Genomic DNA, 57,671 nt, shown 5'->3' with positions numbered 1-57,671 from the left:
GCTTCCCGAGGACGTTGCCATCATTCGCATGGATGCCGATTCCACGCGTGGCAAGGATGCGCACAAAAAGCTGCTCGAGCAGTTCGATGCGGCGGATTGCGCCGTGTTGCTGGGTACCCAGATGATCGCTAAAGGTCTCGATTTTCCCGAGGTCACGCTCGTGGGCGTGGTCAATGCCGACTTCGCCCTCAAGCTGCCGGACTTCCGCGCAGGGGAGCGCGCCTACGATCTGCTGGAGCAGGTGGCGGGCCGCGCCGGCCGCGGCGATCGTCCCGGCGAGGTCATCATCCAGACCTATCTGCCCGAGGATCCGATCATTCGCGCCGTCGCCGAGCACGACCGTTCTATCTTTACCGACTACGACCTTGACCAGCGGCGCGACGCGCTGTATCCGCCCTTTGTGCGCCTGGTCAACATTTTGGTGTGGTCGACGAACGCGGATGACGCGCAGGACTACATTGGGCGCATTGCAAAGCTTCTTAAGCGCCGCTGGCATGCCGCGGCGCCCGACTTTTTGAGGGCGGGGGGTGCCATGCCGCAGGTGCTGGGCCCGGCTTCGTGTGTAATCGAGAGAGCCAAGGACCGTTACCGCTTCCATCTGCTTGTGAAGTCGCCCGTGGGGTACCATGTCTCTGATGATATCGACGCCTGCCTCAAAGAGGTGGGCTCTGTGCGCGGCGTGAGCGTGAGCGTTGACGTCGATGCCTATGATTTGATGTAACAACCCGAAAGGATGGCCATGGAAGCCAACGGAATCGTACTGTCGCCCGACCCTCGCCTGCGTCAGGAGTGCGCCGTGATCGAGGAGATCACCCCAGCGATCGAGGCGCTTGCCGAGAAGATGAAGAAGATGATGTTCGACAACGGCGGTTGCGGCCTGGCTGCTCCGCAGATCGGCGAGCTTATTCAGCTCGTCACCATCGACTGCGACTACAGCGACAAGAACGACTACGACCCGTACGTGCTCATCAACCCTGTCATTGTTGAGCAGAGTGACCATTTGGTGCCGTTTAGCGAGGGCTGCCTGTCTATCCCCGGGATTAGCTGCGAGATTGAGCGTCCCGACCATGTCGTCGTCGAGGCGTATGATCTGGACGCCAACCTGATTCGTTATGAGGCCTCGGGCGATCTGTTCTGCGTGTGCCTGCAGCACGAGATCGACCACCTGCACGGCAACACCATGTTCGAGCGCCTTAAGCCCATGCAGAGGCTCAAGGCCGTCAAGGAGTACCAGGACGCCCTGGCCCGCGGCGCTCGACCGGGCGAGACGGAGTAGGCCCCACCGTCCCCGGTGCTGAGCGCCCACATATCATCCCGTGCTCAAACATTCTCGCTTTGCTGCGAAACTGCGCGCGGGACGATATGTGGGCGCTCAGCACCGGGGACTGCGTTGTTCTGGCTCGGTTCGCCCGGGTGCCGTCGGGCCAGGGATGGGCGTCTTCGCTGATGGGTGCTTTGCTGAAAGAGCTGCTTTTATTGCGGCTCTTTCTTTGGTTTTGGGTATATTTGTTCTTGTTGAAATGTTATTGCGGATGGGCTGGTGATTTGGCTTTCCGCTGCTCTTTGTAGCCGTCTCGGCTTTGGTTGAGGGGAGATGTCCTTTATGCGTATTGTGTTTATGGGTACGCCTGATTTTGCTGTGCCTTCGCTGACTTCGCTTGTGGAGGCTGGGAATGAGATTGCGCTTGTTGTTACTCGTCCCGATGCTGTTCGTGGGCGTGGTAAGAAGCTTGAGCCGTCTCCTGTTAAGGCTAAGGCGCTTGAGCTGGGGTTGCCGGTTGTTGAGGCAAATCGTATGACGCCTGAGGTTGTTGAGGCACTTCAGGCTGCCCGGGCTGACATTTTCTGTGTAGCTGCTTATGGCTGCATTTTGCCCGATGAGGTGCTGCATATGGCGCCGCTTGGTATTGTGAATGTTCATGCTTCGCTGCTGCCTCGTTGGCGTGGGGCTGCTCCTATTCAGCGTGCCATTCTTGCTGGTGACGAGGTCGCCGGCGTTTCTATTATGCGCATTGGGCATGGCGTGGATACCGGCGCCTATTGTGCGCAGGCCTCGACCTCGGTTGCCGGTAAGCATGCCGAGGCGCTGACTATGGAGCTCGCTGAGCTCGGCGGCAAACTGCTTGCCGATATGCTTCCTTCTCTTGCCGATGGCATCGCCGTGTGGATCGAACAGGACGAGGCGCTCGTTACCCATGCTGCCAAGATTTCTAAGCAGGAGATGCGCTTGGATCCGCAAATGTCGGCGCTTGATTGCGTGCGTCATGTGCTGGCCTCATCCGATACCGCGCCTGCTCGTTGCGTGATTGCCGGCAAGACCGTGCGCGTGCTCGATGCTTCGCCGGCTGATGTGTCGCTTGGCGAGGGTCAGGTTCTCGTTCAGGCTAAGCGTGTTTACCTTGGCCTTTCCGATGGCTCGGTTGAGTTGCTCGAGGTTAAGCCTGATGGCAAGCGTGCTATGGTCGCTTCTGCTTGGGCTGCTGGCCTGCAGGGTGCCGATCTTTCGTGGGGTGTTTTGTCATGAGCAAGCTGTCTCCCGCGCGCAAGCTTGCGCTCGATGTGCTGATGGAGGCCGATCGCCGTGGCATGTATGCGCGCGACGTGTTGTCTTCCCGTGCTTCCGCCAAGGCCATTGACCAGCGCGATTCTGCGTTTGCCGCTCGCTTGGCGCTCGGTGTTGCCGCCACGCAGGGTGTTTTGGACGAGCTGCTCGATCAGTTTCTCGACAAGCCCAAAAAGGTTGCGCCGCGCGTTCGCATGGCGCTTCGTATCTCGGCCTTCGAGATGCTCTACCTGCATACGCCGGGCCGTGTTGCCGTAAGTCAGGGTGTTGAATTGGTTCGTTGCGGTGCTAAGTCCGCCGCCGGCTTGGCCAATGCTGTACTGCATAAGGTTGCGGACAATGTTGAGGACTTTGCCACGGCATCCGACATGGATGAGTCCGAGCGACGCTTGGTTCGTCTGTCGCGCCTTATGGGTCTTCCTCGCTGGCTGTGCGCTCGCATTATGGCGTCGTTTGACACGCCCGAGGGTGCGCTTAACTTTGCCGGCAATCTGGCCCCCGCGCCGCTGGCCCTGCATGAGAACGCCTTTGCGACTAAGCTCGATCCGTATATTTCGCAGCTTGTGGCACCCGTGTTCCCGGGCTGCCATGCCCCGGTTGATGCCCAGGTTACCGTTGCTTCGGGTGTGTTTGAGCGTGCTGCCGCGGTGGCATCTGATCTCAACGCGCAACTTATCGCCACAGCTGCCACGCGCCCTGGTAGCTGCCTTGAGATTGGTGCTGGTCGTGGCACCAAGACCTATGTGATGATGTGCCAGGCCAAGCGTGCGGGCTATGAGCGTCAGCATACGGCGCTCGATCTGCATGATCGCAAGTGCGATCTGAATCTCGCTCGCCTGCATAAGGCCGGCATTCAGGGCGTTCGTACGGTTTCGGGTGATGCTTGCGAGCTTGATGAGGTGCTCACATCATTTGATGCCATGCTTGGCGAGCCGGTTAAGTTCGACACGGTCTTTATCGACGCGCCGTGCTCTGGCACCGGCACTATGCGCCGTCATCCCGAGATTCCGTGGCGTCTGACCGAAAAGGATGTGACGGTTGAGCTGCCCAAACTGCAGCTGACGATGCTCAAAGAGGCTGCCGCGCGCGTGGCTACTGGCGGCGAGCTCATCTATGCGACGTGCTCGGTCTTTGACGAAGAGAACACGCAGGTCGTGGATGCTTTCCTAAACTCTCCCGAGGGTACCGGTTTTAGCCTGGAGCCGCTCTCCGAGGCGCAGATCCTGCAACTGCCCGATTTCGAGCAGGCCAAGAAGCTAGTAGCCGTCCGTCAAAACGACCGTGGCCTCTTCCAAAGCGTGCCGGTAAACGCTGACTCCTACGACGGCCACTTCTGCGCCAGACTAGTCCGTAAGTAACTACTAAGTTGCGGTGAAATAGGGATTGAAAAGCCGCTTCTACCCGCCAAATAGTCCTTATTCCACCGCAACTCATAAGGAAACCTGGTTAGCTAAAGAAGCGGCCCCGCGATCGGTGTTGATCGCGGGGCCGCGTTGTTTCTAGTGGCTGTGCGGGCAGTTGGCGCAGCAGCCGCTGGTAGCGCTGGTGCTGGAGCCACCGCTGCGCTGGTCGGTGTTGTAGAAACCGCTTCCCTCAAATTTAATGCCGCTGGCCGAGAACGTCTTGGCCGCCGGGGCACCGCAGCTCGGGCATAGGACCTCGGGGGTCTCGGACATGGGATGCTCAACCTCGAACACGTTGCCGCAGCTCGAGCACTTGTAATCGTAGCGCGCCATAATACTTCCTTTTCAGCACAAAGCGGGCAGATCGCTCTGCCCGCAAAAATTCAAACAGCTGTAACTGTACCCTATATCGGGGGTTTTATCACGCTTCGCCCCAGAATCTATGGGTGTTGCGCAGGAGCTGCGCAGTTTTGCCCTCGGCGGCCGCAACATCGGTCTCGTCAGCCTGCCAGGTCCAGTTGCCCGTGGCCACGCCCGGAACGTTCATGCGCGCGTCGTCGCCCAGCCCCAAGACATCTTGCAGCGGCATCATCACCAGGGGAGCGTCGCTTGCCAGCGCGTCGCTCATCAGCTTGGACGCCACCTCAACACCGCTCGGCACGTCACCACCCGCAAAGGAACGCGTGCACCAACCGGCCAGCGTCGACGTATCGTGCGTCGAGGTGTACAGAATCTTGCCGGGCGTAGGATGCACACCGCAACGAACGTCGTAGTCGCTAAACTCCAGCACGTCCATGCCGGGGAAACCGCAGGTCGAAGCCATAGCGCGAACACCGGGCGTCAAATAGCCCAGGTCCTCGGCGATAAAGTTGAGCGGACCCAGCTCGTCGTAGGCGGTCTGGAACAGGTCTTTGCCCGGTCCCGCCAGCCAACGACCGTCGGCGCAGGCCTTGCCCGCAGGAATGCTAAAGTAGCTGTGGAATCCCAGGAAGTGATCCAGACGCACGCGGTCGTAGAGCGAGAACGCGCGACGCAGGCGATCCATCCACCAGCCATAGCCATCCTGCTTCATGTGGTCCCAGCGGAACGTCGGGTTGCCCCACACCTGGCCCTCGGGCGCAAAGTTATCGGGCGGCGCACCGGAGATCTCAATCGCCTTGCCGGTATCGGACAGCCAGAAGTTCTCGGGCTCGCTCCATGCATCGGCCGAATCGTCCGAGACATACATCGGAATATCGCCGATGACCTCGATGCCCTTCTTGTGCGCATAGTTCATAAGCTCGCACCAGGCTAGGTCAAAGCGGTACTGCATGTACGCCTGCAGCTCTGCCTCGTCGTGGAAACGCTTGTCGTCAATCAGGTGCTCGTTGTAGCGCGCGACATCCGCCGGCCAATCGTGGCGCGACTCGCCCTCAAAGTACTTCTTAACGGCCATGTAGACGCAGTATTTCTCGAGCCAATCGGCGTTGCGATGTTTAAACGCGGTGTAGAGCGGATCGGCATCTTCGCCGCCACGGGCCTTCCAAGTCTCAAAGTCGGCCGCCAGCTCCTCTTGGCTCTCGGGCAGCAGGTCAATATTGCCCGCAAAGGCCGAAGGCCCGGCGTAAGGGGAGCGGAAGAAGTCCGTTGGGTTGACAGGCAGGACCTGCCAGTAGCGCATGCCCATAGCCGACAGATGGTCGATAAAGCGACGCGTGGGTGCGCCGATCGTGCCGGGCTTGCCGTCATCGGTCGGTACCGAGGTGATATGGCACACAACGCCCGCGCCGTGATCGAGCGGCTCCTGCAAGCGCTGCTCGGCATGGTGATAGATGATCGACGAGCCCAGCGGATACAAATCGAGCGTGACCGTGCCGTTGTGGATCTCGCACTCGTGACCGCTGATCACGTCACTCGCGCATTCGTCGAGCGCCGGAATCGTCACGCGGTGCGAATTGCGCAGACTACGGTTGATGATAACCGTCGCGGACTCGCCATCCTTGCCCGTGCGGTTGTATGCCAGCACCTCGTCGTTGAGCGCGAAGGCCTTGATCTCGCCGTCGATCATAAACGGCAGTGCGCGGCGTACGGCGGAGGCGTTTTTGACAATAGCCAGTGTGTCGAAGTCGTGCAGTTGGTCCTTGGTCGGCAGGGTGCGGCGGTTGCCCGGATCGGTTAGACCCTCCAGGCCGTATTCGTCGCCGTAGTAGATCGAAGGCACGCCGGGGAAAGTCATCTGCATGAGCGTGGCGAGCCAAAAACGGCTCTTGGCCAGGCCCATCGAGTTCTCGTCCAGGCGCCATTTGCTGCGTTCACACTCGGGCAGCTGCGACTCGTCGGGGCCGCCGCCGAGCACCGAAATGATACGCGGGCGATCGTGGCTCGACAGCAGGTTGAGCGCGCAGGACAATGCCTCGCTCGGGTAGTTCTCGCGGAGGGTCTCGATATCTTCAGCAGCTTGGTAAGCGTTCTTGTAGCCCATCAAAAAGCCGATGACCATGTCGCGGAAGGGATAATCCATGGCCGAGTCCAGCTCGGAGCCTTGCAGATAGCGGCGCAGATGGCCGTAGCTGATCTTGTTGGAGGCGTCTTCCCAGACTTCGCCGAGCAACAGTGCATCAGGCTTCTCGGCGAGCACGGCCTTTTTGATCTCGGCCAGGAAGTCATCGGAAAGCTCGTCGGCCACGTCTAGGCGCCAGCCATGAGCGCCGGCACGTAGCCATTTACGGATCACGCCGTCCTTGCCCAGGAGCCGCTCGCGTACCAGCTCAGAGCTCTCATTGATGGCGGGCATGTTGCCCACGCCCCACCAGCAGTCGTATGAGCCATCCTCGTGGAAATAAAACGCATCGCGCCATGGCGAATCCTCGCTCTGCCACGCGCCCACGCCGGGGTAGTTGCCGTAGCGGTTGAAATAGATCGAGTCGTCACCCGTATGGTTAAAGACGCCGTCCAGAATGATGGAGATGCCCAGCTTCTCGGCCGCCTGGCACAGCTCGGTAAAGTCCTGCTCGGTGCCCAGGATCGGGTCGATCTTGGTGTAGTCGGCCGTGTCGTAGCGGTGGTTGCTCGCGGCTTCAAAAATGGGGTTGAGGTAGATGGCTGTAAAGCCCAGCTCGGCGATGCGAGGCAGGTCTTCCTGGATGCCCTTGAGCGACCCGCCGTAGAAGTCCCAGGTCTTGATGGAGCCGTCTTCGGCGCGCTCGTACACGGGCGGCTCGTTCCAGTCCTCGACCATGCGGCGCTGGATTCCGTTGCGTGGTTTTTCGACCTCGGCCAGCGTGCGCTCGCGCCAGTTTTCATCTCGGGCGTAGCGATCGGGAAAGATCTGGTAGACCATGCCACGCTCGTACCACTCGGGACGCACTTCGCGGTGCTTATAGACGGTAATCTGGAAGGACGGCACCTCGGCGTAGTCGTAAGTTACGCCCTCGCCACCGGTGCGACCCTGCGGTGCGCCCAAGCGGACCTCGGGCTGGCCCTCGATATTGCAGATAAAGCTGTACCAGATAAGACAGGACTCGGTACACTCAAGCTCTACGGTATAAATGCCGTCGCCCTCGTGCGTCATGGGATACCGAGACTCACCGATCTCATCGACCCAGGTGCGCAGCGTAAGCGTTGCCTGGTTGGGGTCGGCATCCTCCAGAATCACGGAGAGCGAAAGGGTAGTTCCAGTGGTCACAGCGCCAAACGGAGTGCGAAACTGCGGAAGACGGCTGTTGTGTATCAATCTCATAATACGGTCCAGTTCAATAGAATCACGGCCTGCGGGCCATGGCTTTACGCACAAGTTGTAAGTATATCTGTTGTACACAGGCTGTATAAACAACATCCGTTTACCATCGGCGAACGGTCGTCCTAGAAAATCGTTTTACCACTACCTACAGAGAAGGGGCACCCAGTTGGAGCGCCCCTTGCTTAGGGTTTGATGAGGTTTTGAATCGTCTGCGTACTAGCGGCGCTTGCGGGTGGCCGTTGCCTTGCGGACGGAGGTCTTCTTGGTCGGAGCCTTTTCCTCGGTCGCGGCGACGGGGGAGACCGGGGCCTTCTTGGCGGGCTCGGGCTTTGCCTTTACCTCGGCCTTGGGCTCCTCTTTAGCGGCAGCGGGCTTGACCTCGGCTGCCTTCGGCTCAGGCTTGGCCTTTAGTGCGGTCTTGTCCTCGACCTTAGCCTCCGCTTTGGGAGCAGCAGCCTTGGTCGTGGACTTCTTGGCCGTCGTCGTTGCGCGCTTGCGCGTGGTGGTCTTGGCGGCCGGCTTGGCCTCAACGGTTACCTTGGCCTTGGATTCGGCGGGCGTCTCCTCGACTTTGGCGGCCGGCTTTGTGGCTGCCTTGGTTGTGGCGGCCTTCGTGGTCGTCGATTTCGTTGGTGTGGTCTTCTTGGCAGCTGTTGCCTTCTTGGCGGTCGCGGTCGTCTTCTTGGTAGCGGCCTTGGCCGGTGCCTTTGCCGCAGCCTTAGCCTCGACGGCGTCGGCCTTTACCTCGGGAGTAGCCTCGGCTTCGGCGGCCTTCTTGGCAGCTGCGGTGGTGCGCTTGCGCGAGGTCGTTGTCTTGACAGCGGTGGTCTTGGTTGCCGTCGCCTTGGCCGCTGTGGCCTTCTTAGCCGTCGTCTTACGAGTCGTGGTCTTCTTAGCTGCAGGCTTTGCAGCTGGCTTGACCTCGGACTCTGCCTCAGGAGCAGCCTCAGCCTTCACCTCAGACTCGGCCGTAACGGGCTCAGCTTCAACCGGCTTCTCTTCGGCCTTGGGCTCCTCAGCGGCCACCGGCTCAGCAACAGCCTCAGGCTCGTCGACAACAGCCACCGGGCGCTCGATCTCCGGGTGCATAAAGAAGTACAGGTCCAGATACTTATCGGCCGAGCGCGTCCAGCTAAAGTCCTGGCTCATGGCCTGCGTTACCAGCTGGTTCCAGGCGTCGCGGTTATCCCAGAACAGACGCGCCGCGCGGAACACGGCGTCGCCCATCTCGTCGCCGTTAAAGTTGGTAAACGAGAAGCCCGTGCCCTCGCCGGTAAACTCGTTATACGGAATCACCGTGTCCTTCAGGCCGCCGGTCTCGCGCACGATAGGCAGGGTGCCGTAGCGCATGGCGATGATCTGCGACAGGCCGCAGGGCTCAAACTTCGAAGGCATTAGGAACATGTCGGCGGCGGCATACATGCGCTGCGACAGCGCAGGATCGAACTCGATGCGTGCGGCCATGGTACCGGGGTACTTGTCCTGGAAGTAGCGCAGACCGTCCTCGTAGTCGCGGTCGCCGGTGCCCAGCACCGCCACCTGCACGCCGCCGGCCAGAATGCGGTCGAGCGCGTACATGACCAGGTCCATGCCCTTCTGGCGCGTCAGGCGCGTGACCATGACCATAAGCGGACGGTCGTCGCGAACCTCGAGCCCCAGCTCTTCCTGCAGCTTGGCCTTGCATACGGCCTTACCAGAACGGTCCTCCACGGTGTAGTTGGCGGCAATGCGTTTGTCGGTCGCCGGGTCAAAGCCCGCCACGTCAATGCCATTCAAAATGCCCTGCAGCGCATAGGAGCGCTCGCGCAGCACGCCGTCCAGGCCCTCGCCAAACTCGGGCGTCTGGATCTCGCTGGCATAGGTGGGGCTCACCGTGGTTATGGCGTCGGCATAGCGCAGGGCGCCCAGCATGTAGTTGATGCTGCAGGCGTCGCAACGCAGCTGCGAGGCGGCCGCCGGAATGTGTGCCACACCCAGGATGTCCTCCATCACGGTGTCGCTAAACTGGCCCTGGAACGCCACGTTGTGGATCGAGAACACGGTCTTGACGCGGTCATACAGCGGCAGGCCCTGGTAAAACTCGCGCAAAAACACGGGCGCAAGTGCCGTCTGCCAGTCATTGCAGTGCAGGATGTCACACTCAAAGTCGGCCGGCAGGTGCTGCAGGCTCTCGGTGATGGCCTTGGAGAAGAACGCAAAGCGCTCGCCGTCGTCAAAGAAGCCGTACGGATAGTCGCGCGCAAAGTAGCGCTCGTTGTCGATGAACATATAGGTGACGCCGTCGTGCTCGAGCTTCTCGAGTCCGCAGTACTCGTTGCGCCAGCCCAGACTCACGTAAAAGTCGGAGAAGTGCTCCATCTGCGCCTTGTACTCGTCCTTTATGGTGGCGTACTTGGGCACCATCACGATAACTTCGGCGCCGGCGCGCACAAGCGCCGCAGGCAGCGAGCCTGCCACGTCGCCCAGGCCACCGGTCTTTACAAACGGTGCGCACTCGGCCGAGGCAAACACGATCTGCATCTTTTTGCTGGAATCTGCCATATTGTCTCCCATGTTGCAATTCGAGAATAGCCGCCTGGCGCTAACCGGGCGGCTATTCTACTTGTTACGAGCGATGTTGCGGTGCCAACGTTAACGTACGATGGTGGTGTCGGAAGTTAACGGAGCCTTGCCCAGCACCAGGATGTTCTCGGGCGTGCCGCGAAGCTCGGTGTTGGTGGGAACCACGTTGTTTTTGTCCAGAATGGCGTTCTCAACGCGGGCGCCGCTCTTGATGATGCAGCTCTGGTTGATGATCGAGTTGGTCACCGAAGCGCCTTCCTCGACTACGACGCCGCGCGACAGGATCGAGTTGCGCACGGTGCCCTTGATGATGCAGCCGGCCGAGATGATCGAGTTGCAGGCGTGGCTGCCGGTCGCATAGCGCGAAGGCGGCACGTCGTGAGCCTTGGTCAGGATCGGGCGCTCGGGGTCAAAGAGCTGGTCGGCCACGGTCTGGTCGAGCAGGTCCATGCTGCGGCGATACAGCGACTTCTCGCTAAACACGCCCACGACCTCGCCCTTGTACTCGTAGCTGCACACGTCGATGTTGCCAAAGTCGCCCTGGAGTGCCTCGAGCAGGTCCAGATAGTCGGCGGCCTGGTAGTGGTCGATAATCTCGAGCAGCGTATCGCGGTTGACGATGCAGCAGTCCATAGAGGCGTTGTCGCCGTACACGATGCCGGCGCTCACGCCCGTCAGGCGGCCGTTCTCGTTAATCTCGAGCTTGGTCTCGTCATCGACGTTGCGCGTGGCCTTGCAGTACACCACGGTCATCTGGGCACCGGAGTTCTCGTGCGCCTCGATGATGGTGTTGAGGTCCATGTTAAAGATGATGTTGGTGCCCATCATCACAACATAGGGCTTCTCCGAGCGCTGGAACAGCGTCTTGTTGGAGATGATGTCGCGCAGCAGGAAGCGCATGCCGCCCTTGGTGGTGCCATACGCGTTGCCGGGCACCATGAACAGGCCGCCTTTCTTGCGGTCCAGGCCCCAGTCCTTGCCCGAGCCCACGTGGTCGATCAGCGAGCGGTAGTTGCCCGGCATGACGACGCCGACGGTCTTGATGCCGGCGTTCATCATGTTGGACAGCGGAAAGTCGATCAGGCGGTAGCGGCCCAAAAACGGAACGGATGCGATGGGGCGGTCCTTGAGCAGCACGCTGCCGTAGGTCGAAGAGTAGTTAGCGGTGATATAACCGATGGCCTTGCGATTGATCATCGGATCATTCCCCCTTCCCGATAACGACGTCATTTCCAACGACGGCCGTATCCTTGGTGGTATCGACAGAGCCGAGCTTCACGCCCTCTTCGACCGTGGAGTTCTCGCCCAAAATAGCGCGGCAGATGTGCGCGCCGCTCTTAACGTGCGCACCCGGCAGCAGCACGGAGTCCTCGACCACGGCGCGCTCCTCGATGATGACATCGGTCGAAAGGATCGAGTGGCGAGCGGTGCCGTAGATCTTGCAGCCGTTGGAGACCAGGCAGTCGTCCAGGCGGCCGTCAGGGCCAATGTAGTGCGGCGGACGCGTGGTGATGTTGGACATGATGGGGAAGTTCTTGTCGAACAGATCGAACTCGGGGTTGTTACCCAGCAGGTCCATCGAGGTCTCATGGAAGCTGGCGATGGTGCCGACGTCCTTCCAGAAGCCGTGGAACTCGTAGCTGTACAGGCGCTTGTTCTCACCGAGCAGCTTGGGGATGATGTCCTTGCCAAAGTCGTGGCTCGAGCGCTGGTCCAGAGCGTCCTCCTCGAGCGCCTCGATCAGCACGTCGGCCGAGAAGATGTAGATGCCCATGGACGCGAGGTTCGAATCGGGCTTCTCGGGCTTCTCGGTGAACTTGGTGATGCGGCCGTCTTCGGGGTCGGTGGTCAGGATGCCAAAGCGGCTGGCCTCCTCCCACGGCACGGGCATAACGCTCACCGTGAGGTCGGCGTTGTTCTCAATGTGCGTCTTAAGCATCTTGCGGTAGTCCATGCGATACAGGTGATCGCCCGAAAGAATCAGGACGTACTTGGGGTCGTTGGCCTTGATGTAGTCGAGGTTCTGCGTAATGGCGTCGGCCGTTCCCGCATACCAGGCGCCGCCGGTCTGCGTCTCGTACGGCGGCAGGATCGACACGCCGCCGTCGCGGCTGTCCAGATCCCACGCCTCGCCGGAGCCCACGTAGGCATGCAGCAGGTAGGGACGGTACTGCGTCAGAACGCCCACCGTGTCGATGCCCGAGTTGGAGCAGTTGGACAGCGAAAAGTCGATAATGCGGAACTTGCCACCAAAGCTAACCGCCGGCTTGGCGATCTTTTGGGTGAGTGCCCCCAATCGGCTGCCCTGTCCTCCTGCGAGGAGCATCGCGATGCATTCTTTCTTACTCATCGATTTCTCCTTCTGTCATCGATGTTCCTAACCCATTAGCGACGGGCGCGGCGCACTGTCACGCCCGTCGAGTAATGCCGTGCGGCAAAGGGAGCTCGCGCGCTTTATGCGTGCCAGATCTCGTCGCGATACTCGCGAATGGTGCGGTCGGACGAGAACCAGCCACTCGAGGCGGTGTTGAGCAGGGCCTTGCGGTTCCAGGTCTCCTGGTCGCCGTAGCTGCCCGTGAGGTTCTCCCATGCATCCACGTAGCTACGGAAGTCAGCCATGACTAGGTCGGGGTCGTTGTTGTTCATGAGCTCGTTGTAGATGCTCTCGAAGTTGCCCGAAAGACCCGCAAACGTGTTGTCCTTGAGCTCGTCCATCACGCGGCCCAGACGCTCGCGGTCGCCGTTGAGGGTATCCCACGCAAAGTAGCTGTTGGATGCCCAGAGCTGCTCGACCTCGGGGGCGGTCAGGCCAAAGATGGCCTCGTTCTCGCGGCCGGCCAGATCGGCGATCTCGATGTTGGCGCCGTCGAGGGTGCCCAGCGTAATGGCGCCGTTCATCATGAGCTTCATGTTGGACGTGCCCGAGGCCTCCTTGCCGGCCGTGGAGATCTGCTCCGAGATCTCGGCGGCGGGGTAGATGAGCTGGGCGTTGCTCACGCGGAAGTTGGGGATAAAGCAGACCTTCATGACCTCGTTCACGCGAGCGTCGTTGTTGATGACGTCGGCAACGGAGTTAATGAGGCGGATGGTCTCCTTGGCAAAGGTGTAGCTCGAGGCAGCCTTGCCACTAAAGATGAAGGTCGTCGGCGTCACGTGGAATTTGGGATCGGCAATGCGACGGTTGTAGATGTCCATCACCTTCATGATGTTCATGAGCTGGCGCTTATAGGCGTGGAAGCGCTTTACCTGGACATCGAAGACGGTGTTGGGGTCGATGACCAGACCGGTCTCGGCCTTAACGTAGGCGGCCAGACGCTCCTTGTTGGCGCGCTTGGAGGCACCCACGGCCTTCAGGAACTCGGTGTCGTCCTTAAACTCCTTGAGTTTCTCAAGCTCAAAGGCGTCTTTGAGCCAGCCATCGCCAATGGCCTCGGTCACGAGCTTGGCGTAGGTGGGGTTGGCCTCGGCAAAGAAGCGACGGTGCGAGATGCCGTTGGTCTTGTTGTTGAACTTCTCGGGCGTCAGGGCATAGAAGTCCTTGAGCACGATGTTCTTGATGATGTCGGAATGGATCTTGGCCACGCCGTTGACGCTGTGGCTGCAGATCACAGACAGGTTGGCCATGCGAATCTCGCCGTCCCACAGGATGGCGGTCTGGCGCAGACGCTCCTGCCAGCCCTCCTTCGTGGTGTCGAACGACTCGTGCCAACGACGGCTGATCTCGTCGATGATCTGGTACACGCGGGGGAGGAGCTTGGAGAACGTGCCGATAGGCCACTTCTCCAAGGCCTCGGGCAGGATGGTGTGGTTGGTGTAGCTCACGACCTGCGTCACGATGTTCCAGGCGTCGTCCCACTCGAGCCTTTTCTCGTCGATGAGAATACGCATGAGCTCGGGGCCGCACATGGCGGGGTGCGTGTCGTTGGTGTGGATGGCCACAAACTGCGGCAGCAGCTCCCAGTTCTCGCCGTGCTCCTTCTCAAAGGTGTCGAGCAGGCTGTAGATGCCGGCCGAAACAAACAAGTACTCCTGCTTCAGGCGCAGCAGACGACCGTGCTCGCCGGCATCGTTGGGGTAGAGGATGGCGCTGATGGCCTCGGCCTCGGCGCGCTCGGCATCGGCCAGGGCGTAGTCGCCTCGGTTGAAGGCCTCCAGATCGAAGTGCTCCTCGACCGGCTCGGCAGCCCAGACGCGCAGCTTGTTGACGGTCTCGCCGGCATAGCCCACGACGGGGATGTCATAAGGGACGGCCAGGATATCCTGCGTGTCCACCGTGCGGTAAAACGTGCGGCCATCCTCCTCAAAGCCCTCGACGCGGCCGCCAAACTTGATGGTCACGGCCTTATCCTGACGACGGACCTCCCAGGGATAGCCGTGGGTAAGCCACTCGTCGGTGGCCTCGACCTGGCTGCCGTTGACGATCTCCTGCTTAAACAGGCCGTAGCGGTAGCGCATGCCGTTGCCGTAGCCGGCAATGCCCTCGGCTGCCATCGAATCCAGGAAGCATGCGGCCAGACGGCCCAGGCCACCGTTGCCCAGAGCCGGATCGGGCTCCTGGTTCTCGATGACGGACAGATCGAAGCCCATGTCGTCGAGCGCCTCGGCGACCATGTCGCGCACGCCAAAGTTGAGCAAGTAGTTGTCGAGCAGTCGGCCGATCAAAAACTCGATCGAGAAGTAGTACACGCGCTTTTTGCCCTCGGCGGTGACGCGGGCGTTGCTCTTGGTGGCAACGGTGCGCGCCTTCTCGGCCACGAGCTTGGCCAGGGCATTAAAGCGGTCGAGGTCGCTGGCGGCCTCGACGCTCTTGCCGCTGATGCTCATGACGGCATCGCGATAGAGCTCGGTAAACTCCTGCTTGTTGTCGAAGATCTTATTCATACGTTCCTTTCCCCCGGGAGTTGTTCCCCGAAACGGTTATGACATGTATCCTACGCCCTCGCGGGGCGGGTAATTACAGCTGTAACGGTTTTGTTACGCATCCTTGGCAGACGGCTTAGCAGAAGCAGACTTGGCCTTGGTAGCGGCCTTTTTGGCAGCCGGTTTCTTGGCTGCGGCCTTAGCAGCGGGCTTTGCAGCAGCCTTGGCCTTGGCCGTGGCAGGAGCCTTCTTGGCAGCCGCGGGCTTGGGCTTCACCAAGGACGTGCGCTTTTTGGGCGCAGCCTTGGGCTCCTCGACCACAGGCGGCATATAGCTGCTGGGACCGCGGCGCTTAAGCACCACGCCTGCCAGGCCGGGAACCTTGATCTCGATGGAGTCCATCTGCCCGTTCCAGGGATAGGGCTCGCTCGAGCAGGTGTAGGGCTCCTCGCCGGCATAGCCGCTGCCACCGAACTCGGGACGGTCGGAATCAAAGATGACCTCCCAGTCACCCTCGCGCGGCACGCCCACGCGGAAGCTCTCGTAGCTTGCCGGGTCAAAGTTGATCAAGATCACCAGGTCGTCATCGACGTCCTCGCCCTGGCGCACAAAGCTCACGATGGACTGCTTGGAGTTGTCCGCGTCGATCCAGGTAAAGCCGTCATCGGTGTAGCCGCGCTCGTACAGGGCGGGCTCGGCGGTGTACAGGTGGTTGAGTGCCTTGATGAACGCCTGATGATGACGGTGAGTCTCGTACTCCTCGGTCAGGAACCACTGGATGGACTCGTAGTAGCGCCACTCAATAAACTGGCCGATCTCGTTGCCCATAAAGTTGAGCTTGGCGCCGGGGTGCGTCATCTGGTAGAAAGCCAGCGTGCGCAGGCCGGCAAACTGGCGCCACCAGTCGCCCGGCATGCGGCCGATGAGCGAGCACTTGCCGTGCACGACCTCGTCGTGGCTTAGCGGGCAGATAAAGTTCTCGGTAAAGGCGTACATAATGGAGAACGTGAGCAGCCCGTGGTTGCCGGGGCGCCACGGAAAATCGGTTTGCATATAGTGCAGGGTGTCATTCATCCAGCCCATGTCCCACTTGTAGTGGAAGCCCAGGCCGCCGTCCTGCGGCGGATAGGTCACGAGCGGCCACGCGGTGGACTCCTCGGCCATCATCATCACGTCGGGGTAGTGCGCCTCTACGGCGCAGTTGACCTGGCGGATAAACGCGCTGGCGTCCAGGTCCTCCTCGGTACCGTACTTGTTGAACTTCTTTTGGCCGGGATCGTCAATGCCAAAGTTGAGGTACAGCATGCTGGACACACCGTCCATGCGGATGCCGTCCACGTGGAAGTTTTCGAGCCAGTACAGCACGTTGGAGACCAGGAAGGAGCGGACCTCGCCGCGGGCGAAATCGAACTTGTGCGTTCCCCAGTTGGGGTGAATCTCGTGCTCAAACAGCATGTGGCCGTTAAAGGTGGCAAGGCCGTGGGAGTCGGCGCAAAAACCGCCGGGTACCCAGTCCATGATCACGCCGATGCCTGCCTCATGGCATGCATCGATAAAGTGCATGAGCTGCTGCGGGTTGCCGTAGCGTGACGTGGCGGCGTAGTAACCGGTCGTCTGGTAGCCCCAGGAGCCATCGAAGGGATGCTCCATAAGCGGCATGACCTCGATATGCGTGTAGCCCATGTCGTGCACGTAGTCCACGAGCTCCACCGACAGGTCGTCGTAGGTGTAAAACTCGCCGCGCTGCGCGGGGAAGGGATCCATGGGGCCGGGATAGTTGCCGTACTCGTCCGGCTCGCCCTGCGGCGCGTCGCCGTGGCGCTTCCACGAGCCAATATGCACCTCGTAGATGTTCAGCGGCTGCGACATGTGGTTGTGGCCGGCGCGCCGCTTGAGCCACGCGGCGTCGTTCCACTTATAGCCATCGAGGGTCCACAGCACGCTGGCGGTACCCGGAGGGCACTCAGCCTTAAAGGCGTATGGATCGGCCTTGTAGAGCTTTTCGCCCTCGTTGGTTTCGATGAGGTACTTATAGAGCTGGCCCTGCTCGGCGCCAGGAATAAAGCCTTCCCAAATAGCGCTCGTATGCACGGGCACCAGAGGGTTGGCTTCTTCATCCCAGTCGTTAAATTCGCCAATGACATGCACGCTCTTTACATCGGGCGCCCAAACGCAAAAGCGCCAGCCGCGCGTACGGTTCTGCGTGTCGGGGTGCGCGCCCATCTTTTCCCAGCTGCGCTCCCACGTGCCGATGCCAAATAGATAGACATCGTCCTTGGTGAGCTCCGGTGCGTGCGGGGCGGCTTTACGGGTTGCGGGCTTTTTAGCCGTTGGCTTTAGCTTTGTATCGCTCACGTTTGATCCCATCATGACGCGGCAGCGTGTTGCCTTGGTGACTAGATGCGAAAGGTCCAAGGCTGCACGAATCGAAGGGACGGCGATAGTTCTATGATTCGTTCCACCTCGCGTGCTCGGTGGAACTTTCGGCACGAAATACGATAACACCTGTTCGTTACTTTTATGGAGAAAAGTGGATTTGCGGCGGTGTTTAATCGGCGAGCGCCATGTTTAGACCACTAGCAGAATTGCGATGGTAAAACTCTTGACAGTTTTACCAATTAGGGTTTCAAGATTGTTAGTCTGACGTTTGGTAAAACGTTTTTAACAGGATGTTTACCATTTGACATCGAAAGGTTCGTTTATGTCCCAGACCGCTGCTCCCAATGTCGCTTTTATTTTCGATTGCGACGGAACACTGGTTAATAGCACCCCCGTTTGGGCCTATGCCCAGCCCGAGTTATTGCGCCGCCACGGAGTTGACGTAACAGTCGACGATTTTGCCCAGTTTGAGCATTTGTCGCTCGAGGATGAGTGCCAGGCATACCACGACACGTGGGGCATTGGCACGAATGGCGAGGAGCTCTATCGCGAGTTGAGCGACATCTTGATCGATGGGTACTCCAAGGTGCCGCCGCGCGAGGGGCTCTTGGCATTTTTGGAGCAGGCAAAGGCGGCCGGCTTTGCCATGTGCGTCGCCACGTCCACGCCGGCCGAGCTGGTGCAGTCCGCGCTCGCTGGTGCCGGACTCGACGCATACATGGAGTTTGTTACCACGACGGGCGAGGCGGGGCGCTCCAAGCAGTTCCCCGATGTGTACGAGTTGGCGCTGCGCCGCCTGGAGGAGCGTCATGGGTGCAGGTTTGAGCGCGCCTGGGTGTTTGAGGACGCCGTTTTTGGCCTAAAGAGCTCTGGGGTCGCTGGCTTTAAGCGCGTGGGCATCTATGACCCGCACGGCCGCATGAAGCGCGACGAAGTGCGTGGCAACTGCGATATCTTTATCGACAGCTACGTGGACCTAGACCTGGCCCGCGTTCTTGAGTTTGAGGGCTAGGCGAGGGCTGTGGCTTGCAAGGTATTAGTGGTCTGCGGCTCGCCGGAGGTGGCGAGCCCCGAGTTGCTGTGCCACCTGGCGGGGGAGTGCGACCACGTTGTCGCGGTAGACCGCGGACTCGATGCACTGCTGGGCGCGGGGCTTGGCTGCGATGTATATGTAGGAGATGCCGACACGGTGAGCGACGCGGGCCGTGCGTTGGTCGATGCCGCCGAAGCCTTTGAGGTAGAACGCCACGACCCTTACAAGGACTATACCGATCTGGCGCTGGCGCTCGATGCCGTCCGTCGCCGCTGGCAGGGTGCCGAAGTGGTTGCGACTTGCGCTACGGGCGGCCGCCCGGATATGGCCCTGTCTGTGTTAGGGCTATTGGCAGGCTATGCGGACGCCCCCGTCTGGATCGAAGAAGACGAAGTGACGGCCAGAATCCTGCACCAGGACGAGACCTGGACCATCGAGGGCGCCGAGGGCAAAACCTTCTCCATCATCGCCATATCCCCCAACACCGAGGTTAGCGAGCATGGCTTAGAGTGGGAACTAGATCACAGCCCCCTAGCCCTACTAGCCGACACCGGCATCAGCAACATAGTCCGATCCACCGCAGAGATCGAAGTCCACACCGGCACCGCCATCGCTTACCTTTACAAGTAGGGACCATCGCATCAGGGTTTTATCGGGACGGTGGATAGAAATAATCGCTCGAAGAGTGATTATTTCTATCCACCGTCCCAGGAAAACCCGTAAGGCGGAAAATCAATTCAAAATTCCCCCTTGCATCCCCGAAGATCTTCCCCTATAGTACTACCTCGTCACGGGGGCGTAGCTCAGCTGGGAGAGCGCTTGACTGGCAGTCAAGAGGTCAGGGGTTCGATCCCCCTCGTCTCCACCATCGTGAATGCAAAGGCCTTCGGAATTCCGAAGGCCTTTTTTCATGCGAAAACACCACACGCCACTAACCCCACCTACGCCAACAAAATGTTGCACAATTTATTTCCCATGTCTGTACATAGTTTGTTAGACAAACGCAATTACCAGTGCAGCTCGACGTTCCATTTGTGCTTCAGGAGCATCCCTAACCACCGCTCGCACCCTAATAACCAGCAGCAACGTGAACAACATCCCAAAACAACCCCCTTAAGCACGTCAAATGAACGATATGTTGTCCAACACAACCCAAATCAGTTTCGCTATCAGCTTGTGCTAGGATACTTAGCGTTACATGAGTTCAACTGTGCTCACGGCTTCAGCAAGCCATAAAGCGCAGGGTCGATCAGCATCCGGCCGTAACGGCGGTGCCAGAAACACCACGAGCTCCAATAAAGAAGTCATGCGACCTAAATTGTTTGCATTAAGTTATGTCTAAGGTGTAAATGAGTAGTTGTTTGCGTGTCAATGCGTAGCAGTCCTGCAGCTGTTTGCGTGCGGTCCAGTTTTGTACCCGCTTGACTGGCTCGCACGAAGCCAGCTGGGGTCGCGGTCATTTTTGCGATACACGTCCGCGACTCTAGCAGCTGCACTTATACATACCGCTCACGGTGGGGCAGAGCCACGTGCTTGTCTAACTGGGCTCAGGGTTTGAATATGGAGCGCCTTCGCGCACAAGCGCCCTGGCGAAGCCATACCCAAACCCCGTGAGCCACACGTAAGACAGCAAGGGGGTGGTGCTCGTGTGGTATGTGATCCAGGTCATTAACGGTCGCGAAGACGTAATGCGCGAGCGCATCGAGCGCGTGGTGCCGGCGAGTGCCATGCAAGAGCTCTTTTATCCCCAATATCAAACCGAGATTAAGATACACGGCGAATGGGTCAATACGACCAAGCCACTCTTTCCCGGTTACCTTATCTGCGACACGGCAGATCCCCGCACCGTGCAACAGTATCTGCTGCGCATGGACGACTTTGCCCGGGTGTTATCCCAGGACGGTCAGTTTGTGCCGCTGGCAAAAGAAGAGACCCAGCTCATTGGCAGTTTTACCAATAGAGGAGACCGCGTAGTGCCCATGAGCGAGGCCTTAAAAGACGGCGACCAGGTCGTAGTGACGGCAGGTCCACTGTTGGGCCACGAAGGCCTTATCAAAACCATTAACAGACGCAAGAGCACTGCCTATTTGGAGCTCGACCTGTGTGGCCGACGCGTAACTACGCGCGTTGGCCTCGCGGTGCTTTCAAACGAGCAGCGCGTCATGCGAAACCTTAAAAAGGCGATTGCCTAGCTGCTGGCGACTGCTTAACGGGACAGGGAGGATCCCCGGGGGCGGGGACGTAGGTTTGAAGGAAATTGTGATAGATAAAACGGAATATAGCGGTGCCGCAGCTGTTGGAGCTAAGCCAGCTACTTTAGTAATTAAGCCGAGCGGTACATTGGCTTATCGATTTGTTAAGCGACTTTTCGATTTTGTATTTAGCCTTTGCGTGAGTGTTGTGCTCTTCATTCCCATTGTGGTCGTGTGTGCGTTCATCTGTCTTGAGTCCTCTGGCAGCCCTGTTTACTCGCAGGAGCGTGTTGGCAAGGGCGGTAAGACCATCAAGATCCTTAAGCTTCGCAGCATGGTTGCGGATGCCGGCAACGTCCAGAAGTATCTGAGTCCTGAGCAGCTGCATCAGTGGGAAGTCGAGCGCAAGGTCGACGATGATCCCCGTATTACCAAAGTCGGGCAGTTCATCCGCAAGTGCTCCATTGATGAGATGCCGCAGTTCCTGAACGTGCTGAACGGCGACCTTTCCGTCATCGGTCCGCGTCCCATAACAAGAGACGAACTTGAACAGCACTTTTCCGATGAGGAAAAGGCTGAGCTGCTCTCTGTCCAGCCCGGTATTACGGGCCTGTGGCAGGCGACTGACCGCAATGCCGCGACGTTCGAGAGCGGTTTGCGACAGAAGATTGAACTCCGCTACGTGCGCAATCGCTGTTTCCGCATGGACTGGAAATGCTTTACCGGCACCTTTGGTGCCATGTTCGGTAAAAATAAAACGGGGAAGTAAATGAATATTTTATATATCACCATGGATGGCTTCGACACCGCGAGTCCCAATAACCAGATGGCAGAGCAGCTCATTGACGGTTTTTTAAAATTGGGTAACCGCGTTCACCTTATTCAGAGCGAACGGAAGCACACCTATGATGTGCTTCCGGGGACGCTCGTAGGACGCGATGGGCTGACCGTGGACACGCTGTCACGCAAAGTCATTGACAAGAGCAACTTCGTTGTGCGTTATCTGGATGAAGCGAAGTACGCCTTCCAAATGATTTCTTATGCGATTAAACGCCGCGATTTTGATGTGGTGTTTCTCCAGTCTTGTCCCACGGTGTTTTTCCAAGAGGTGCTTCTCAAACTGTTTGTGCGCAAGCCTGTGCTCTACAACGTCTACGACGTGTGGCCGGGTCAGACAAAGAGCCTGAACATTAATAAAATGGTTTACGCTGGTATGGACCTGCTCTCTCGGGCTGTATACCGTATGTCGTCGGCGGTTGTGGTGCTCTCCGAGGACATGGTGGAGGCATGCGCCGATGCGGGCTGTCCTCGCCCCAGGCTGCATATCGTTCCACCCTGGTTTGATGACCGTAGAAACTACGACATACCCTGGGAGAAGAATCGCTTCGTCAAGAAATTCGATATCTCCCACGACAAGTTCTACGTTCAGTTTGCTGGCAGCGTTGGACTGCAGTTCAATTGGAAGACAATGTTCGAGGTGGCTAAGCTTTTGCGTGACGAGCCCGACATCGTGGTGCAAATCATCGGTGACGGCTGCGTGAAGAAGGATTTCATGGACGCTGTGGACGCCGAGGGCCTTACTAACGTTGCGTTCTACCCACTGCAACCCGTCGATATGGTGCCTGATGTGTACTCCACTGGCGATGTGTGCTTAATTCCCCTGCGTCGTGAGGTCATCTACACGGGTACTCCATCCAAGATGCCCATCCTTCTCGCTTGCGGCAAGGCAATCGTGAGCTCTGTAGAAAAAGACTCGCTCTACGCTGCCATGGTAGAGCGCGAGGATTTGGGCGTTTGCGTTGAGATTGATAACGCCGAGGAGTTGGCCACGGCCATACGAACGCTCCATGGTGACCCTGAGCGCCTGACGCGCCTATGCGAGCACGGAAGAGCGTACGCACGTGAAAACCTTTCGCGCACTGTGTGTGTGAAGAGAATGGAACAGGTGCTCGAGGGTATCCGCAGGGGCGGTGAAGCCTAATGAAGGTACTCTTACTTGGTTTTGTTCGTATAGCCCATATGCCCTATATGTACGACTACGTTCGTCTACTCGGCGGCTCGAATGAGCTTCATTTGGTCAGTTGGAACCGCAACGGGCGCCCCGATGCGCCCGTACCGAAAGGTATTTCCAAGTCTTTTGTGTTCGGCGATCACGTGGAGGATGCCGACCCTATTCAGAAGAAGCTTCCGCACTTCGCGCGATTTCGAAAGTTCGCCTTGGGCGTCATTGACTCCGAGGGCTATGACCGGATTGTGGTACTGCATTCGACGCCAGGTATTACGATTCTCGATCGCTTGAAGGGGGACTTTCGCGGCAGGTATATCCTCGACTACCGCGATGTTAGCCATGAGAGTTTAGGATTTTATCGGAAGCTCATTCTTCTATTGTCACGGAATGCTGGCCTTGTGCTGGCGAGCTCTCCGGCATTCTTCAGGTATCTCGACAACGCTTCCGGCGTGATGCTTAAGCACAACCTGCTGGCCTCCGAGTGCCCTCCGAGGACGAAAGAGTTCTCGGAGGGCACGCCCATCCGCGTACGGTACTGGGGCATGATTCGTCATGAGCGAGCCAATATTGCCATGATTGATGCCTTGGGTGGCGACGAGCGCTTCGAACTGCACTACAACGGCCGAGAGGAAGAGGTCGCCGAGCGCCTTAAGGCTCATGTTGCGGAGCACGGTTTCCACAACGTTTACTTCCATGGTGCCTATTATGCTGAGGAGCGCGCTTACTTCGCTGCCGAGACGGACATCGTGCACAACGTCTATGAGAATGACTCCGTGATGGTTGGGGCCATGAGCAACAAGTATTATGACGCCGTTCAGTACGGCATCCCGCAGGTGTGTACTCAGGGGTCCATTATGGGCGATGAGGTGAAAACCAAAGGCCTTGGTTTGGCGGTTGACTACGAAGCAAAAGGCCTTGCGGACGCAATTTACGAATACTATTGCGGACTGGACCGCGCCGTACTTGACAAGGCCTGTGCTGACGAGCTTGCCTCCGTGCGCGCCGATAACAACGCGGCCGATGCTGCTATCCGAGCTTTCTTCGGGATGGAGTAGTAGATGGTCGGAATCAACTCAGTTGCCTGTTCGCGGATAAAGGCTCCAGTCGCGATAACGACAGCCTCGTTCGCAAACAAGTGTTTCAGCGTACTAGTTATTCTTTTGCCCTTTTTACAACAGTATATCGGCGTGGGCAACGTGGTTTCGCTCGGTGAAATATTAGTTGCCCCCTTCATCCTTGGTTTTCTTATTGCTGACGGGAAAATTATTGGCACTTTGGTTGATCGTTCCCTATTTTTCTTCTACCTAGTCTCGATTGGGTTAAGTGTCATCGGCGGTTTCACTTTCGATTACTTTTCTTTCGGCGAGTTTTGGACACTCGTTGCGAGGCTAGTTTTTTACGCAGGTTTAATATTGGTTGCGCGGAGACATTTCTCCTGGGACGCCGTTCGAGACCTTTATCTGCTACTCGTCACTGTTGCCGCGCTATACCTGGTTATCCAGTATGTTTACCATCTTGCGAGCGGCGGCTATCTCCCCATTGTCATATCTGACAGCCTAGTCTTCTCACCTGAGAAGACCTTTGACACTTGGACCGACAAGTACCAATGGTATTTCAGGCCGTCCTCGCTCTTCCTCGAACCCAGCTATTATTCACTTTTCACCTTGCCGGCTTTGGTTATATTTGCCATAGGGGAGAAGGATAAATCACTTCCTAGATTTGTTTTGCTGGTGGTCACTTATGCTCTCAGCTCAGCAAACTCAGGTTTGCTTGCCTCAATCCTGGTATTGATCTTTTTCCTTGTTTTTAAGAAGAAGACACAACTTGACTTTCTTGTTGCATCGTTAATGCTTCTCGTTGCTGTTCTGTACCTTCCGTTTCATAATGTCGACTGGATAACCGCGGCGGGCGAGAGGCTTGCTGCCGGAGGCTCGTTGGATAATAGAGTTATCCGCGGATTCATATGCTTTGGATTTCTCGACTCCTTTCATCAGGTTGTTGGAGTTGGTCTTAACAACCTTGGTTCTTATATGAGCTACAACGCGCTGTCCACCGGGTTTGACAGCGACGGCCTAAATTACTGTGCGACATGGATTCAGACGCTCAATTATTCTGGAATTATTGGATTCTGCGCCCTTGTTTTTTATGTTGGATCCTTGTTTAAGCAATGTAATGGACGTATGTCCCGAGCCCTGTGCATAGTCTTGATCGTTGTTATGGCATATGAATCAATTCTCTTTTCCTACAGATTTGCTTTCATGGTCATCCTCCTCGAGGGATTCATTCGCAGCGAAAAAGCTGCCGCTGAATGCGAAGCCGAGGTGCAGCAATGAAAATTGTCATCGCTGCACTTCAGCGGTTGAGCGCCAACGGGATATGTGCACAGGCCGTTGTCTCGGAGCTAGTGCGACGCGGGCACGAGGTCGTTTGGGTTTGTAACCATGAGTTTGAATCACACGACCGACAGGATGGGGTAGAGTTTCGCGAGATCGATCCCCGCTGGGTCGACGTAGCACTTGCGAGACATCCCGGTCGTTCGGCTGCCCATACTGCTATCGTCGCGGCCAACCGTTTCGGAATGCTGCGCTCTTTGGGCACGTGGCCCCTTGTGTCAAAAGGCTATTCTCGACGCGTGACCAGGGCAGTTTGCGAGGCTTGCGTCGGCGCCGACATCGTGGTGGGGGCATACACTCAAATCGACGCTCTCATCGCTGCGCATGAGGCCAAATCCCGGAACCCACGGCTTCACTACATTGCTTGGTTCCTGGACAGCTTTGTGGGCGGTTATGGCCCGCGCTTTTTATCTGCAAAACAACTTGAGGAGCGAGGCAAACGTTGGGATCGCGAGTTGCTCGACAATGCCGATGTTGTCGTGTCTATGGAGTCAGCCCGCTGTTTCCATATGGATCGATGTGTTAACGAACCATGGTTCGAAAAAATGCGCTTCTTAGATCTCCCCTTGCTCGACCTTCATAGGATGGTCGATTGTTCCGACGATCCTGGTACTCCCAAAGGAGTAAAGACTATCGTCTATGCGGGTTCTCTTCCCAAGGGGATTCGCTCACCTCGCTTCTTCCTGAACGTGCTTTCCTGCATGCCGGAGGAACCGCTGCGAGTTGTGTTCGTCGGTGATGCAGCCAATGACGATCTCAATGCGGCAGCTTCGAGTGACCGACGCATTGAGATTCGGGGGCGTCTTTCGCACGGCGATGCCGTGGCGCTTTTGCGTTCGGCAGATTTCGTACTCACCCTCGGAAATCGCCTAGACAACATGACACCCTCGAAAGTGTTCGAGCTCATGGCCTTGCGCAAACCCATATTGGCTACTTATCCCATAGATGACGAGCCAAGCATGCCGTACTTGAAGCGTTACGGCGACGTGCTGCTATTGGATGAAAGGAGTGATGCCTCTGAGGCGGCGACAAAGCTTCGCGACTTCCTCCGTATGTCTCATGAACCGCCTACGGTGGAAGAGCTTGAGAAAAACTTCTGGAACAACACGCCGTCGGCGTTTTGTGACCTTATCGAGTTATTAGGAGATAAATAATGAAATCAAGCACTGCATTTAAAGACAAGACCCTCATGATCACGGGTGGCACCGGCTCGTTCGGCAACACCGTGCTCAAGCACTTCATGAACACCGACCTGGCCGAGATCCGCATCTTCTCCCGCGATGAGAAGAAGCAGGACGACATGCGCCACCGCCTGCAGGAGAGGTCGCCCGAGCTCGCCTCCAAGGTGCGCTTCTTCATCGGCGACGTCCGCAACGCCCAGAGCGTGCGCGACGCCATGCACGGCGTGGACTACATCTTCCACGCCGCCGCCCTCAAGCAGGTGCCCTCCTGCGAGTTCTTCCCCATGGAGGCCGTCCGCACCAACGTCATCGGCACGGACAACGTGCTGCACGCAGCGATTGAGGAGGGCGTCGACCGCGTCGTGTGCCTGTCCACCGACAAGGCCGCATACCCCATCAACGCCATGGGCAAGTCCAAGGCCATGATGGAGTCCATAATCTACGCCAACGCCCGCAACGGCGCCGGCCGCACCACCATCTGCTGCACCCGCTACGGCAACGTCATGTGCTCGCGCGGCAGCGTCATCCCGCTGTTCATCGACCGCATCCGCAAGGGCGAGCCGCTGACGGTCACCGACCCCAACATGACCCGCTTCCTCATGAACCTGGACGAGGCGGTGGACCTGGTGCAGTTCGCCTTCGAGCACGCCAACCCCGGCGACCTGTTCATCCAGAAGGCGCCGGCGTCCACCATCGGCGACCTCGCCGAGGCCGTCCAGGAGGTCTTCGGCCGCGTGGGCACCCAGGTGATCGGCACCCGCCACGGCGAGAAGCTCTTCGAGACCCTCATGACCCGCGAGGAGCGACTGAGGTCCGAGGACATGGGCGGCTACTACCGCGTGGCCTGCGACTCGCGCGACCTGAACTACGACAAGTTCGTCGTGGACGGCGAGGTGGAGACCCAGGCCGACGAGTCCTACACCTCCCACAACACCGAGAGACTCGACGTGGAGGGCACCATCGCCAAGATCAAGACGGCCGAGTACGTGCAGCTGGCACTCGAGGGCCGCGAGCACGAGGCGGTGCAGTAGACAGTGGCTAAAATTGGAATCTTAACTTCAACTCCGTCGTTTAATGACAATTATGGAGCTATTTTGCAGGCATATGCCCTGCAGCGCTGGTTAATTCTTGAGGGACATGAACCCAGCGATATTCTTTATCATGGGGATAATGAACCTATGTTAAATAAAAAGATGAGTCCGGTCGTTCGTTTTAAGGGTATTTTCTTTTCAGGGAACACCTTCCGACAGGCGCTCGGAACTGTTTTAACAAAAAAGGTTCGTCAAGCCCGTAGTAGGTATTTTCAGAAGTTTCAGAATGCTCACCTCGTAATATCAAACGAAACTTATGATTTTGCAGCATTAAAAAAATCTGTCGATGATTTTGATTGTTATATTTGTGGAAGCGACCAGGTATGGAACCCAAGAGTCCATGGAGGAGTCAATGACCCTGGTTATTTCTTGCAATTTGCTGTTGGCGAGCGTCTCACGATAGCATATGCTCCAAGCTTTGGTGTTTCCGTTCTTCCCGATGCGTGCTACGACAATCTTGCAGAGTTTGTTGCCGGGATTGATTATGTTTCCGTACGCGAGGATTCCGGCGCTAAGCTACTTGCCGATGCTGGAGTTAAAGCTCCGGTAGTCGTTGATCCGACTATGCTTCTTACCGATAAAGACTACGATAAGATTGCAATTCGACCTGACTGGCTTCCGGAACGTTACATAGCGGTATACAAATTTGGAGAGCGTAACGAATTCGATTCAAAAATCAAGGATACTGCCAATAAGCTTGGTCTTCCTATTATTAATATACCTGCATCCGTTGACTCCTCTTTCAAAACGCGTTGGGATATTGGCCCGTCAGAATTTATTGCAATTATTCGCGATGCTGATTTAGTCTGTACCGATTCCTTCCATGCCACGGTATTTTCGACGTTATACAAAACGCCATGTATTGTTTTTCCACGAGATGCTATCGGCTCCAAAAAATCGATGAATTCAAGAATGGAAGGCTTGCTTGATCGTCTTGGAATGAGCTGCAGGTACGTAGCTTCATCTTCAGAATGGGATCGGGCCCTTGCAATGAAAATTGATTATTCAGAAACTCATAATAGGCTTGCCGCATGGCGTTCCGATAGCGAAAAATATTTGATTTCAGCTCTTTCAGGAATCGGCGAATAGATGGCAGGTAATGAGTCAGTGACTATCGAGGACATCGATGGGATTTCCTCCTTATGCACAGGATGTGGAGCATGTGCCGCTGCGTGTCCGACGGGTTCAATTTGTATGACAACCGATAGGGAAGGCTTTTCTTACCCCCGCGTAGATAATAATCAGTGCATTGCCTGTCACAAGTGTCTCAATGTCTGTCAGGCGTCTCGGGATAGTGCCAAACATAACCCGATTGAAATCGAAGCGCTATATGCCTCCCGAAAAGACGAAAGAGCCGCTGGATCATCTGGCGGAATCATGGGTCTACTAGCCAAGCGAGTTTTAGAGTCAAATGGTGTAGTGTTCGGAGCGGTTTTCGATGCGGAGGGCCATAGGGTTATACATGCATCTACGGAAACGCATTCCTTGGAGAAAATCCTACGTTCTAAGTATGTCCAAAGTGAGGCGTGGCCAACTTATGCTCGTGTAAAACAGCATCTATGTTCTGGTGAACAGGTCCTGTTTTGCGGCACGCCTTGTCAAGTTATCGGACTAAACCGGTATCTTGGAAAACAGTACTCCAATTTACTGACAGTTGATTTCTTCTGTCACGGTGTTCCTTCGCCCGGTTTTTTTGCTGATTACGCTCGTCTAGTCGAAAGTCAAAAGGGGAGCCGTTTGACTGATGTGACCTTTCGCGAGAAAAGTCACGGTTGGAGAGAGCAGCACATGCGTTGGTACTTTTCAGATGGATCGAATATAGAAGAACCTTCCCTCGATAATTGCCATTACTTCTTCTTCTTTTTGGGCAATTATTCCTTAAGAAAATCATGTTATACGTGTGAGCTGTATAAACGTCATGAAGCAGATATAACACTGGCAGATTATTGGCTAATTGACCCCGCGTTTGATGACGATCTTGGCACCTCTCTTGTTCTTGCAAATACGGAAAATGGATTAACCTTTCTGAAGGATATCAAGAAAGACACTATTGAGGTCCCTGTTGACAATTTCGACTTCGAAATTTATCGACATAGCTACTGCCCTAATAAACGCGCTAACTATTTTGATTGTTACGTAAATGAAGGTATTGAAGCAACATGCGGTTCTTATTTCGATAATGAGCATCGCGTATGGTGTATTAGAAACAGATGCGGCGCAATTAAAAACGCTTTTGTGTCAAAAATCAAAAACTGCATAGGGGCATTTACAAGATAATGGGCAGTAAAAAAAGCTTTATTAAGAACTCATTGCTGTTTATGCTTGGTTCTGGATTATCAAAAGCACTCGGCATCATTATGTTGCCGTTATACACTTCTCAAATTCCAACAGAAGATTACGGTGCTTACGATATTTCGCTTACTCTTATCACAATTGTAAGTTCGATTGCATACTTCGAACTTTGGTCTGCCGTCTTACGTTTTATGTATGATCGCTCAGACAGAAATAGTAAGGCAACAGTTGTTCGATCTGGTCTATATCTGTTACTATGCGCGACGGTAGTATTTGTAATACTTGGAGTGGTATTGTGCTCATCCCTTTCTCTGGGTCATCCGGTATGGTTGATGAGTTATGGAGTTGCAATATCTACGTCAACGTTTTTTTGTTTTGTAGCAAGGGGCTATGGAAAGAACGCTGAGTTTACGTTATCTGGTATTTTGAGCAGTGTTGTAATTGCAGTTACAAATATTGGTCTGATTCTTTTACTCCATTTTGACTATTCCGCTCTGTATATCAGTTATGTAATAGGCTCAATAGTTCAGTGTGTTTATCTTGGCTGGACTATTGGTATTGGCGAGATAGTCAAGTCGTCAGAAAAGGATAACGAACTAACAAAAAGCCTATTGCGTTTTGCTGCGCCCTTATGCTTGAACACGGCTTCTTATTGGCTATTATCAAGCGCTTCTCGACTTGTTTTCAACTATATGAGCGGAAATGCTGCAAGCGGCGTGTTCTCTGTTGGAAATAAATTTGGCCAGGTCATAGTTCTTGCAACAACGTGTTTTACATATGCATGGCAAGACCTTTCATTCTCAGAAAGCTCTAAAGGGGCAGACTCTCTTTTTTATACACGTGCATGCCGTACGTATCTGACTTTCTTATCGGCCGCCTTTGCTCTTCTGCTCCCCATGCTCAGGTGTGCCTTTCCACTTTTCGTCAGGGGTTCCTATGGCGATGCAATCGATATAGTCCCGCTTGCCCTTGTCGTTGCTTTAATTAGTGGATACTCTGGCTTTGTTGGCAACGTTTTTTATGCTATCAAAAAAACAAAGACAATTACCGTTTCAACGGTAATTGCAGGTTTAGTCGCTGTAGGCTTTTCGCCTTTATTTATCAATATTTTAGGCGCAAATGGAGTAAATGTTGCCGTTCTTCTCGGGTTTATTGTAAATCTTGCAGTTAGAGCGTTCGTACTAAACCGAGAAATCGGCTTTAAGCTCTGTTATAAAATCGTGATACCGTGCTCGTTGTGGATAGCGCTTTCTTGTGTTGCGTTTTGGTATGGACTGCTGTGGTCAACAATTTCTTTGATATGCAGTATTTTCATTGCCTGTTACCTATTTAAAGACGAAGTATCGTCATTATTTCATCTACAAAATAAGTGACCAATTTGCCTAGATTTTTGGAATGGAATTAATCTTGAAAGTACTAATCACTGGATCGAAGGGGTTCGTGGGTAGGAACCTCTGCTGTGCGCTGAAGAACATAAGGGACGGCAAGGACCGTCGCGAGAAGTATGCGAGCCTGCTGCCCCTCGAGGTCATGGAGTACGACGTCGACTCGACGCCCGCTGAGCTGGAGGACTACTGCTCCCGCGCCGACTTCGTCTTCAACCTGGCCGGCGTCAACCGCCCCAAGGACCAGGCGGAGTTCATGGAGGGCAACTTCGGGTTCGCCTCCACGCTGCTGGACACCTTGGAGCGCCACGGGAATAAATGCCCCGTCATGCTCTCCAGCTCCGCGCAGGCGAGCCTGTCGGGCCGCTTCGAGGGCTCGGTCTACGGCGAGTCCAAGCTCGCGGGGGAGGGCCTGTTCCGCGAGTATTCCGAGCGCACGGGCGCCCCGGTACTCATCTACCGCTTCCCCAACCTCTACGGCAAGTGGTGCCGCCCGCGCTACAACTCCGCCGTGGCGACCTTCTGCGACGCCATCGCCAACGGCCGCCCCTACACCGTGAACGACCCCTCGGTGGAGCTCGAGCTCCTCTACATCGACGACCTGGTCGACGAGATGCTGGGCGCCCTGCTGGGGCGTGAGCACCGCTGCGGATACGAGGGGCTCGAGCGCATCGAGGGAGATCAGTTCTGCTACGTCCCAGAAACCGACGTGAAGACGCTGGGCGAGATCGTCTACCTGCTGGACAGTTTCCGAGACAGCCGCGAGACGCTCTCGGTGCCCGACCTGACCGAGGGCTCCTTCTCCAAGAAGCTCTGGAGCACGTTCCTGTCCTACTACGAGCCGGGGCACTTCGCCTACGGACTCAAGCCTAACGTGGACGTGCGCGGCTCGTTCACCGAGTTCCTGCGCACGCCGGAGCGCGGCCAGGTCTCCATCAACGTCTCGAGGCCCGGTATCACCAAGGGCAACCACTGGCACATGAGCAAGTGGGAGAGGTTCCTGGTGGTCTCCGGCACCGCCTCCATCAAGCTCAGGAAGGTGGGGGAGGACTCCGATGGAAACCCGTTCCCCGTCGACGAGTACACCGTCTCGGGTTCGGACATGCGCGCCGTGGAGATGGTCCCCGGCTACACGCACTCCATCACCAACCTGTCCGACACCGAGGACCTCGTGACGGTCATGTGGGCCAACGAGCCCTTCGACCCCGAGAATCCCGACACCTACTACGAGGAGGTCTAGCCGCATGGGCAAGGACTATTCCGATATCGCATTCGAGGACGACGGCCGCCTGAAGCTGCTCATTATCGTGGGCACCCGCCCCGAGGTCATCCGCCTGTCCGAGGTCATCAAGAAGTGCCGCCGCCACTTCGACTGCCTGCTGGCGCACACCGGTCAGAACTACGACTACACGCTCAACGGCATCTTCTTCCGCGACCTGGAGCTCGCCGACCCCGACGTCTACCTGGACGCCGTGGGCGCCGACCTCGGCGAGACCGTGGGCAACATCATCGCCGCGAGCTACAGGCTCATGGTCCAGGTCCAGCCCGACGCCCTTCTGATCCTGGGCGACACTAACAGCTGCCTGTCCGCCATCGCGGCCAAGCGCCTGCACATCCCCATCTTCCACATGGAGGCGGGCAACCGCTGCAAGGACGAGTGCCTGCCCGAGGAGACCAACCGCCGCATCGTCGACGTGATCTCCGACGTCAACCTGGCCTACTCCGAGCACGCCCGCCGCTACCTGAAGGACACCGGCTGCGCCCCCGAGCGCACCTACGTCACCGGGTCGCCCATGGCAGAGGTCCTGCGCGCCAACCTGGAGAAGATCGAGGCGTCGGACGTCCTGACCGAGCTCGGGCTGGAGCCGAAGAAGTACATGCTGCTGTCCGCCCACCGCGAGGAGAACATCGACACCGAGGTCAACTTCACGAGCCTGTTCACCGCCATTAACGCGCTGGCCGAGAGGTACGACATGCCGATCCTGTACTCCTGTCACCCGCGCTCCCGCAAGCGCCTGGAGGCCACCGGCTTTCAGCTCGACCCCCGCGTCCGCATGCACGAGCCCATGGGCTTCCACGACTACAACTGCCTGCAGATGAACGCCTTCGCCGTGGTGTCTGACTCCGGTACCCTGCCCGAGGAGTCCAGCTTCTTCGCGAGCGTCGGGCATCCGTTCCCGGCGGTGTGCATCCGCACCTCCACCGAGCGCCCCGAGGCCCTGGACAAGGCGTGCTTCACGCTGGCCGGCATCAGCGAGCGCGGCCTGCTCCAGGCCGTCCGCACCGCCGTCGAGCTCGATGCGGAGGGGTCGCTGCCCGAGGCTCCCGTCCCCGACTACGCCGACGAGACCGTGTCCACCAAGGTGGTCAAGATCATCCAGAGCTACACCGGCGTCGTGGACAAGATGGTGTGGAGGAAGAGCCTCTAGCCTCATTACTAATGGATAGCCATTTTAAATATTGCCAATTATCGGCTAAACATCTTGCAGATGTTGCCGACAAATTCTATACGAAAGATTTGTATTGAGGAATTAGTACAATGGGCGGCCCTTTGCTTTCTGCAAAGGGCCGCCCACCCCTTATAGCCCTCATTGCTAATAAAGCTTCGATTCTTTCACACAGCGAATTATAGAGCACTCGCTTTATGTGAGCCGCGCATACCTCGGACCATTCGCTGTTTGTATTTATTGCTGGCATATTACGTCCTATGTAAGGAGGAAAGGAATGTTTGGAAAAGTCAGGAAAACGAGAAGCGACTGTACGGTTGGTACCTACGAGAAGAAGCATGACCTTCCTGCAGGAACACTTAGGAACTCTGATGGTCGTAAGGCCAGAAAGGATAAAACTCTGAAATCCCTTCGAAAAGAAACTGGAAGCGACTATCGATAACTTCTGAAACTATAAGATTGGGGTACTGCAATGGGAACTGATGTCTTTGTTCTTGGCGACGATCAGAGCTATGCAGCAAGCATGGCCAATGACTACACCTTGAAGCCATCGTCTGAGATGAGCGGTCGTTCAAGTTCGCGAGCGCATATTCAAGAAGTTGCTGCCGAAGTGCTTTCGAAGGAAAACGGGACTGGCAAGGTCTTTTCGATCTACGGGACCGGCGGGCTTGGGAAGACGTTCCTCATGGAAGAGTTGTATTCCGACTTTACACATAGGTTTACCCACAATACCGTTGTTACCAGGCATAGCTTTGAAGGAGAAGAGATAACCTCTGAAGAGAAGATTCTAAAAGAGCTCTCGGATCTTCTTGCATGCAACGGAGTGCCAAGTCCAACCTTTAGGATGAATTACTACGCATGGAGAGCAAAAGCATCGAATTTTGCATTGGCTAAAGCCGAGTTCTGCGCTGATTTTGAGCAAGCAAAAAATAAGGGAGTCGAGATTTCGACGATGTTGTCGGGTCTTGCTGCTCCCTTTATTGATCAATTTACCCAAGGCCTTGGTGGCTCTATTCTTAATGCTGCCATTGAGATTGGGGTTTATGCAGCCGATTCTATTAAAAGTGCCAAAGCGTGTAATGAATGGAAGAGCCTAACGGAAGAGAAAACCTCCAGTGATTTGAAAAGGTCATTGGCGGCTAGTCTTAAGTCTGATATCGAAGCGTGGACTGGTCGCAATGAACGGAAGCTTATCTTCTTTTTGGATACATTTGAGAAGCTGGGTTGGGTTGCTGGTGAATGGCGAATAGGTCGATACGATTGGGCAAAGACCATCTCGGAGACAAAGGGGTCTCTCTGGATTGTCGCTGGGCGCTGCAGACTTGCATGGAAAAATGTGGTTCGTTTTCCTGTTCAGCTTGAGCCCATGAGCTCATCTGAAGCAGACGACCTGTTGGTGAAATGCGGAGTCAGTGATTCCGAGCTGCGTAGCTTGGCTGTGGAGAAAGCCAGAGGAATACCCGTATACTTAATAATGCTTGCTGACATGATTAATAGATCGTCAGTCGCGGAGGCAAGGCGCGACCTTCTTTGCATTGTTGATTATGATAATCTCGTCGAAGTGTATTTACGGGGCCTCGATGCCTCCCTTAAGCCTGCCATCTATACCGCTGCTTTTATTGAGTACTGGGACTACGAATTTATGATGGCAGTGGGGGAATCCTTCATTGATCCTAATGCTATTGCTCAACTTGAAAATCTTTCCTTTGTATGGAAGCGGCAAGATAGCTTTGAAATGCATGAGGTTGTCGCCGATCTCATTCGTAGATCTGCTAAGGGCCCTGTCGTATTGAAGCTTTTCAAGGCGTGCGGAGATTTGCTCGGGCAGTTGGGCTCAGACGATAAAAGGACTGCCTATGCAAAGGATACTTATAGACTTCATGTGCTCAAGGCAAGGCAACTTCTTGCTGTAGAAGGTGTGGACGTTCTTGGATCCGAGGCAGCTTTTAATGCTCGCATGCAATATGCCGAGGCGGCATGGCACAACGGTCAAGTTGAGCAGGCATATGACCTTTATAAAGAAATTCAATGTTCTTACGCTCCTACAAGCTCTGCAGATGAACCTAGCATTTATTTCTTGAGAGCAAAACTCAAGACTGCGGCTCTTAAAACTCAACTTTGGTTAACCAGAGGCGAAAGAACATGGCATGAACAAGCCATCGCAGATACCGTTGAAGTTTTAAATGACGTAAGGGAGCATTATCCGAATGAACGGCTCATTTATCTTTCGGCGCTTAATGATCTTGGTATTTCCTGGAAACGATTCAAAGACTTCGACAAGGCTTTCTACTATCAGAATCAAGTTGTGAGAGCGCTTAAGGATAAAAAAGCCAAGGAACTAGATGCCGATGAGGCTCGCTTTATTAACAACTACGGAGCAACATGCCAACAATACGGTGCCAAGCTTAAACAAGAGGGCAACGCTTCCGAAGGGCAAGAGTACCTTAAAAGGGCTTTGAAGTATTACGACAAGGCCTACAAAGCGCGTAAGACTCTGTTTGGCACAAACAGCCTTCAGGCTTTAATCGTGCTTACCAACAAGGGCGTTGCCAACATGTTGATGGGCAAGTATCCTGAAGCTGAAAACATGCTTGAAAAAGCCTATAGAGGCTTTAAAAGCGGTGGTTTCCCCACGGGAGATTCCTCTTATTTGAGAGCTAGATTTCAGCTGGCCAATGTTAGTTCTAACAAAGCAAGAGAGCTCAAGGATGCTGGCTTGATCGATGAGGCGCGCATCGAGGGGCGTAAAGCGCTTGAGTTGCACAAGAAGGTTTATAACGATAAGAAAGAATGCCTAACTGAATGGGCTGTTGATACGGGAAAACCGAGAGATGCGGTAAAGGCCGCTGAAAAGTTTTTGGCAGAGCTTTAGTGGGCGATTGTTGGCTGTTTGTTTGTATTGATTCGTGTTGGATCGTCTAACTGTAAAAGTCTTTAAAGGCCACTATTTACCGTTTATCGAGAAGAAGTTTATTGCTACGACACGAGTGCTAAAATCAGCTCATCAATCTCTATATTAGGGGTGTAGCAATGTTTGATACCAAAATCGCTCTTGAGCAATTTAATGCGCTTTCTGATGTTGCAAGAAAGCGATTGAGTAGCGCCCTTGATTCAATAGAGCATGGTATTTCACCTAATACAGATGCCATTCATGATCTGAGCCTTTCTCTTTCAGATTTAAGATCAGCATATGAGAAAGCAAAAGGTGCTGCCATTCATTGCGCTAACGCCGACGGTGTGAATGATGCTGATGCAGCTTTTTGCTCATATATTGAAACAATTGACGAAAATGAACGCCGACAATTAATTGCTGCATTACAACCAATTATTTCTTTACTTGAGAGGTTTGTTAGAGTTAAGTCTGACAAGGATGCCTTTATGGGAGACCTTATTCCCATTCAAAGCGAGGCATCAGACTTGCTTGATAGTCTAAAAAATGACCCACTGTCTTTAAATCAGGGCGAATCGGGTTTAAATAACAATGTAGTTAGGCCTAAACAGCTTTTTATGGAGGCCCTACATCATGAGGACATGACCGATGATAGGGGTATCGATCTTTCTGAAGAACTTGCCGGCCTCTTTCCGCAGCGTATTATCTACGGTCTTATAGCAGGTGTCTACTATGAACCCCACAACCCGAATCCCATAAAACAGCCGGAGCCTCAGGCTGCAGTTTATCAGGCAAAGAGCGACCCTGTCTTGCCTGTTTCCGAAGTGAAGAGTGAAGCCTTATCCTCTATTGAAGAAGATGGTGGATGCGCTGAAAAAGAATCGGCTCCATTAGCGCCTCAAAGGCCTTCTCTTGGCAAGAAAAAACTCGGCATTAAGAAACTCCAGAGCGACGTATTGAATGCTGGATATGTTGCTAGATTTACATTCTCGCTGCTCGCGTCATGGCCTGGACTCACTTCAGGCCAGATTGCTCGAATTGCATCATCGTTTTACGAATGGGATACCGTTCCCGAAGCCGTTCAGACGATTATCGATCGTCTTGTCAAAAAGACTTATTTAGAATCAGTCGCGGTCAGTGACAATACTCAATATTTCCTAACGGTCCCTGCTGCTGTACTTTGTAGCAAAGAAACCGTATATAACTACAAGAATGCTTGCCGAAAATCACCTTGGTTAATACCGATGCCGGAGAGCAGGATTTCAAACGGCATTAGAAATATAGACACGGCTGCTGAGCGCATCAAAGATATTAAGTCCAGGGACATTGTAGAGGTTTTGCGTTCATACGACCTTCTGATTGATTACTTATGCTATGTCGAAGATTCAAATTCGGGAGTGAACAAATCAAAACTGCTCGATAGCCTCTTTGGGAGTACTCCTTCTGCTGTTTTGGTCTATTTTAATGATCAGCTCATTAACTGCGTCCTCGCTCCCGAAGGCGAAAGACTTTCGTTGGAAGGCAACAACGTTCTGTCCAACGTTGCGCCAAAAGAAAACGTCGATAGCGCAAATATCGACCATTGGTTCGTTCTAAAGGATGGCTTATTAGAAGACGCTTTTGCGAAACTTGAATTCGCGGATGAAGAAGACGAAGATAATACGCCATTACCTTCATCATCTGAATCCTTGGAATCAGACCAAGGTCCTGCTGACTTCGCTATAGACTCCGAGGTTGTCATTCTGAATGAGGTGCATGAGTGCGATCGTAATAATCTCACCTCAACTGATGATTCAAATGGGGCAGAGGGTGTGGCGGTCGATTCGGGCGCCCAAGAAGCCGAACATGAAAACTCTGATGTTTCTATTCATCCTGACATCACGGATGAAATGGATTCGAACCAAATGGCCAGCATACTTGTCAAACGCAAGATGCCTCCATCAGACGATGAAGCTCGACTATTTGTCGGCAAGCTGCTTAATGAGCAAAATAGAATCCAATCGCTAGTTGCAGCGCATTATTTTCTTAAGGCCCTCTCGTTGGAGGGCGATCGACCTTGGGCTCAGTTGGCTTCACTTCAGATGGCCTATGGCTGCGATTCTAAAATTGAACGTCACCTGTATCGCGGCTCCGAATTGAAGGCTGCGTTTCCTACCGTTACTGCCGATACTAGCGCCTTACAGCTGGCCGCTTATTGTAGGGCAATGGTCGCTCCTGCAGTTGCCTATGACTATGAGCTGCATGCGACCGCGGAAACGTTTGGCAAGAACTTTGATGAGCTCTTTCCGCAATTTGTTGTATTAAAGCCGCTGTTTAATGAGCTGCTCAAAATATGGGATGTTTCTCCGGAGCGAGGTCTTGATAGTCAGATAGTTGAGATGCTCGGTGGAGAGGAGAGAAGAGACCAGGCAATAGCCGAGACCGAAAGTAAGGCAAGGCTGCTATGCGCGCCTCCTAAAGTAAAGGCGATGATTAAAGGCATCCCCGAATTTCTTGAGTTGAGTTTTGGCGATTCGAGCGATCTTGGCTCTGTTCTAACGATTGTTGCTAATGATGACCGCGAATCTCGTCCTCTAATTGAAGACGTTCTTGCTCAGTTCAAGGTTGGCAGTTCCGATGCCGAGCAGGATAAAGCCATTTCTGACTTTATCGATTCGAAATGGCGTATGGCGGTAAATGGTAAGAAAAATAGAGGGATGAATCTTGAATATGCCGCTCGTAAGCATTTGGTTAGTGCCATTGAAGACCGCATCGAAGTATTAAAGGAGTGGAACACCCTAATCGGTTCTTCATTTAGAGAGGGGGCGCTAGAACAGCTGGGAAATCTCAAGGACAGGATTCTTGTTTTGACCGATGAGGTTTCTGTTTCTGGAGCAGCTTATAATCCGGTGGATTCGACTGTGCTGGACGCTTTATTTACCGATATAAAGCGTTTACTGACGGGAAATTCTTCCTGCACAATGGACTATGAACAATTTCTTGCCACTGGATGCATTTCGATTGATTCTGGTCTTCCTGTTTTGAACATGGATCTCTCCCGTGTCGTTTATTGCGAACCTTGGAGGGTTCTGCTCGAGCACCATCTGAGCCCTAAACTTGATTCAGCTGAGGCTGCTAGGCAGATTGCTGATCCAAGTTCGAGGCTATTTGACAATTTAGGCCAGCTCGACAACATCTTGAATCTGTGTGGCGCAATAGAGGGGGTTCTGCCTCCGAGCGACCTTGATCGTAAAAATGCGCATCAGTCAGCCTTGGATGAGCTGGATAAATATAAAGATATGCTCGAAATGGCGTATGCCTACAACAAAATTGATGAGCAACAGAAGGAACGCTTGCTAGAAATAGCTCGTCTGAACATGGGATTCTTCTTTGACTTGGAAGACTATGCCAATTGGAAGTGGTTCCTTAAGGGACTTCAGAAGCAGGTCGATGATCTTTCGCTTTCGCGTAAGACCGATCTTGATCGCAGGCTATCTTCTTGTCGTCGTAAGATCCAAGGTAAAAAATCCTCCTTGCTCGATAAGGCTACCGTTTTGTTTGAAGAGGGCAACTATGCTGTAGTTGAAGAGTATTTGAATAGAATAGATGCTGGCAAGCTTGATTTGGACGTAACGCCTATTACCGAGAGCGATGTTTTCTCGGAGTTTATTAGCGATGATGTTTATAAACAGCTATTTGATTGTTGCAAGAAATCTAACAACCGAAACGATTTTGCCAAGTTCGCAAAGTCCTATATTAATAAGAATGCTCCGAAGAGTTGGGATACTGATTACAAAGATTCAGGCTATAAAGAAAACGCCTTGAAAATGGTTGGAAGTTGGCCAAAGCGCGGAAATAAAACCGGAAGTGCCGATTGCAAGGATATTGCTACATTCTTGAGAGCTCTTGGATTGTCTGTTAGGCAAGTTGAACGCACTTCTCAAGGCCAAGCTCGGTACTCCGCGTCGCTACGCCCCGCTTCTCGCGGAACGACTCAATACAGTCATCCTATTGCGGCATTTGGCACTAAAATGCCGTCAAAGCTAGATGTTTTGCTGTTGTTCGGTTCATTATCGCCTAGAGATATCTTGTCTAAAGTTCGTGCTGCCGGACTGACGAGGATGTCCCTCGTATTTGTTGATAGCCCAATGAGACTCGAGGATAAAAGAGCCTTGGCAGAGCTATCACATGCGAGCAACAATCATCTTCAATTTATCGTTATTGATCAGGTCCTTGCATTGTTCTTGGCCTTGCACGAAGAGCCCGAACGTCTTCAGTTAATGCTGAAGTGCGCCTTGCCTTTTACGTTTTATCAACCATTTGTACGCGATGGCGGTCCTACCCCAGACGAAATGTTCTGCGGCAGGGATGCTGAGCTAAGAAGCATTATGGATCCTGGTGGAGCCATAATCGTCTATGGTGGCAGACAGTTGGGCAAGACTGCGCTTCTTCAAAGAGCCGAAAGCCTCTGCCAAAAACCTGATTCCAAAGAGTTCGCAGTCTATGTCAACATTCTTAATTGCCTGACTGAAAAGGATGTTGCCTGTAAGGTTGCTGAGGCTTTTGGTGCAAAAGCTGAACTTTCGCTTGGAAAGGTTGAGGACATTCGGTCCCTTGCGGCAGCGATTGCTAAAGCCATGAACTCCAAGCTTGCTTCCAGGGTTCTGTTGCTTCTTGATGAGTGTGATAATTTTCTCAATGCTATTGCTGAGCACCATTACAGGGAGCTCCAGCCTCTTATCGACCTAAAAAGTGAATCTACTAATAGCTTTAAGTTTGTGATTGCGGGCTTGCATAATGTTTGCAGAGCAAAAAACGCTATTCAGGAGAACGGCTTCTCGGGCCAAGTTGGTTCACCCATTTGCGTCAAACCATTATCACCCCAAGAAGCGCTGCAGCTAATTTCTAGGCCGCTGCTTTATTTGGGCTTCCAAGTTGATAGGTACCCTCATCTGGAGACCATCCTTACAAACACAAATTACTATCCAGGAATCATCCAGTTCTTTGGGCATACACTGGTTGAAACCATGAAAGAACAGTATGGCGTTTATTATCGTGCTGCTGATGGACAGCCTCCGTATCCTCTCCTTGAGGAGCAACTTGGCGAAATCATTAACAAGAATGATTTGAACAACAGTATTAGAGAAAAGTTCAGGCTCTCTCTGGAGCTCGATGAGCGATACTTTATGCTTGCTCGGTGTATCGCCATGTTGAGCTTTGCTGCAGAACGCGAGGATGATCAGAAGTCCCTGCTTGACGGCTTCAGTATCGACGCTATTCAGAAATCAGCGATCGAATTCGACATCTCATGCCTAAAATGCGAATCCCAGAGCGCTCTGGAGATACTGCTTGACGAAATGGTCGAGATGGGTATTTTGACTAAACCTTCTATGACTGTTCATTGTTATAAACTGCGCAGGCATTCGTTCTTGAATATCATCGGACCCAATGAAGATGCTGTTTTCGATGACATCATCGAAGCTAATGAGTGCGCTAAGGTTTAAAGGAAAGTGTGGCTTCATGGGCATGGACCATTCGTACATATGGTGGACCAATGTTACGGGTCCTCAGATGTTTATAAAATCAGTCGTGAGTTCTCTCTCGGACAATTACAATGTGCGATTGCTTCTGCCCAAGTTGTGCCCTTGGCCAAATAGGATGAGGGAGTTAATTGCTGAAGCCGCCCAAAGCGAATACGCGCTGGAAGGTGTCACTATTGATGTGGTCACACCGGATGATTTTAACAATGCTCAGAGTCCAGTTGAAGTGCTGCTTGATCGCTACGCTCTGAATGACGTAAGACTAAGATATAGGAATTCACTTAATCCCGCTGAGTATCTTATCCAGAATCACGTGTTGAAAGACAGAATCGTCTGGTTGACAGGTTTTGAGCCGAAAGACATTAAAACTTGGATGGGCTTAATCTGCGGGTGGCCATCTACAACACCTTTAGATGGATTGTTTGTTGTAGAGACTTCTTTTGATGGATGGTCTTCGCTGGATCAAAATGAAAATGATGGGTGCAAGACTATCAGTTATCGTGATTGCATAGGCGAGTATAGCGTTTCGTTATTCAATGGTTTACTTGTGGATGAAATGCCTTCAATGGCTTTTTCGGGTCAAGAAAAAAGCTACTGCGCCTCGCTGCTCTCCAACGTCTGCGGTGGGGACGTTGAGGTGTCAGATATCTTATCCGAGAACCTCGAACTTATGCTTGATAACAGCTATGATGTGCTCTGTTCTGTTTTAGATTGCTTTGATAATGATAGGGTCAAAGCTGATCATAATAATGTTCTTGCTATCGCTCTGCGAGCCGATAAGGGCTCAATCGATCGAAGAGTCTGGAAAGCACAGGTCGTGATTCTGTTCCCCATCTTGGAGGCTAGGCGATTGGCGGTGATAGCAAGAGTACGTGATCAGCTTACTGCCGTTTTGGAAAGCAGTGATGTCTCTCAATTTGGCGAGCGCGTATCTGAACCCGAGGATGTTGAACTCGGAACCCTTGTATACCTAATGGCGCAAACTAACGATGACGGCGAAAGACTTTTATATATCCCCGATCGAGAGCTCAGGAACGAAATCCATCTTCTTCGCGAATGCCGCAATATTATTGCGCACCACAAAATATGCGAATGGAGCCAAGTTAGATGGTTACTTGAATCAAGTGGAGATTCAGACGTATAAATTTCTAGATAAGACACTTTCGCAATAATGCATTTATTGATTGGCTGGCCCATGGTTAAACGTCTCAATATTAATCGATATAAGAAATTAAACGATATTGCTATTGAATTTGACTGTGGCGTTAATGCCATATCGGGAACGAATGGCACTTGCAAGACTACCCTGCTGCATATGATCAGCAACGCATACAAAGCTGTCAGCAGGAAAGATCACCAATTTAAAGATCCCGAAGCATTAAGAATGATTAATTCTCTCAATGCTCAAGTGAATACGAAGATCGAAAAATTAGCAAAAGGTGATAGGCAGTATAATAACCCTGCCCCTGGCTATAAAGAGGGGTCGTTGTTTGAAGTCGAGTATTTAGATGGTTCGCGACTGTCTTTTAGAAAGCATAATTCGGCCGTCAATAATCGATATGCAATTAAGCCCTATTACAAAAAAGGCAGTCATGATAGGTTGCCAGCCAAGCCAGTGCTTTATCTCGGACTGGCTCGTCTAATTCCTTGGGGAGAATATCAAGACGACGGTGCGCTGAAAAACTCATCATTCATACTCCCTGAGGACGCCCAGTCTGAGCTGAGCGATCTTTATGCTCGAATCACCGGAATTCACGCAAGCTCATTTCAAGCACAAAGTCTAAGAGACATTAAGAAAAGACAAGAATTTAGCACGGATATTGAAGGCGTAGATTCAAATACAGTATCTAGCGGCGAAGAGAATGTCTTGATACTTCTAACCGCCTTGCTCTCATTAAAAAGATATTATGAGGCTTTGGACGAGAGCTCTCAATCGGAAACGGTTTGTAGCCTATTGCTTGTTGACGAGCTTGATGCAACTCTGCACCCTTCGTTCCAATATGCTTTGCTTCAATTGCTTATTGAATACTCGACGCTATTCCATATTCAAATAGTCTTTACTACTCACAGTATCTTTATGTTAAAGCAAATGTTTAAAGAAAAACAGAATGTAATTTACCTGTATGACGGCGCAGGTGTTGTTTCCAAAATGGACAACCCTGATATTGAAAAAATAGAGATGTATCTCACAAATAGATCCCGAGCGGACCTATTCTCTGAAAAGAAAATACCTGTATTCACCGAAGATGAAGAAGCAAGGTGCCTCATTCGCCTGTTGATATCCCATCTATGCAAACAGGCAGATGGATTTAATCACTTAAACAGACATATCCATTTGATAGACGGAAATCTTGGCGGTGACGTTATATCTAGCCTATTTAAAGATTCCCAATTAAGACAATCCGCCATTGCGTCGTTCGCTATTCTCGACGGTGATAAGCCTTCGAATCTTTCCAAAAACACAATTGCCTTACCCGGAGATGGATCGTCGCCCGAATGGCTATTATTTGACTACGCAATTAAATTGTCAACTGATGGTAACAATCCCTTCTGGGCTGACGAATGCATTCAAGGTGAAGGTTTTTCCATAAGTAATTTTAACCAATGGATCAAGCCTGAAATAGATGAGGCGCGCAACGTTGTTGGCGGTGGCCAAAAGCGGGAGAAAGCCAAGGCAGTTTTTAACAGGAATATACTATTTTTCACGTATGTCTTTAAGGCATGGATGCTTGATTCCGCAAATGCAAGGGATATAAGGAAATTTGGATTCAATCTCCAGGCCGTTTACCATAAAACAGCCAACTATCACCGTATTTTCATTCCATCAACTGTTGATTTCGGTATTTATACTTTTAAGTACGAATAGACTGTAAAATATTCTGATTTAAAAAATAGTCAATTGTTAGCATTTGCGCAAGCTAAGGAGGTGTAGTTAGTGCCGGCAACACTTACGCCAGTGCGATATCCAGGGGGTAAGACGAAGATTTACCCTGAAATCAAATCGATACTTGAAGCAAACAACCTGCTTGGGCACGCTTATGCAGAGTTATTTGCAGGAGGAGCAGGCCTCGCTATTAAGTTGCTTCTAAAAAATGACGTTAAATCGATTGTAATTAATGATTTTGATCCTGCTGTGTATTGCATGTGGGACGTGATAGTAAATCACAGCGAGGAGTTATGCGAATTTATCAATGACGCAAAACTTAATATAGATACATGGAAATCGATGCGAGAGATTTATCGTTCAAAGGATGTCAGCGATAGCCTTGCGTTAGGTAAAGCATGCTTTTATCTTAATAGAACCAATGTCTCTGGTATTTTGAGCGGCGGAGTTATAGGCGGTCTAGACCAAACTGGAACTTATAAAATGGATGCTCGATTCAATCGCAAAACGCTCATTGCTAAAATACAACGAATTGAAGAATATAAAGACAGAATTGAAGTTACGAACCTTGATGCTGAAGAGTTTATAACTCGGCGATTAACAGATTCCGAACTGTTTGCATATCTTGATCCTCCTTACGTCCAAAAGGGTCCCGGTTTATATCGAAGTTCTTTTACTAACGAGAAGCATCGCTCATTAGCCCGTAAAATCGGTAGTGCACAGAGTAAATGGGTTGTAACTTATGATGCAGACGTATTGATTAAATCCATTTACAACGATTACGAACAGAGTAATCTTGAAATTGGATATTCTGCCAATCTAAAAACTGTTGGCAAAGAGAAGATAATACTTGGGCCAGGACTTATTTGGCCCGCTAGTCTTAAATCATAGCTCTTTTAGAACGATCGACTTACCGGTGGCTTCAAGACCGATCAGGCATTAGCCACCGGTAAGTTGTTATACTAATTAGACCACATTAACCTTATGATGTTTCCGGCCAATCTAGAAACACGGACAATGCTCTCTTTGTCGGCAGACAGCGTGCCGTGAGCCCATTTTGATAGAATTCCCTCAAAATTGTATTTGCCATCTATCCATTCGCTATTCAATGTAATCTCATTAATATCTTCAAAGTTGGCGGTCTCCGTCATTTTCTTCTTGGCTTCTTTTAAAAAGGGCTTTAAAGCGCCATCCTTGCAATCATTATTAGGATCGCTTGCTTTAAAGTACTCTTGTGCGCATATTTCTAGTAGCAGTCGCATTGAAAACGCAACTATTGGAAGATAATGGAATCTCTTCTGTTCATTCTTTAAATAAAAATGGTAAATGTCGTCGATGGCTCGATATAGCTCATTTGATCTGCTGCCTTTCGGTCGAAGCATTCCGCCAAACAGAACCTCTTCTTTGGTTTTTACTGGTTTTCTCCTCTTATGGGGCAAAGCCTTCGCGGTGGACATTTCTTTTCTATTGTTTGGGGCGTTGCTGCCACCCAGCTTGGTAATTGGCTTGCTTTCATTAAATGAAGAAATGTTGGCGTACCTGTCTGGATTTAGCTCAATTAGCGCATCCTTCAGTCTGCCGGCGTTTTTCCTTGCTGAGCTCAGATCCTCATTTCTAATCCGTGCGATATCTTTCAGAATTTCGACGGCTTCCTCGAGATTATGATTAGTTACGAGCTCGTTATTCTTAATTGAAAATCCAATTTTGTTTAAATTCGATTCAGTTAACAACCTTTTCTCGACATATTCTTCGTTTAATTTTTTATTCGTCGCTACAATTCCGCCTGTAGCTTCATCAAGCAACATAAGAGGGCCCTTGGGCTGTCCCCTAAAGTTATGCAAGAATTGTTCGTATTGAAGCTTGCCCCACTTATTCGAAGATCGATGGATTCGTTCGACAATCTCTAAAGCAATTTCTTTTGTGCAAACATTACAAGGTAAGACCGTTAGATTGCGTAACTCCGGTTCCACTTCAAAGACACCGATCCTATTAAAGGCATCCTGATATAAATCTGGATCTTTAATACACTTCAATAGGGCTACGCGACGATTTCCGTCATAGACGGTAAATGTATCGTCCGCATTTGCGACAACTACAGGTATCTCGTTTAGATGGTAACGTTTGCCCATTTCAACGATTAATGAGTCTAGATTCCAGTTATCACTATCATTAACAATCGCCCTTTTAATGATTTCAGAATCGCTCATGCTCTCATCCACAGGGTCTCTAGGATTCTCGGTCCATAAGCGTAGTTTTGATAACGGTATAGGTTTAATCGCTTGTTCAGGCATCATTACAACAACTCCATAAGGAAAGATCGATGAACTATCAAAATTATAGTGAGTCACAATGCTCGCTAGCTGTGGAATCAATCTCAATACCGGCATTAAATGCATTCACCTGAAGATGACGTAACATCCATTCACAGGGTAGGGAGAGTTTAATCGTTAACATGCAGCACCTAATGATAATGGTCGTATTCTGACAACTGCCGTAAGAGCCCAATTGAGGGTCAATAAACTCGCGAAGCCCCCAGACGGCCCATTGCGGACGTTATGCAGCCCCTCCTTTCACCGACTGGCAAAACGATTTACACCTAATTTCGGGGTTCGTTTACAGGCAATTCGTTCGCCACTCGCCGATCTCGCTACACTAATAACTGCTGCTACCAGGTAGTTTCCTGGCGCAGTTTCCATTGGCTCTTGCGAAGATCGGAGCGGTTATGTTTGCTGCCGCGTTCCACACCAGCCGTCATTACATCCTGTTTACTGCCATGGCCTGCCTATGCGTTTTGCTGGGCGGGCCTTCTTATGCCGCGGGCGCGGAAAGCCTGTTCATTGCGGGCGTCACGTACTACGAGCCGGGTGTATCGGGTCCCGGGTGGGCCTGGACAGATGCCGGCCATCTGGAGCTTACCGGCTACGCGGGCGAGGCCATCGGCGCGGACGACGACCTGGTGGTGACGCTTGTGGGGCAAAACTCCGTGGTTGAGACGAGCGCGCCCGACGTGGACATCTCGCGGTGCGGCATGGAGCTGTGGGGCGATCTGACGCTCCGCGGCACCGGGTCGCTGGTGGCTACGGGCTCGCAGTGCGGAATCTACGTGTCGGGGACGCTCGCGGTGGACGGCTGCAAGGTTGACGCGCGTGCCGATGGCGCCGGCATCGCAGATGCGCGGGTGGCCGGCGTGATCGCGGATGGTCTTGCCGTTCGCGGCGATGGGCGCGTTGTCGCCGCGGGCGCGGGCTCCGGGGCGGGCGTGCGCACCTATGGTGTGTGTCTGCTGGGCGGGGCTGCTGGCGGTGACGCGGCCGGGCAGCTTACCATCGATGCGTCCTGGCTGGATGCGTCGGGCGCCGACGCCGGCGTCGCCTGCCTGGGCGGATCGTTTGCATCCGCGCGCTTTGTGGCTCCTGCGGGTGGGGCCTTTGGCGAGGGCGGCGTGGTGGATGCCGACGGGTCCGTGGCAGCGCGTGTGACAATCGTGCCCGTGGATGCCACGGCGTCGGCGGGGGAGACCGGTGGGCCCGATGTGCCGGGGGATGGTCTGTCCGCCCCTGGCGCTGACCCCGCTACTGTCGAGCCAGCTGCGGATCCGTCGACGATTCCCATGCTGAAGCCCGCGGCCGCGACTAAGTCGGCGACCACGACCACAGTGACCAACACCACGGCCGCCAAGGCCTCTAGGCCCAAGGTCACCACCAAGACCTCCTCGTCGCTTCCCAAAACCAGCGACACAAATTGGATCGTCGTGTCCCTAACGCTATTTCTTCTTGGCACAGCGTTCCTCACCACCTCACATTGTTGCTGATGTGGTGAGGAACATCTGGCTTAAATGTAGGAGTTCTGCAGACGCTTTAGAGGCAACGCTTTCAGTGAAGGAGTGTTGCCTTTTTCATGCGAGCAATGCCGGACGTGCTGGTAATGTGTGCCGGTGGATACTCAGTGCATGTGCTTGACAGCGCGCAAGTTTGAAAATAGTATCATTACAGTGATTAGGGTCCAGAAACTTTCGATGCCTGGAACCGGAGGGGAGCCTGCGGGTTCCCCTTTTATTTTCGGGAAGAGCGACGATGCCCAAAGAATTCCTTACCTACCAGCAGCAGATGGAGAAGCTCAGAAGCTCCGGCCTCAGAATCGAGGACGAAGAGGTTTGCCGAAGGGTGCTTGCGGACATCGGCTATTTCCCGGTCGTGAACGGCTACCAGTCGTTTTTCCGCGACCCGAGCACCCGGGTATACCGCGAAGGTGCCACTTTTGGAGACATCCTAGCGCTTTACGAGTTCGACGTCGAGCTTAGGGAGATAATGCTCGATGCGCTGCTCAAGGTCGAGGCGAAGATCAGGTCGGCGCTGGCCTACGAGTTCTGCGCTGCATATGGCGAGTCCCAGAGCAAGTATCTAGACGCCCGCTGCTACGCGACGTCGAAGGGCGCGAAGCGAGTTCTCCCAAAGCTGCTGAACATGCTTGACTATATCGCCAACAAGGATACCAGCCACGAATACCTTGCCTACTACCGCAGGGCATATAAGAACGTGCCTCTATGGGTCACCGTGAACGCCATGACCTTCGGACAGACTTCGAAAATGCTCACGGCGCTCAGGGACAGCGAGAAGGCCAAGATTGCTAAGAGGTTCGGGGTCGGAAACCCGAAAGAACTCTCGTCGTTTATCCGCGTACTCGCCCTCTACAGGAACGTCTGCGCACATGGAGAGCGTCTCTTCTCCCACAGGTGTCACGTCGAGATTCCTGACACGGCCTTGCACGCCAAGCTCGGCATCGAAAAGATTGGGCCGGATTACGCTTGCGGCAAGGTAGACGTTTTCTCGGCAGTGATCACCCTTCGATACCTCCTTCGCGACGACGAGTTCAAGACATTCAAGGCCAAGCTCGTCAAGTGCGTTAACGGATACTTGTCATTGGATGAGAGCATCGGCGAGGAGCGCCTCCTTGATGCCATGGGTTTCCCAGCCGAATGGAAAAAGATAACTAGGTATAAAATTTAGATTCGACCCGCCTAAAAGTAAATCACTTGTTTTAGGAAATTATTGACGACGGAATTGAGCGTCAATCCCTTGGTGCAGACGCGTTGTGGTTATCGGTTGCCATAATGGATGCAAGGCGGGGGGTCGGCTGGCTCGGGCGCATTTTTCTTAACGCTCTTCTTACCTGGCATAGCACTCTTGGGCACCGCATATCGTTGCTGAATGGCCCGATTTTCGGAAGTGCGGGTAAAAATTTAAAACCGCCGAGCACAAACTGATTTTTAGCAACAAAACAGCAGATCGCGGAAGCTCGAAACTGGGGTCTGGGCGGCAGATCTCGGTTTCCCCGCACTTTCGGAATCGCATAACAGAAGTATGCGGCAAATTCCGGAACCCCCGACCACAACCCCCTTCTAACGTAAAGAAACCGCAGGTGGAAGTGTTGCCGCTTTTCGGTGTAGTCAACAAGTCTGAGATTTGCCGCATACTTTCGGAGATTGCCAGCTGTCAGAGTTCGTCTCTTATAGGAATAATCCAATTCACGCCGCGTTACATCTAGTCTGCTCTTTATACTTGGATATCAACACTAAGGAGGCAGCCGTGCTTTGGAGCTATGTTCAGCTTGATGATGGCACCCAATTTGCCTACTCAGAGACAAGAGAAGACGGAACCGTTCGCGTGGCCGTCGAGCGCCCGGTTGACTTTGGCTTTGACCATGCGGAATGCTTCTTGCCTGCGGTCAAATGGTTCAACGTCGAAGGATTTACTGCTGATGACCTCAATTTTTTGACAGAATTTGTTAGCTCAAACGCCCCGTTTATCCTCGAGCTCGCCGAACGCCAAAAAGCCGGACCGGCGGTTTCGGCGCTGGCCCCCTGACGTTCTACTGTTGAACGGCAAATAACCCATGATCTCGCCTACCGACATATCCACTGCGGTCTCCCGCGTGCTGGCTCGCTACGACGTCCGCGAGGCATATCTGTTTGGCTCGTTTGCGCGAGGCGAACAAACGCCCGATAGCGATATTGACTTGCGCCTAGTCTGCGGCAACACCATGACGTTCGGCGCGCTTCTCGAACTCTCTCATGAGCTCGAGAAGGAACTTGGGCGAAAGGTTGATATCGTCACCAACCCACCAGAGCACATGCGCGCGGCCTTCCGGAAAAGCATCGAGCAAGATGAGATGCGTGTCTATGAAGCGGAGTAAGCAGGATGAGGAGCTTGCGAATATTTGGGTTAGATAGAACAGCTCGCCACCTTGGGTTAACGAGCGCGATTGCGGGGCTTCTTGACTCGTCTTGCATCGTTTTCCATTTATTTTTTTCCATTTATTTATATGCTTGTCCCAGAATTTGGTCGTAAGGCGCGACCAGCGGAATCAAAAGAAAGCCTACCGAGAAGATCTTGGTCGAAGAGCACGACCAGCGCAATCAAAACAATGCTCGCGGAGAAGGCGCCTTCAATCGTTCTGGTTGAAGGCGCGTCATGTATACGTGTTATCGCAAGTAAACGTCCTTCAGCACCTCAACGACCTGTTGCGCCCCAACACCCTTGATCCTGATTGTTTTGGGATCGACGGGGTCCGATTCGTAGGCCTCCATGAAGCGCCTCATGTCAGCAAGAACACCCTCGCTCATGGCGGGACGCTCGTTGCCCGCGAGCAAGGTGGCGAGGCGGCAGACGTCGTTACGGTGCTTCTTTACGCTCTTCTCATCGACTGCCTTTCCATCTGCACGCTTGGCAGACAGGTCGAGCCACGCCTTTGCTTTGAAGGGGATTAGTCCCTCGACCGACAAGGCAGCGACGCCGCCCGCCGATACTCTGTTCTCCACGAGCAATTTGTAGTACTCCTCGTCCAGCAGAATCGCAGAAAGACTAGAAACCTCCTCCCCGATGTGTATCGGCAAAAGGCCGGAATCCCCGTGGCGCAGGTTGATGTCGGTGCGTGCAAATAACTCCAGCATGGCGGGGAAGGCCGGGTCCTTCGGCTTAGAGAACCGGTAGAACCGCGGCTTCCCGCTACTCTTTTGTTTGTTCTCGTACCCGCCTTCCCGAACAAAGTCCCAGAACACGCGGCCGAACTCAGGCGTCAGCGCCTCCACCAGTAGGACTAGATCGAGATCTTTCGTTGCCCTGAAATCTTGCCCGACCTCGCCGAACAGCAGGTCGCAGGCTCCGCCACCGATTAGGACATATTCGCCCTCGCGGCCCGCGAAGCGTTCCCTGAATTTATCGATTCCCTTCATAATCAACCCCAAGCACTCGATTCAGGACGTACTCGATCTCGCCCGCGACGCGCGGGTCGTCCCTCATATCGTCGGGAAGGGATAGGATGGCGGAAAGCGGGTCGACAATACACCCGGGCGCTGGCTCGGGCTCGTAGCGTAGCACCTGCACTACGCACGCGGGCTCCTCTGGTTCGTCGAATCCAGCGTTACGTGCACCGGTCGCCAGCCCTAGGACGCGCTCTTGCGCTTTGGTCGCGGTGAAAGTCGGCCAGGGGTCGTCCTGCAGCATCGAGATCTCACTCAGCGCCGAAACTCCTCCTGGTGGAAGGCCCACATCGGGTAAGCGGGTCAGGCGATGCTCCCTTGCGACCGGACTTGCCATGTATGGCTCAAGCCGCCGCCACAGCGCCATCTTATTCCGGTCAGGGCGTAGGACCCGTCGGCGCCCTTCGGACACGATGATCGAGGGGTCGACAGCAGCGAGTTCATCGAACGCGCGCGAGACGGTCATCTTTGCTACGGCGAGAACGTTCGCCGCCTGAGTTACGTTGGCTCCGTCGAGTCCACCGTAGAGCGCCATGATGGCGAGACGCTGCGCCTGGGGCGAGAGCGTCTCGATGCTCACCTGCTTACGGCCGCCCGCATGGCTCTTGCCGCCATTCAGAGCGACTCCCAGGAACGGTAGGTACACCTGCTTGTCTGTAGCTACAAAGGCGAGGCCGGCCTCAAGCATTCGCTCGACCCTATAGCCCGTGGCGCTCTCGAGAGCGAAAGCCACGGGAATCCCCAGAGCTGTCTCCAGCGTGTTGCGGTGTTTCGCCATGGTCTTCACCGTCGCGTTCTCGATGGGGAAAGCCATCACGAACGGCACACCGAAGGCGGTCCACCGCTCAAGGGAGTACAACCCCCTCAGATACAGGGGAAGCCCCGAGACGTCAACGGGCTCACGCTCAACTTTCGAATGCAGCATCTTCTCAACGAATTCCCGCATGCCTCGCCTCCTTGTGTAACATGCTATTTTGAAATGTAACATTAATGATGTTACAAGGCAAACTATTAAGTTACATATAAAGACGCCCTGTGTATGCTACCGTTTCAAACCCGGCAAAACCCAAAGCGAGTGCAAGTGGCGTGTTCTCCACACTCGCCAAGACCGCCGACAACCACTGAATTGCCATGGCCTTGGTGCTGTTCACACTAGGAAAGCATTCATCGCAATCGCACGCCGTTGTTGTTGTGACTCATTTCCGGAAGTGTGTGTGGGGGGGATCGGAACCCGCCGAGCGCAACCAAATTTTTACGTACAAAACCGCAGGTCACGGAAGCATAAAACCAGGGTCTGGTCGACAGATCTCGGTTTTTCCCCGCATTTCCGAATACTCAAAACGGAAGTATGCGGCAAATTCCGGAACCCCCGACCACACCGCCCTTTTGGCGCAAAGAAGCCGCAGGTAGAAGCGTTGATGTGCTCCAGCGTGGTCAACAAGTCTGAATTTTGCCGCATACTTCCGGACTCGGAGAGTCTTAGAAGCCGGTATTGAACTCAAACTCGGTTCCATACACCCTTTTGCTCTCTGAATACAGGTATCGCCCTAGCGATAGTGTGCTATACTATCGCTAGGGCGATACCTGTTAGGAGACTCGCGTGGAACTGTGGCATGGTTCTCAGAAGATCATTGAGACTCCCCAGATTGGCCTGGGGAAAGTCCATAACGACTATGGACAGGGATTCTATTGCACAGAGAGCCTCAACCTTGCAAGGGAATGGGCATGCTCTAGGGACGCAGACGGCTTTGCAAATCGATATGAACTCGACATGGCCGATCTCAAGGTACTCGACCTGCTATCGCCGCAATATTCAGTTCTGCATTGGATAGCGTTGCTTGTAGAGCATCGTTCATTCCGAAAGGACACCGCCGTCGCTGTGGGGGCATGCGAATACCTTCGCGATCATTTTTTGCCAGATGCTAACGCTTACGATGTGATTAGAGGATGGCGTGCGGATGACTCGTACTTCAGCTATGCCAGGGCGTTTGTAAACAATACGATCACCATTGACCAGCTCGGTCGAGCTATGAGGCTCGGTAACCCTGGAGAACAGATTGTGCTCAAAAGCGAGCGCGCGTTTAAGAGCATTCGTTTTGCTGGATTTGAACGTGCGCCACAAGCTCTATATGGCCCATTGGCCAAGGACCGAGATGAGTTGGCAAGGGCGCAGTATCGGGAATTGCTTACCGAAAACCCGTTTGAGGGAATTCGTATCGTCGATATCGTTCGAGAGGGGATGACAGAAAATGACCCACGCCTACAGTGAGATGTATCTCGAGGATGCCATGAGAACGCTGGGCGAGGCAGTCGATTTCGCCCTCTGCGACCAAGGTTTGAATCCAGCCGAGCTGACGGCGATCCTGTCGAACACTATTGAGATGAAACAGTTTGAGCGCGGTATGCCTCGTGTCGTCTGCGGCATGACGGGCGACGAGCTCGCGCGCGAAATTATCGCTCGGGCGGGGCTAAAGCCTGCCGAATGCAGGGAGACCTATCCGTTCGACCGTTCGCCTCAGTATTGGGCGGGCTGGGTTTTGGCCTATACGCAATGGGTAAGCAGCCTGGGCTTTAGCGAACTACTTGAAGTCGCCCCACTCGATTGGATAATCGGTTCGTACCATCCGCTTCTCGAAGCTTCCGAAGACAAATTCGCCCAGATTGTCATCGATAAATGGAACAAAGCCCAGGCAGACAAAAAGGGCCTCAAGGCGGCACGAAAGGCGGCCGGCCTAACGCAAAAACAGCTGGCCGCCCAATCGGGGGTTAAACTTCGCGCTATACAGCTCTACGAACAGAATCAGCTGGATTTACGCCGCGCCTCGGTCTCTTCGGCATTGGCGCTCGCAAACACCCTAAGCTGCGCCATCGAAGACCTCGTCTGGCAACCGATCGCCCTGGAGTACGACTCGCGGGCTATTCCGTCCGAAAGGCTATAGAGGAGGTAGACATGCCTTGGAACTACGTTCAACAAGATGACGGAGCTGATTGCGTTGCTCAAGAAGATCATTCATCTGCGCTCGAGGTAAATTCAGCATCTCCGAATTTGCTCGACGGCGTCACGTCAATCGACGAAGCTATTCGGCAGACCATAGCGGGCATGCCCAACGCGCTCAAGCTCTTGGAGAACTCATGATGGCGGCTATGCAGCGGAGCGCTCATCCGTTCGTGCCGCTCGTGCTCGATGATACCGGTTCGCTCGAAGCTATGGCCGCGGCCGCGATGCGCCTACACAGCACGCTGATGACGGTCGGGCGCTGCTATACAACCGACGCCACAGGCGACCGGGCCGCGCTTGAGCTTGGACGCGTCGAGTCCGTACTTGCGGGTGCATTCTGTACAATATTCGGTCAATCGCCGGCCGATCGCTTCGCAGACATCTTTGACCAGGTCACCTACGTGGCAGAGCACATGGTCAGGGACCACATCTTCGAGGACGGTAACAAACGTACCAGCCTTATCTACGCATTGTCCGTCTTAAGGTTCGCCGGCACTCCGGTCGTGCTGTCCGACAACCCCGAGCCCAAAGACAACCAGTACTATGCCTGGATCCAGGACCTCGTATCCGGAAACCGTACGACCAGCGGGCTCGCCGAGGAGCTGCGCCGCGGTTGCATTGCGGGCATAGGCGACCCGTCGCACGTATAGAATCAAAGCATCTGCACGCCGGTTATTGAATTGATTGGACACCACATGGAGATCCCCAGCGCCCTGTGCTGCCGCCCCGAGACCTCGTGGATCAAGCGGTAAATGGTGGTTTAGCTGCTGGTTTGCTGGACGCCTTGTTTGTGATGGAACGGCATGTGCCCAAGAATTTGAATTCGAGGGCAAAAAGTTCTTGGTAAACAACGCGAGGCTATGATAGTATCTCTTTTGCCGAAAGGCGACGGGCGATTGGCTCAGGGGTAGAGCATATCCTTCACACGGATGGGGTCACAAGTTCGAATCTTGTATCGCCCACCATCTAAAGCGCAGGTCAGAGGAGTTAAGCCTCTGGCCTTTTTCTTTTTGACATCAAGCTTGACACCAAAACTGACACCAAAATCAAATCGTAGTCATCTAAGGCGTCATTTTATATCGCACCCTTTTTGCTGACGTCATTGCACGTTTTGTATATAACGCATGCGTATTTTCATTGAATTACCCATATGATACGAGCGCAAATGTGGAGACAGGGACCACACGCCCAGAGCTCCTTCCAGCGGATTTCTATCACACGAGGGATTTTTGGCAGAACTCGTCAAGCTATTGGCCAGCGTTTGGTCAGCTTCCGGTACTTACCCGCATGATGCCCCAGTAGATAATCGGCGATGTCCGCAATCCGCACGGCCCGCGGCCGAAACCAGGGGAGGCGCAAATGGACGAAATCGTCTGCGCAAACACCGCATTCCGCTACTGGCGCTGCCCACCGCAGGTGCGCGACCTCTACCCGCGCCTGCCCAACACCGAAGACGGTTGGCGAGCTCTATCCCAAGCCCCTTTCGTAACCGACGTCCTCAAGACCCCGATCATCGCTGTTGCTTCGCCAGGTTGTTGTAATCACCACTCGGGATTGCGCTCTACAATTCGCTGGGATGGGGCATCGGATGCCGGCACAACAATCGACACTCATTTTGGCTTTAGTGTCACCAATCCGCTAAACACGTTATTTACTATGACACGCTTTGTGTCTCAAATAGATCTCGTACTGGCTATGTACGAACTTTGCGGCTGGTTTTCTGTTTTCGAGCCGGCTCCCGCTGCCGAAATGCAGTTAAAACTGGCGGTAGAAAAGAATCGCAATTCCAGCACGCAGGATCTGTTCGAACTTGGAGAAGGCGAAGACGAGATTCCCTGGAAACGAGTTTATGCCCGCGCAACCGTAAAGGACCCAGATAGTGATGGCCAAACAAGCAAGCGTGAGGATGGAAGAGAGGTTACGAAACTCAAAGGTACTTCTCTTTGGATGAGAAAGCCGCTCATCGAACTGAGCGACCTGCATCGTTTCGCCGACAAGGTCAAAAGTCAAATGTGGGGAAAGCAGTTTTATGATGCCGCTCAGCAGGTTATCGGCATTGCTGCATCTCCACTCGAGGTTGCGGGGGTCCTGCTCCTAAGTCGTTCTCGACGTCTAGGTGGTTCAGGATTCAGATACGTGTACCTCAACGATTTAACCCCTCTATCCGAGGCTGCCCAAAGCATCGCTGGTCAAAAGGTCTGCTACGGGGACATCGTGATTGTAAACCCAATGCTAATGAAGGCAGTAATTATCGAGATCCAAGGTGAAGTCATCCATGGATCAGGCGCGGTACTTGACCACGATGCGGAGCGTATGACTGCGCTTCAGAGCATGGGTTTCGACGTGTTCCTGGTAACCCACGATATGCTTAACGACAAAAAGCAGCTAGACATCATAGTCAAAAGCGTTTGCAGCCGTTTGGGGATTCGATATAAAGCCAAATCCGAGGCAATGAAGTGCGCCGAGACGCGACTGCGAGCAAATGTTTTGTGCAACTGGATGGACATCGGAAATTAGCCGGCGATAAGGAACTAGAACGATCTAGTTTGGTTGCCAGTGAATTAGTGTCATTTCAAAACTATGTCGGATTACGGGGCTGGACCCGGACCGGCCGT

42 protein-coding genes and 2 tRNA genes (1 of these 44 running past the window's edge) are annotated in these 57,671 nt (G+C 53.6%); 34 read left to right on the top strand and 10 right to left on the bottom strand.

The window, feature by feature from the left end; translation table 11 throughout:
• The 4 genes from priA to DW892_RS09310 form a co-directional block, all read left to right on the top strand.
• A protein-coding gene (priA, locus tag DW892_RS09325) for a primosomal protein N' (protein ID WP_117767146.1) crosses the window boundary here: on the top strand, nucleotides 1-721 show its 3' end. Its footprint begins 1,733 nt before the window's first position; only the last 721 of its 2,454 coding nucleotides appear in the window; the start codon falls outside the window, past its left edge; the stop codon is at nucleotides 719-721.
• Nucleotides 722-739: 18 nt separating this feature from the next.
• On the top strand, nucleotides 740-1,276 hold the full coding sequence (gene def, locus DW892_RS09320) for a peptide deformylase (protein WP_117767144.1): 537 nt from the start codon (nucleotides 740-742) through the stop codon (nucleotides 1,274-1,276).
• A gap of 327 nt (nucleotides 1,277-1,603) precedes the next feature.
• Nucleotides 1,604-2,524: a methionyl-tRNA formyltransferase gene (gene fmt, locus DW892_RS09315; protein WP_117767154.1), complete on the top strand. Its 921-nt coding sequence runs from the start codon at nucleotides 1,604-1,606 to the stop codon at nucleotides 2,522-2,524.
• Nucleotides 2,521-3,921, top strand: coding sequence for an RsmB/NOP family class I SAM-dependent RNA methyltransferase (locus DW892_RS09310; RefSeq protein ID WP_117767142.1), 1,401 nt, complete (start codon nucleotides 2,521-2,523; stop codon nucleotides 3,919-3,921). Before fmt ends, DW892_RS09310 begins: the two co-directional genes overlap by 4 nt.
• 141 nt (nucleotides 3,922-4,062) lie before the next feature.
• On the opposite strand, the gene DW892_RS09305 is transcribed toward DW892_RS09310, so the two are convergent.
• The 7 genes from DW892_RS09305 to glgB form a co-directional block, all read right to left on the bottom strand.
• Nucleotides 4,063-4,299 (bottom strand): FmdB family zinc ribbon protein, encoded by a 237-nt coding sequence (locus DW892_RS09305; protein WP_117767140.1) that lies wholly within the window; start codon nucleotides 4,297-4,299, stop codon nucleotides 4,063-4,065.
• 88 nt (nucleotides 4,300-4,387) lie between these two features.
• Nucleotides 4,388-7,684, bottom strand: coding sequence for a 4-alpha-glucanotransferase (locus DW892_RS09300; RefSeq protein ID WP_117767138.1), 3,297 nt, complete (start codon nucleotides 7,682-7,684; stop codon nucleotides 4,388-4,390).
• Nucleotides 7,685-7,900: 216 nt separating this feature from the next.
• Complete coding sequence (glgA, locus tag DW892_RS09295; RefSeq protein WP_233546907.1) at nucleotides 7,901-10,225, bottom strand: glycogen synthase GlgA; 2,325 nt, start codon at nucleotides 10,223-10,225, stop codon at nucleotides 7,901-7,903.
• Nucleotides 10,226-10,315: 90 nt separating this feature from the next.
• On the bottom strand, nucleotides 10,316-11,443 hold the full coding sequence (glgD, locus tag DW892_RS09290; protein WP_117767134.1) for a glucose-1-phosphate adenylyltransferase subunit GlgD: 1,128 nt from the start codon (nucleotides 11,441-11,443) through the stop codon (nucleotides 10,316-10,318).
• Nucleotides 11,444-11,447: 4 nt separating this feature from the next.
• A complete protein-coding gene (locus tag DW892_RS09285) occupies nucleotides 11,448-12,596 on the bottom strand; it encodes a glucose-1-phosphate adenylyltransferase (RefSeq protein WP_035138263.1) in 1,149 nt (382 codons plus the stop codon).
• A gap of 104 nt (nucleotides 12,597-12,700) precedes the next feature.
• Complete coding sequence (locus tag DW892_RS09280) at nucleotides 12,701-15,127, bottom strand: glycogen/starch/alpha-glucan phosphorylase (RefSeq protein ID WP_117767132.1); 2,427 nt, start codon at nucleotides 15,125-15,127, stop codon at nucleotides 12,701-12,703.
• 93 nt (nucleotides 15,128-15,220) lie between these two features.
• A complete protein-coding gene (glgB, locus tag DW892_RS09275; RefSeq protein WP_117767130.1) occupies nucleotides 15,221-17,476 on the bottom strand; it encodes a 1,4-alpha-glucan branching protein GlgB in 2,256 nt (751 codons plus the stop codon).
• A gap of 331 nt (nucleotides 17,477-17,807) precedes the next feature.
• Between glgB and DW892_RS09270 the strand changes: the two genes are divergently transcribed.
• The 20 genes from DW892_RS09270 to DW892_RS09175 all read left to right on the top strand — a co-directional run bounded on the left by DW892_RS09270 (nucleotide 17,808) and on the right by DW892_RS09175 (nucleotide 45,691).
• A complete protein-coding gene (locus DW892_RS09270; RefSeq protein WP_117767128.1) occupies nucleotides 17,808-18,497 on the top strand; it encodes an HAD family phosphatase in 690 nt (229 codons plus the stop codon).
• A gap of 9 nt (nucleotides 18,498-18,506) precedes the next feature.
• Complete coding sequence (locus DW892_RS09265) at nucleotides 18,507-19,148, top strand: thiamine diphosphokinase (protein ID WP_117767126.1); 642 nt, start codon at nucleotides 18,507-18,509, stop codon at nucleotides 19,146-19,148.
• A gap of 162 nt (nucleotides 19,149-19,310) precedes the next feature.
• Nucleotides 19,311-19,386, top strand: a tRNA-Ala gene (locus DW892_RS09260).
• A 772-nt stretch (nucleotides 19,387-20,158) separates the two neighbouring features.
• On the top strand, nucleotides 20,159-20,710 hold the full coding sequence (loaP, locus tag DW892_RS09255; protein WP_233546905.1) for an antiterminator LoaP: 552 nt from the start codon (nucleotides 20,159-20,161) through the stop codon (nucleotides 20,708-20,710).
• 67 nt (nucleotides 20,711-20,777) lie between these two features.
• Complete coding sequence (locus DW892_RS09250; protein WP_255415178.1) at nucleotides 20,778-21,479, top strand: sugar transferase; 702 nt, start codon at nucleotides 20,778-20,780, stop codon at nucleotides 21,477-21,479.
• Entirely contained in the window at nucleotides 21,480-22,691 is a 1,212-nt protein-coding gene (locus DW892_RS09245; protein ID WP_117767120.1) for a glycosyltransferase family 4 protein, read from the top strand. It begins immediately after the preceding gene.
• Nucleotides 22,691-23,773, top strand: a complete 1,083-nt coding sequence (locus tag DW892_RS09240; protein ID WP_117767118.1) for a hypothetical protein — start codon at nucleotides 22,691-22,693, stop codon at nucleotides 23,771-23,773. The genes DW892_RS09245 and DW892_RS09240 overlap by 1 nt, the downstream gene beginning before the upstream one ends.
• Before the next feature lie 3 nt (nucleotides 23,774-23,776).
• The gene (locus tag DW892_RS09235) at nucleotides 23,777-25,051 is read left to right on the top strand and encodes a hypothetical protein (protein ID WP_117767116.1); all 1,275 of its coding nucleotides are present in this window, start codon (nucleotides 23,777-23,779) and stop codon (nucleotides 25,049-25,051) included.
• Nucleotides 25,048-26,265 carry a glycosyltransferase gene (locus tag DW892_RS09230; protein ID WP_158567054.1) on the top strand — a complete coding sequence of 406 codons (1,218 nt, stop codon included), beginning with the start codon at nucleotides 25,048-25,050 and terminating at the stop codon, nucleotides 26,263-26,265. The genes DW892_RS09235 and DW892_RS09230 overlap by 4 nt, the downstream gene beginning before the upstream one ends.
• Nucleotides 26,265-27,323, top strand: coding sequence for a polysaccharide biosynthesis protein (locus tag DW892_RS09225; RefSeq protein ID WP_117767112.1), 1,059 nt, complete (start codon nucleotides 26,265-26,267; stop codon nucleotides 27,321-27,323). Before DW892_RS09230 ends, DW892_RS09225 begins: the two co-directional genes overlap by 1 nt.
• 3 nt (nucleotides 27,324-27,326) lie before the next feature.
• The gene (locus DW892_RS09220; protein ID WP_117767110.1) at nucleotides 27,327-28,472 is read left to right on the top strand and encodes a polysaccharide pyruvyl transferase family protein; all 1,146 of its coding nucleotides are present in this window, start codon (nucleotides 27,327-27,329) and stop codon (nucleotides 28,470-28,472) included.
• A complete protein-coding gene (locus DW892_RS09215; RefSeq protein ID WP_117767108.1) occupies nucleotides 28,473-29,660 on the top strand; it encodes a Coenzyme F420 hydrogenase/dehydrogenase, beta subunit C-terminal domain in 1,188 nt (395 codons plus the stop codon). It abuts the gene before it with no gap.
• On the top strand, nucleotides 29,660-31,048 hold the full coding sequence (locus DW892_RS09210) for a lipopolysaccharide biosynthesis protein (protein ID WP_117767106.1): 1,389 nt from the start codon (nucleotides 29,660-29,662) through the stop codon (nucleotides 31,046-31,048). Before DW892_RS09215 ends, DW892_RS09210 begins: the two co-directional genes overlap by 1 nt.
• Before the next feature lie 22 nt (nucleotides 31,049-31,070).
• Nucleotides 31,071-32,300, top strand: a complete 1,230-nt coding sequence (locus DW892_RS09205; protein WP_187365020.1) for an NAD-dependent epimerase/dehydratase family protein — start codon at nucleotides 31,071-31,073, stop codon at nucleotides 32,298-32,300.
• A gap of 4 nt (nucleotides 32,301-32,304) precedes the next feature.
• The gene (gene wecB / locus DW892_RS09200) at nucleotides 32,305-33,489 is read left to right on the top strand and encodes a non-hydrolyzing UDP-N-acetylglucosamine 2-epimerase (protein WP_117767102.1); all 1,185 of its coding nucleotides are present in this window, start codon (nucleotides 32,305-32,307) and stop codon (nucleotides 33,487-33,489) included.
• Between the two features lie 490 nt (nucleotides 33,490-33,979).
• Nucleotides 33,980-36,379 carry a tetratricopeptide repeat protein gene (locus DW892_RS09195; RefSeq protein ID WP_117767100.1) on the top strand — a complete coding sequence of 800 codons (2,400 nt, stop codon included), beginning with the start codon at nucleotides 33,980-33,982 and terminating at the stop codon, nucleotides 36,377-36,379.
• A gap of 158 nt (nucleotides 36,380-36,537) precedes the next feature.
• Complete coding sequence (locus DW892_RS09190; protein ID WP_117767098.1) at nucleotides 36,538-41,880, top strand: AAA family ATPase; 5,343 nt, start codon at nucleotides 36,538-36,540, stop codon at nucleotides 41,878-41,880.
• Nucleotides 41,881-42,034: 154 nt separating this feature from the next.
• Nucleotides 42,035-43,060: a hypothetical protein gene (locus DW892_RS09185; RefSeq protein ID WP_147349868.1), complete on the top strand. Its 1,026-nt coding sequence runs from the start codon at nucleotides 42,035-42,037 to the stop codon at nucleotides 43,058-43,060.
• Between the two features lie 51 nt (nucleotides 43,061-43,111).
• Entirely contained in the window at nucleotides 43,112-44,782 is a 1,671-nt protein-coding gene (locus tag DW892_RS09180; RefSeq protein ID WP_158567053.1) for an AAA family ATPase, read from the top strand.
• 69 nt (nucleotides 44,783-44,851) lie between these two features.
• Entirely contained in the window at nucleotides 44,852-45,691 is an 840-nt protein-coding gene (locus tag DW892_RS09175) for a DNA adenine methylase (RefSeq protein WP_117767092.1), read from the top strand.
• Nucleotides 45,692-45,762: 71 nt separating this feature from the next.
• On the opposite strand, the gene DW892_RS09170 is transcribed toward DW892_RS09175, so the two are convergent.
• Nucleotides 45,763-47,187 (bottom strand): hypothetical protein, encoded by a 1,425-nt coding sequence (locus tag DW892_RS09170; RefSeq protein WP_147349867.1) that lies wholly within the window; start codon nucleotides 47,185-47,187, stop codon nucleotides 45,763-45,765.
• A 335-nt stretch (nucleotides 47,188-47,522) separates the two neighbouring features.
• Between DW892_RS09170 and DW892_RS09165 the strand changes: the two genes are divergently transcribed.
• The 4 genes from DW892_RS09165 (at nucleotide 47,523) to DW892_RS09150 (ending at nucleotide 50,992) form a co-directional block, all read left to right on the top strand.
• Nucleotides 47,523-48,611, top strand: a complete 1,089-nt coding sequence (locus tag DW892_RS09165) for a hypothetical protein (RefSeq protein WP_117767088.1) — start codon at nucleotides 47,523-47,525, stop codon at nucleotides 48,609-48,611.
• Between the two features lie 262 nt (nucleotides 48,612-48,873).
• Complete coding sequence (locus DW892_RS09160) at nucleotides 48,874-49,806, top strand: Abi family protein (RefSeq protein WP_117767086.1); 933 nt, start codon at nucleotides 48,874-48,876, stop codon at nucleotides 49,804-49,806.
• 579 nt (nucleotides 49,807-50,385) lie between these two features.
• Nucleotides 50,386-50,664, top strand: a complete 279-nt coding sequence (locus DW892_RS09155; protein WP_117767084.1) for a hypothetical protein — start codon at nucleotides 50,386-50,388, stop codon at nucleotides 50,662-50,664.
• 28 nt (nucleotides 50,665-50,692) lie between these two features.
• On the top strand, nucleotides 50,693-50,992 hold the full coding sequence (locus tag DW892_RS09150; RefSeq protein ID WP_117767082.1) for a nucleotidyltransferase family protein: 300 nt from the start codon (nucleotides 50,693-50,695) through the stop codon (nucleotides 50,990-50,992).
• Nucleotides 50,993-51,281: 289 nt separating this feature from the next.
• Here the strand turns inward: DW892_RS09150 and DW892_RS09145 are convergent, their stop codons facing one another.
• Nucleotides 51,282-52,031 (bottom strand): hypothetical protein, encoded by a 750-nt coding sequence (locus DW892_RS09145; protein WP_117767080.1) that lies wholly within the window; start codon nucleotides 52,029-52,031, stop codon nucleotides 51,282-51,284.
• Nucleotides 52,015-53,004: a hypothetical protein gene (locus DW892_RS09140; RefSeq protein ID WP_117767078.1), complete on the bottom strand. Its 990-nt coding sequence runs from the start codon at nucleotides 53,002-53,004 to the stop codon at nucleotides 52,015-52,017. The genes DW892_RS09145 and DW892_RS09140 overlap by 17 nt, the downstream gene beginning before the upstream one ends.
• Nucleotides 53,005-53,658: 654 nt before the next feature.
• Here DW892_RS09140 and DW892_RS09135 point away from each other — a divergent pair.
• From DW892_RS09135 to DW892_RS09110, 6 genes are all read left to right on the top strand, one after another.
• Nucleotides 53,659-54,327 carry a DUF3990 domain-containing protein gene (locus DW892_RS09135; protein ID WP_117767075.1) on the top strand — a complete coding sequence of 223 codons (669 nt, stop codon included), beginning with the start codon at nucleotides 53,659-53,661 and terminating at the stop codon, nucleotides 54,325-54,327.
• Nucleotides 54,308-54,997, top strand: coding sequence for a helix-turn-helix domain-containing protein (locus tag DW892_RS09130; RefSeq protein WP_117767074.1), 690 nt, complete (start codon nucleotides 54,308-54,310; stop codon nucleotides 54,995-54,997). Before DW892_RS09135 ends, DW892_RS09130 begins: the two co-directional genes overlap by 20 nt.
• An 11-nt stretch (nucleotides 54,998-55,008) precedes the next feature.
• A complete protein-coding gene (locus tag DW892_RS09125; RefSeq protein WP_117767072.1) occupies nucleotides 55,009-55,194 on the top strand; it encodes a hypothetical protein in 186 nt (61 codons plus the stop codon).
• A gap of 8 nt (nucleotides 55,195-55,202) precedes the next feature.
• On the top strand, nucleotides 55,203-55,706 hold the full coding sequence (locus tag DW892_RS09120; RefSeq protein ID WP_187365019.1) for a Fic family protein: 504 nt from the start codon (nucleotides 55,203-55,205) through the stop codon (nucleotides 55,704-55,706).
• 240 nt (nucleotides 55,707-55,946) lie between these two features.
• Nucleotides 55,947-56,021: transfer RNA gene (locus tag DW892_RS09115), tRNA-Val, on the top strand.
• A gap of 394 nt (nucleotides 56,022-56,415) precedes the next feature.
• Nucleotides 56,416-57,573: a hypothetical protein gene (locus DW892_RS09110; protein ID WP_117767068.1), complete on the top strand. Its 1,158-nt coding sequence runs from the start codon at nucleotides 56,416-56,418 to the stop codon at nucleotides 57,571-57,573.
• The last annotated feature ends 98 nt before the right edge of the window (nucleotides 57,574-57,671 follow it).

It is taken from the genome of Collinsella sp. AM40-7AC (genome assembly GCF_003468125.1).
Classification (GTDB): Bacteria; Actinomycetota; Coriobacteriia; order Coriobacteriales; family Coriobacteriaceae; genus Collinsella; species Collinsella aerofaciens_O.
This window is presented reverse-complemented; position numbering and strand designations above follow the sequence as displayed.

What these genes read in the sequence shown, in the direction of transcription:
- def (WP_117767144.1), top strand. Translation starts at nt 740, where the DNA reads ATGGAAGCCAACGGAATCGTACTGTCGCCCGACCCTCGCCTGCGTCAG.
- fmt (WP_117767154.1), top strand. Translation starts at nt 1,604, where the DNA reads ATGCGTATTGTGTTTATGGGTACGCCTGATTTTGCTGTGCCTTCGCTG.
- DW892_RS09310 (WP_117767142.1), top strand. Translation starts at nt 2,521, where the DNA reads ATGAGCAAGCTGTCTCCCGCGCGCAAGCTTGCGCTCGATGTGCTGATG.
- DW892_RS09305 (WP_117767140.1), bottom strand. Translation starts at nt 4,299, where the DNA reads ATGGCGCGCTACGATTACAAGTGCTCGAGCTGCGGCAACGTGTTCGAG.
- DW892_RS09300 (WP_117767138.1), bottom strand. Translation starts at nt 7,684, where the DNA reads ATGAGATTGATACACAACAGCCGTCTTCCGCAGTTTCGCACTCCGTTT.
- glgA (WP_233546907.1), bottom strand. Translation starts at nt 10,225, where the DNA reads ATGGCAGATTCCAGCAAAAAGATGCAGATCGTGTTTGCCTCGGCCGAG.
- glgD (WP_117767134.1), bottom strand. Translation starts at nt 11,443, where the DNA reads ATGATCAATCGCAAGGCCATCGGTTATATCACCGCTAACTACTCTTCG.
- DW892_RS09285 (WP_035138263.1), bottom strand. Translation starts at nt 12,596, where the DNA reads ATGAGTAAGAAAGAATGCATCGCGATGCTCCTCGCAGGAGGACAGGGC.
- DW892_RS09280 (WP_117767132.1), bottom strand. Translation starts at nt 15,127, where the DNA reads ATGAATAAGATCTTCGACAACAAGCAGGAGTTTACCGAGCTCTATCGC.
- glgB (WP_117767130.1), bottom strand. Translation starts at nt 17,476, where the DNA reads ATGATGGGATCAAACGTGAGCGATACAAAGCTAAAGCCAACGGCTAAA.
- DW892_RS09270 (WP_117767128.1), top strand. Translation starts at nt 17,808, where the DNA reads ATGTCCCAGACCGCTGCTCCCAATGTCGCTTTTATTTTCGATTGCGAC.
- DW892_RS09245 (WP_117767120.1), top strand. Translation starts at nt 21,480, where the DNA reads ATGAATATTTTATATATCACCATGGATGGCTTCGACACCGCGAGTCCC.
- DW892_RS09240 (WP_117767118.1), top strand. Translation starts at nt 22,691, where the DNA reads ATGAAGGTACTCTTACTTGGTTTTGTTCGTATAGCCCATATGCCCTAT.
- DW892_RS09235 (WP_117767116.1), top strand. Translation starts at nt 23,777, where the DNA reads ATGGTCGGAATCAACTCAGTTGCCTGTTCGCGGATAAAGGCTCCAGTC.
- DW892_RS09230 (WP_158567054.1), top strand. Translation starts at nt 25,048, where the DNA reads ATGAAAATTGTCATCGCTGCACTTCAGCGGTTGAGCGCCAACGGGATA.
- DW892_RS09225 (WP_117767112.1), top strand. Translation starts at nt 26,265, where the DNA reads ATGAAATCAAGCACTGCATTTAAAGACAAGACCCTCATGATCACGGGT.
- DW892_RS09215 (WP_117767108.1), top strand. Translation starts at nt 28,473, where the DNA reads ATGGCAGGTAATGAGTCAGTGACTATCGAGGACATCGATGGGATTTCC.
- DW892_RS09210 (WP_117767106.1), top strand. Translation starts at nt 29,660, where the DNA reads ATGGGCAGTAAAAAAAGCTTTATTAAGAACTCATTGCTGTTTATGCTT.
- DW892_RS09205 (WP_187365020.1), top strand. Translation starts at nt 31,071, where the DNA reads ATGGAATTAATCTTGAAAGTACTAATCACTGGATCGAAGGGGTTCGTG.
- wecB (WP_117767102.1), top strand. Translation starts at nt 32,305, where the DNA reads ATGGGCAAGGACTATTCCGATATCGCATTCGAGGACGACGGCCGCCTG.
- DW892_RS09195 (WP_117767100.1), top strand. Translation starts at nt 33,980, where the DNA reads ATGGGAACTGATGTCTTTGTTCTTGGCGACGATCAGAGCTATGCAGCA.
- DW892_RS09190 (WP_117767098.1), top strand. Translation starts at nt 36,538, where the DNA reads ATGTTTGATACCAAAATCGCTCTTGAGCAATTTAATGCGCTTTCTGAT.
- DW892_RS09185 (WP_147349868.1), top strand. Translation starts at nt 42,035, where the DNA reads ATGAGGGAGTTAATTGCTGAAGCCGCCCAAAGCGAATACGCGCTGGAA.
- DW892_RS09180 (WP_158567053.1), top strand. Translation starts at nt 43,112, where the DNA reads ATGGTTAAACGTCTCAATATTAATCGATATAAGAAATTAAACGATATT.
- DW892_RS09170 (WP_147349867.1), bottom strand. Translation starts at nt 47,187, where the DNA reads ATGCCGGTATTGAGATTGATTCCACAGCTAGCGAGCATTGTGACTCAC.
- DW892_RS09165 (WP_117767088.1), top strand. Translation starts at nt 47,523, where the DNA reads ATGTTTGCTGCCGCGTTCCACACCAGCCGTCATTACATCCTGTTTACT.
- DW892_RS09160 (WP_117767086.1), top strand. Translation starts at nt 48,874, where the DNA reads ATGCCCAAAGAATTCCTTACCTACCAGCAGCAGATGGAGAAGCTCAGA.
- DW892_RS09150 (WP_117767082.1), top strand. Translation starts at nt 50,693, where the DNA reads ATGATCTCGCCTACCGACATATCCACTGCGGTCTCCCGCGTGCTGGCT.
- DW892_RS09145 (WP_117767080.1), bottom strand. Translation starts at nt 52,031, where the DNA reads ATGAAGGGAATCGATAAATTCAGGGAACGCTTCGCGGGCCGCGAGGGC.
- DW892_RS09140 (WP_117767078.1), bottom strand. Translation starts at nt 53,004, where the DNA reads ATGCGGGAATTCGTTGAGAAGATGCTGCATTCGAAAGTTGAGCGTGAG.
- DW892_RS09130 (WP_117767074.1), top strand. Translation starts at nt 54,308, where the DNA reads ATGACCCACGCCTACAGTGAGATGTATCTCGAGGATGCCATGAGAACG.
- DW892_RS09125 (WP_117767072.1), top strand. Translation starts at nt 55,009, where the DNA reads ATGCCTTGGAACTACGTTCAACAAGATGACGGAGCTGATTGCGTTGCT.
- DW892_RS09120 (WP_187365019.1), top strand. Translation starts at nt 55,203, where the DNA reads ATGCAGCGGAGCGCTCATCCGTTCGTGCCGCTCGTGCTCGATGATACC.
- DW892_RS09110 (WP_117767068.1), top strand. Translation starts at nt 56,416, where the DNA reads ATGGACGAAATCGTCTGCGCAAACACCGCATTCCGCTACTGGCGCTGC.